Annotated in this window: 46 protein-coding genes (1 of these 46 running past the window's edge); 35 read left to right on the forward strand and 11 right to left on the reverse strand. The window is 42.4% G+C overall.

Annotated elements, in window-relative coordinates; all coding sequences use genetic code 11:
• Positions 1-683 precede the first annotated feature (683 nt).
• The 5 genes from mce to ACSX1H_RS17355 are packed head-to-tail and all read left to right on the forward strand — an operon-like array spanning position 684 to position 4784.
• Positions 684-1094, forward strand: a complete 411-nt coding sequence (gene mce / locus ACSX1H_RS17335; RefSeq protein WP_439185503.1) for a methylmalonyl-CoA epimerase — start codon at positions 684-686, stop codon at positions 1092-1094.
• 34 nt (positions 1095-1128) lie between these two features.
• On the forward strand, positions 1129-2688 hold the full coding sequence (locus ACSX1H_RS17340) for an acyl-CoA carboxylase subunit beta (protein ID WP_439185504.1): 1560 nt from the start codon (positions 1129-1131) through the stop codon (positions 2686-2688).
• Positions 2689-2701: 13 nt separating this feature from the next.
• The gene (locus ACSX1H_RS17345; protein ID WP_439185505.1) at positions 2702-3061 is read left to right on the forward strand and encodes an OadG family protein; all 360 of its coding nucleotides are present in this window, start codon (positions 2702-2704) and stop codon (positions 3059-3061) included.
• Positions 3062-3067: 6 nt separating this feature from the next.
• Positions 3068-3496: a biotin/lipoyl-containing protein gene (locus tag ACSX1H_RS17350; RefSeq protein ID WP_439185506.1), complete on the forward strand. Its 429-nt coding sequence runs from the start codon at positions 3068-3070 to the stop codon at positions 3494-3496.
• A 34-nt stretch (positions 3497-3530) separates the two neighbouring features.
• On the forward strand, positions 3531-4784 hold the full coding sequence (locus ACSX1H_RS17355) for a sodium ion-translocating decarboxylase subunit beta (protein WP_439185507.1): 1254 nt from the start codon (positions 3531-3533) through the stop codon (positions 4782-4784).
• A 337-nt stretch (positions 4785-5121) separates the two neighbouring features.
• Here the strand turns inward: ACSX1H_RS17355 and ACSX1H_RS17360 are convergent, their stop codons facing one another.
• From ACSX1H_RS17360 to ACSX1H_RS17370, 3 genes are all read right to left on the reverse strand, one after another.
• Positions 5122-5805, reverse strand: coding sequence for a DUF4377 domain-containing protein (locus ACSX1H_RS17360; RefSeq protein WP_439185508.1), 684 nt, complete (start codon positions 5803-5805; stop codon positions 5122-5124).
• 66 nt (positions 5806-5871) lie between these two features.
• Complete coding sequence (locus ACSX1H_RS17365) at positions 5872-8250, reverse strand: GumC family protein (protein ID WP_439185509.1); 2379 nt, start codon at positions 8248-8250, stop codon at positions 5872-5874.
• Between the two features lie 5 nt (positions 8251-8255).
• Positions 8256-9035 carry a polysaccharide biosynthesis/export family protein gene (locus tag ACSX1H_RS17370; RefSeq protein WP_439185510.1) on the reverse strand — a complete coding sequence of 260 codons (780 nt, stop codon included), beginning with the start codon at positions 9033-9035 and terminating at the stop codon, positions 8256-8258.
• 354 nt (positions 9036-9389) lie between these two features.
• Between ACSX1H_RS17370 and ffh the strand changes: the two genes are divergently transcribed.
• From ffh to ACSX1H_RS17385, 3 genes are all read left to right on the forward strand, one after another.
• Entirely contained in the window at positions 9390-10727 is a 1338-nt protein-coding gene (gene ffh / locus ACSX1H_RS17375) for a signal recognition particle protein (RefSeq protein ID WP_439185511.1), read from the forward strand.
• 69 nt (positions 10728-10796) lie between these two features.
• Positions 10797-11678, forward strand: a complete 882-nt coding sequence (gene folD / locus ACSX1H_RS17380; RefSeq protein WP_439185512.1) for a bifunctional methylenetetrahydrofolate dehydrogenase/methenyltetrahydrofolate cyclohydrolase FolD — start codon at positions 10797-10799, stop codon at positions 11676-11678.
• 183 nt (positions 11679-11861) lie between these two features.
• Positions 11862-13352: a cytochrome c3 family protein gene (locus tag ACSX1H_RS17385; RefSeq protein WP_439185513.1), complete on the forward strand. Its 1491-nt coding sequence runs from the start codon at positions 11862-11864 to the stop codon at positions 13350-13352.
• Positions 13353-13549: 197 nt separating this feature from the next.
• Here ACSX1H_RS17385 and ACSX1H_RS17390 read toward each other — a convergent pair whose 3' ends face one another.
• The 4 genes from ACSX1H_RS17390 to ACSX1H_RS17405 all read right to left on the reverse strand — a co-directional run bounded on the left by ACSX1H_RS17390 (position 13550) and on the right by ACSX1H_RS17405 (position 18898).
• A complete protein-coding gene (locus tag ACSX1H_RS17390; RefSeq protein ID WP_439185514.1) occupies positions 13550-13891 on the reverse strand; it encodes a DsrE family protein in 342 nt (113 codons plus the stop codon).
• Positions 13892-14321: 430 nt separating this feature from the next.
• Positions 14322-16022, reverse strand: a complete 1701-nt coding sequence (locus ACSX1H_RS17395; protein ID WP_439185515.1) for a 3'-5' exonuclease — start codon at positions 16020-16022, stop codon at positions 14322-14324.
• A 171-nt stretch (positions 16023-16193) separates the two neighbouring features.
• Positions 16194-16943 carry a DUF4197 domain-containing protein gene (locus ACSX1H_RS17400; protein ID WP_439185516.1) on the reverse strand — a complete coding sequence of 250 codons (750 nt, stop codon included), beginning with the start codon at positions 16941-16943 and terminating at the stop codon, positions 16194-16196.
• 26 nt (positions 16944-16969) lie between these two features.
• On the reverse strand, positions 16970-18898 hold the full coding sequence (locus ACSX1H_RS17405; RefSeq protein ID WP_439185517.1) for a YgiQ family radical SAM protein: 1929 nt from the start codon (positions 18896-18898) through the stop codon (positions 16970-16972).
• 160 nt (positions 18899-19058) lie between these two features.
• Here ACSX1H_RS17405 and ACSX1H_RS17410 point away from each other — a divergent pair, with 160 nt between their 5' ends.
• The 10 genes from ACSX1H_RS17410 (at position 19059) to ACSX1H_RS17455 (ending at position 30483) form a co-directional block, all read left to right on the forward strand.
• Positions 19059-19352: a coiled-coil domain-containing protein gene (locus ACSX1H_RS17410; RefSeq protein ID WP_439185518.1), complete on the forward strand. Its 294-nt coding sequence runs from the start codon at positions 19059-19061 to the stop codon at positions 19350-19352.
• A gap of 9 nt (positions 19353-19361) precedes the next feature.
• On the forward strand, positions 19362-19667 hold the full coding sequence (locus tag ACSX1H_RS17415; RefSeq protein ID WP_439185519.1) for a cell division protein ZapA: 306 nt from the start codon (positions 19362-19364) through the stop codon (positions 19665-19667).
• A gap of 108 nt (positions 19668-19775) precedes the next feature.
• Positions 19776-21317 carry a ribonuclease Y gene (gene rny / locus ACSX1H_RS17420; RefSeq protein ID WP_439185520.1) on the forward strand — a complete coding sequence of 514 codons (1542 nt, stop codon included), beginning with the start codon at positions 19776-19778 and terminating at the stop codon, positions 21315-21317.
• Positions 21318-21460: 143 nt separating this feature from the next.
• The gene (locus tag ACSX1H_RS17425; RefSeq protein WP_439185521.1) at positions 21461-22447 is read left to right on the forward strand and encodes an SDR family oxidoreductase; all 987 of its coding nucleotides are present in this window, start codon (positions 21461-21463) and stop codon (positions 22445-22447) included.
• 53 nt (positions 22448-22500) lie between these two features.
• Positions 22501-22947 carry a DUF4625 domain-containing protein gene (locus tag ACSX1H_RS17430; RefSeq protein ID WP_439185522.1) on the forward strand — a complete coding sequence of 149 codons (447 nt, stop codon included), beginning with the start codon at positions 22501-22503 and terminating at the stop codon, positions 22945-22947.
• A gap of 82 nt (positions 22948-23029) precedes the next feature.
• The gene (locus ACSX1H_RS17435; RefSeq protein WP_439185523.1) at positions 23030-24196 is read left to right on the forward strand and encodes a MalY/PatB family protein; all 1167 of its coding nucleotides are present in this window, start codon (positions 23030-23032) and stop codon (positions 24194-24196) included.
• 6 nt (positions 24197-24202) lie between these two features.
• On the forward strand, positions 24203-25228 hold the full coding sequence (locus ACSX1H_RS17440) for a glutaminyl-peptide cyclotransferase (protein WP_439185524.1): 1026 nt from the start codon (positions 24203-24205) through the stop codon (positions 25226-25228).
• 64 nt (positions 25229-25292) lie between these two features.
• Positions 25293-29189, forward strand: coding sequence for a leucine-rich repeat domain-containing protein (locus ACSX1H_RS17445; protein ID WP_439185525.1), 3897 nt, complete (start codon positions 25293-25295; stop codon positions 29187-29189).
• A gap of 355 nt (positions 29190-29544) precedes the next feature.
• Entirely contained in the window at positions 29545-29940 is a 396-nt protein-coding gene (locus tag ACSX1H_RS17450; protein WP_439185526.1) for a DUF134 domain-containing protein, read from the forward strand.
• A gap of 177 nt (positions 29941-30117) precedes the next feature.
• A complete protein-coding gene (locus ACSX1H_RS17455; RefSeq protein ID WP_439185527.1) occupies positions 30118-30483 on the forward strand; it encodes a NifB/NifX family molybdenum-iron cluster-binding protein in 366 nt (121 codons plus the stop codon).
• 48 nt (positions 30484-30531) lie between these two features.
• Here the strand turns inward: ACSX1H_RS17455 and ACSX1H_RS17460 are convergent, their stop codons facing one another.
• Together ACSX1H_RS17460 and ACSX1H_RS17465 are read right to left on the reverse strand one after the other, a co-directional pair.
• Positions 30532-31821, reverse strand: coding sequence for a cryptochrome/photolyase family protein (locus ACSX1H_RS17460; protein WP_439185529.1), 1290 nt, complete (start codon positions 31819-31821; stop codon positions 30532-30534).
• Positions 31822-31886: 65 nt separating this feature from the next.
• Entirely contained in the window at positions 31887-32768 is an 882-nt protein-coding gene (locus ACSX1H_RS17465) for a DMT family transporter (protein ID WP_439185530.1), read from the reverse strand.
• A gap of 130 nt (positions 32769-32898) precedes the next feature.
• Between ACSX1H_RS17465 and ACSX1H_RS17470 the strand changes: the two genes are divergently transcribed.
• Positions 32899-33711: a M48 family metallopeptidase gene (locus ACSX1H_RS17470; RefSeq protein WP_439185531.1), complete on the forward strand. Its 813-nt coding sequence runs from the start codon at positions 32899-32901 to the stop codon at positions 33709-33711.
• A gap of 40 nt (positions 33712-33751) precedes the next feature.
• Here ACSX1H_RS17470 and ACSX1H_RS17475 read toward each other — a convergent pair whose 3' ends face one another.
• Complete coding sequence (locus ACSX1H_RS17475) at positions 33752-34252, reverse strand: hypothetical protein (protein WP_439185532.1); 501 nt, start codon at positions 34250-34252, stop codon at positions 33752-33754.
• A gap of 348 nt (positions 34253-34600) precedes the next feature.
• Here ACSX1H_RS17475 and ACSX1H_RS17480 point away from each other — a divergent pair, with 348 nt between their 5' ends.
• The 5 genes from ACSX1H_RS17480 (at position 34601) to hrpB (ending at position 41434) form a co-directional block, all read left to right on the forward strand.
• Positions 34601-35179 (forward strand): DNA-3-methyladenine glycosylase I, encoded by a 579-nt coding sequence (locus ACSX1H_RS17480; RefSeq protein ID WP_439185533.1) that lies wholly within the window; start codon positions 34601-34603, stop codon positions 35177-35179.
• Between the two features lie 87 nt (positions 35180-35266).
• On the forward strand, positions 35267-36667 hold the full coding sequence (locus ACSX1H_RS17485) for an NfeD family protein (RefSeq protein ID WP_439185534.1): 1401 nt from the start codon (positions 35267-35269) through the stop codon (positions 36665-36667).
• A 247-nt stretch (positions 36668-36914) separates the two neighbouring features.
• Positions 36915-38141 carry a tryptophan synthase subunit beta gene (gene trpB, locus ACSX1H_RS17490; RefSeq protein ID WP_439185535.1) on the forward strand — a complete coding sequence of 409 codons (1227 nt, stop codon included), beginning with the start codon at positions 36915-36917 and terminating at the stop codon, positions 38139-38141.
• 200 nt (positions 38142-38341) lie between these two features.
• Entirely contained in the window at positions 38342-38914 is a 573-nt protein-coding gene (locus ACSX1H_RS17495) for a GNAT family N-acetyltransferase (RefSeq protein ID WP_439185536.1), read from the forward strand.
• 36 nt (positions 38915-38950) lie between these two features.
• Positions 38951-41434, forward strand: a complete 2484-nt coding sequence (hrpB, locus tag ACSX1H_RS17500; protein WP_439185537.1) for an ATP-dependent helicase HrpB — start codon at positions 38951-38953, stop codon at positions 41432-41434.
• A 35-nt stretch (positions 41435-41469) separates the two neighbouring features.
• Here the strand turns inward: hrpB and ACSX1H_RS17505 are convergent, their stop codons facing one another.
• Positions 41470-42072 (reverse strand): hypothetical protein, encoded by a 603-nt coding sequence (locus tag ACSX1H_RS17505; RefSeq protein WP_439185538.1) that lies wholly within the window; start codon positions 42070-42072, stop codon positions 41470-41472.
• Between the two features lie 188 nt (positions 42073-42260).
• Between ACSX1H_RS17505 and ACSX1H_RS17510 the strand changes: the two genes are divergently transcribed.
• The 11 genes from ACSX1H_RS17510 to ACSX1H_RS17560 all read left to right on the forward strand — a co-directional run.
• Positions 42261-42899, forward strand: a complete 639-nt coding sequence (locus ACSX1H_RS17510; RefSeq protein ID WP_439185539.1) for a hypothetical protein — start codon at positions 42261-42263, stop codon at positions 42897-42899.
• An 18-nt stretch (positions 42900-42917) separates the two neighbouring features.
• Positions 42918-43220, forward strand: coding sequence for a winged helix-turn-helix domain-containing protein (locus ACSX1H_RS17515; RefSeq protein WP_439185540.1), 303 nt, complete (start codon positions 42918-42920; stop codon positions 43218-43220).
• Positions 43221-43269: 49 nt separating this feature from the next.
• Complete coding sequence (locus ACSX1H_RS17520; RefSeq protein WP_439185541.1) at positions 43270-45756, forward strand: XrtN-dependent VIT domain-containing protein; 2487 nt, start codon at positions 43270-43272, stop codon at positions 45754-45756.
• Between the two features lie 58 nt (positions 45757-45814).
• Entirely contained in the window at positions 45815-47164 is a 1350-nt protein-coding gene (gene xrtN, locus ACSX1H_RS17525; protein ID WP_439185542.1) for an exosortase N, read from the forward strand.
• A gap of 147 nt (positions 47165-47311) precedes the next feature.
• A complete protein-coding gene (corA, locus tag ACSX1H_RS17530; RefSeq protein ID WP_439185543.1) occupies positions 47312-48376 on the forward strand; it encodes a magnesium/cobalt transporter CorA in 1065 nt (354 codons plus the stop codon).
• Between the two features lie 245 nt (positions 48377-48621).
• Positions 48622-49182 (forward strand): RNA polymerase sigma factor, encoded by a 561-nt coding sequence (locus ACSX1H_RS17535; RefSeq protein WP_439185544.1) that lies wholly within the window; start codon positions 48622-48624, stop codon positions 49180-49182.
• A 78-nt stretch (positions 49183-49260) separates the two neighbouring features.
• Positions 49261-50460, forward strand: a complete 1200-nt coding sequence (locus ACSX1H_RS17540) for a FecR family protein (protein WP_439185545.1) — start codon at positions 49261-49263, stop codon at positions 50458-50460.
• A gap of 150 nt (positions 50461-50610) precedes the next feature.
• On the forward strand, positions 50611-54264 hold the full coding sequence (locus tag ACSX1H_RS17545; protein WP_439185546.1) for a SusC/RagA family TonB-linked outer membrane protein: 3654 nt from the start codon (positions 50611-50613) through the stop codon (positions 54262-54264).
• Between the two features lie 35 nt (positions 54265-54299).
• A complete protein-coding gene (locus tag ACSX1H_RS17550) occupies positions 54300-55745 on the forward strand; it encodes a RagB/SusD family nutrient uptake outer membrane protein (RefSeq protein ID WP_439185547.1) in 1446 nt (481 codons plus the stop codon).
• Positions 55746-55772: 27 nt separating this feature from the next.
• Entirely contained in the window at positions 55773-56933 is a 1161-nt protein-coding gene (locus ACSX1H_RS17555) for a hypothetical protein (protein ID WP_439185548.1), read from the forward strand.
• Positions 56934-56953: 20 nt separating this feature from the next.
• On the forward strand, positions 56954-57671 hold the beginning of the coding sequence (locus ACSX1H_RS17560) for a hypothetical protein (protein ID WP_439185549.1). Its footprint extends 779 nt past the window's final position; the window shows 718 of its 1497 coding nt (coding positions 1-718); its start codon is at positions 56954-56956; the stop codon falls past the right edge of the window.

Here is a 57671-nt window from a genome sequence, read left to right on the forward strand (position 1 = left end):
GTGGTATTCGTATATCTGGAAACGCCATTAACTCATCCGGGCGTTCTCCCGGCGATTGGCAGTGTTTATTTTCAAGTTTTATCAACTGCCAATAGATAATGGGTGTTACTTCAAAATGGACTGAATTTGCCGCCTATTTAAAGCGTTGCGCGTTTTAAAAATTGTGCTAGTCATGTTATGAACTTTACATTACTTAAAGCACCGGTATGTCTTAAATGGCTTGTATTTTTGCTCAAGATTAAGAGTTCGTATTTTTTCTTTCAGATGGCTTACCTTGTGATTAGTTGTTTATAGCCGCGTAATGGGCATCATTTATCCTTCTAAACGGAAGTCAAATTTCCTGTAATTTGTTGTATGAATTCCTGATGAATATCAACACTATTTGTTAATTATCACAAATTTGGTCAAAACAACTATAAATAGATAATTAAAACCTCACTCAGCTTATAGTATTTCGAGGAAATACTTTCGATTTATAAGTTAATTTAAGCTCTGTTATCATTTTTTGTGATTAAGCTGAAGACAGAATCATCACTTAAATAATTTTAAATCATAGTGCTAAAGTTGCTACGTGGGGTTTATATGTTTTAAAACAATCTTTTTTTCGGGCGAAAAATGAGGAAAAACTTTTATTAGTTTCTACTTTTGCTGAATCAATTTTATTAAACAATAAATTATTAAACATGAAGCCAACACATATTGAGCACATCGGGATTGCAGTTAAAGATTTGAATGAGGCGATTCCTTTTTTTGAAAAGGTTTATGGTTTAGAGTGTTATGCTGTGGAAGAGGTTGCAGATCAAAAAGTAAAAACTGCTTTTTTCAAAGTGGGAGATACTAAAATTGAACTGTTAGAGTCGACCGATCCTGAAGGACCAATTGGTAAGTTTATTGAAAAGAAGGGTGAAGGAATTCACCACATGGCATTTGCAGTTGAAAACCTGGCTGAGAAGTTGACTTTTGTAGAAGAGCAAGGGGTTCGACTAATTGACAAAACTCCACGAAAAGGAGCAGAAGGATTAAACATTGGTTTCTTACACCCAAAGTCAACATTTGGTGTGTTAACGGAACTTTGTGAAGATCCAAGTAAATAATCCCCCTTAATCTGACTAATTACTTACAATTTCTATGTCTACTCAGGATAAAATTAAAAAACTGATTGATCTCCGCACCGAGGCTAAGCTCGGTGGCGGAGAGAAACGTATTGAAAAGCATCATTCTCAAGGTAAAATGACTGCGCGCGAAAGAATCGAAGTTCTATTGGATGATGGTTCTTTTGAAGAATTAGACATGTTTGTTACCCACCGTTGTACCAACTTCGGAATGGAGAAGAATAAGGTCTTAGGCGATGGCGTGGTAACAGGTCATGGTACCATCGATGGTCGTGTGGTGTATGTATATGCACAAGATTTTACAGTGTTTGGCGGGTCTTTGTCTGAGACAATGGCGCAAAAAATTTGTAAAATCATGGACATGGCTATGAAAGTGGGAGCGCCCGTAATTGGCATCAATGATTCAGGTGGTGCCCGTATTCAGGAGGGAGTGACCTCATTAGCTGGTTATGCCGAAATATTTGAGCGTAATATATTAGCATCCGGGGTAATTCCTCAAATCTCTGCCATTTTTGGACCATGTGCAGGAGGGGCTGTTTATTCGCCGGCATTAACTGATTTTATTATGATGACTGAAGAATCATCATATATGTTTGTTACCGGACCTAAAGTGGTAAAAACGGTTACTGGAGAAGAGATTTCGGTAGCTGATTTAGGTGGTGCAGACGTACATGCTTCAAAATCGGGTGTGGCGCACTTTAAAGTTGAAGACGAGCAAGAGGGCTTATTGTTGATTCGAAAGCTTGTGTCTTACCTGCCGCAAAACAATATGGAAGAAGCACCGGTATTGGAATGCAAAGACCCGATTGATCGTTTGGATGATCGCTTGAATGAAATAGTGCCCGATAATCCAAACCTACCTTACGACATGAAGGAGCTGATTTTCTCCATCGCCGATGAAGGAGAATTTCTGGAAGTACACCGCAATTATGCTAAAAATATTATTACCGGTTTCTGCCGTCTGGATGGACAATCTGTAGGGGTAGTTGCCAACCAACCTAATTATCTGGCGGGTGTACTGGATTGTGATGCATCGCGTAAAGCCGCTCGTTTTGTGCAGATGTGCGATGCCTTTAATATCCCAATTTTAACCTTGGTTGATGTTCCCGGATTCCTACCTGGCTCTGGACAAGAGTATGCCGGAATTATCATCCATGGAGCTAAGCTGATGTTTGCCTATGGCGAAGCTACCGTACCAAAGGTAACAGTAACCATCCGCAAATCATACGGTGGAGCACACGATGTAATGTCATGTAAGCAGTTGCGAGGCGACTTTAATTATGCCTGGCCAATGGCTGAAATTGCTGTGATGGGCGCCAAAGGGGCCATTGAAATTCTTGAGGGTAGAAGCATTGCTAAGCTGGAGACTGACGAGGAAAAAGCCGCTTATGCTCAAAAGAAAACTGAAGAATACGAGACTGCATTTGCCAATCCTTACCAAGCTGCCTCTTATGGGTATATTGACGATGTTATCGAACCGAGAAATACACGTTTTAGGGTGATTAGAGCTTTCCAGAATTTACAAACGAAGAAAGTAACCAATCCACCTAAGAAACATTCAAATATTCCACTTTAAAATCCAACGGACCATGATTTTATTAATTGTTGATTCAATGACGTGGACCATTACGGTTTTAGGATGGTTTATAGTCTTTGTGGCATTGGTATTCTTAATTGGCGTGTTCTTAACAATTCCAAAAATATTAAACTGGAGCCTAAGGCGTACACTGCGAAAAAAGAATAAAGACATTGTTAATCAGGATGTTTCTAACGATACATTCACGATTACCGGTGAAACAAATGCCGCAATAGCTATGGCGCTTCATATGTATTTTAACGAACTACACGATGAAGAAAGTAACGTAATAACCATTAAACAGGTTAGAAAACGTTATTCGCCATGGAGCTCAAAAGTGTATAGTTTTAACAATGTTAACTTTCCCAGATAGCAGGACATGAAAAAATTTAGTTTTACCATAAGAGGTAATAAATACGACGTTCATTTAAAGGAACTTGAGGAAAACATTGCTCAGTTGGAAGTGAACGGAACACAATATGAAGTAGAAATTCATCAGGAGGTGAAAAAAGCCAAAACACCCAAGCTTGTTCGTAAAGAAATACAGCGCAAGCCCGGTGAAGGATTTATTACCAAGAACGCAGGTGGCGGCACTGTAAAAGTAAATGCTCCGCTGCCTGGCAATATCTTTAAGGTATTGGTTAAAGAGGGTGATGTAGTTAAAAAAGGTGATGTTTTGTTAGTAATGGAAGCCATGAAGATGGAAAACAACGTACTGGCTGAGAAGGATGGTACTGTTACTTCCGTTAAAGTATCAGTTGGCGATGCTGTTTTGCAAAACGATGTATTAATTGAAATAGCACAGTAAACCTTAAAACTGTTCTGTTAATTAAAAATTAATTATGAAAAGACTAATCACTCTTTTTGGTGTTTTATCGCTGCTATTTAGCTTGCAGTTTATCGGAGGTGGTTTTGAAGCCTTTGCTGCGGGCCCGGGAGCGGGAGATACCTTTATCGATCATGCATCAAAAGGGCTGGAAACATTTTGGAACTTTACAGGGTTTGCCAATGCACATTATACGAACTTTATAATGATTGGCGTTGGACTGTTCTTTATTTATCTAGCCATTAAATATGATTACGAGCCACTTTTATTAGTACCTATTGGAACGGGTGTTATCCTTGGAAATATCCCATTTCTTGCCGGTTATAAAATTGGTTTATATGAAGAAGGTTCTGTATTGAACTACTTGTACTTTGGCGTTCAGCAGGGTGTTTACCCGCCATTGATATTCCTGGGTATCGGCGCGATGACAGATTTCTCATCTCTTATTTCTAACCCGAAGTTAATGATTCTTGGAGCAGCAGCTCAGGTGGGTATTTTTGCCACCTTCCTTGGTGCTTCAGCAATGGGATTTACCCCTCAGGAAGCAGGTGCTATTGGAATTATTGGAGGTGCTGACGGACCAACGGCGATTTTCTTATCGTCTAAGCTGGCGCCATCACTCATGGGAGCTATTGCCATTGCCGCCTATTCGTACATGGCACTGGTACCTGTTATACAGCCACCTATCATGCGGTTAATTATTCCTAAAAAGGAGCGTTTGATCAAAATGAAGCCGCCACGTGCTGTTTCTAAAACAGAAAAGATCATGTTCCCGATTATAGGTCTATTATTAACAACGTTTATTTCACCATCGGCATTGCCACTGTTGGGTATGTTGTTCTTTGGTAATCTATTGAAAGAATCGGGCGTAACAGAGCGTTTGGCTGATACTGCAAGAAATGCCATGATCAATATCGTAACTATTTTATTAGGTATTACGGTGGGAGCGTCAACGCAGGCCAGTGAATTCCTGACAACCGATTCACTAAAGATTTTCGGTTTGGGAGCTGTATCCTTTATGGTAGCTACGGCTGGAGGCTTGTTGTTTGCCCGTCTGATGAATACCTTCCTGAAAGGGGATAATAAAATTAATCCTCTGATTGGAGCAGCTGGTGTATCGGCAGTACCTGATTCAGCCCGTGTTGTACAGCACGAAGGGCTGAAGAATGATCCAAATAATCACTTACTGATGCATGCCATGGCCCCCAATGTTTCAGGGGTAATTGGCTCAGCGGTTGCAGCAGGTATCTTGCTGTCATTCTTAATGTAAGAAGTGTTATAAGTATATATTAAGAGGCTGTCCGAAACAGACAGCCTCTTTTTTGTGGCCTTTTTTATACAAGTTTGTTTCTTTTACTTGCTAACAGTAGATCGTGTTATTTGACCGCTTGATATTCACTAAACATATGCGTTCTGAACTTATCATTGTACGTTCGAACCAAGGCTCTTAAATAGCGCGATGCTATATTCAGTGAGCAGTAATACATGTCTGGTTTTCAAATGGGGTTATCTGAAGCATTTTTAACCCTAACGGCTATAAAAAGTGCTCAATAATCTACAGTTATTGTTGAAAGGTAAGCAGAAGCCCTGAGATCGAAATCAGGCCATTAATCCATCCTTCTTAGCTTCACTAAAACTTCATTGTTCGACATCAGGTACAGATTTTGATTGAATCTGAAATAGGAATCAATGTTTCCCAAAGCAGTTAAATAGCTATCCTCCAATGCTTGATGCGGACATATGGCTTTGGTTGAAAGAATGTTGGTGAACGAGATAGCATTTGAGGCATCACTCACGTTTACCTGTCCTCTGAAATTGTTACATCCGCCCTTGCCTAAAATGGTGTTCTCATTGAGGTTTAATTCCAGTGTTTGTTCGCATCCTTCCGATAACGGGTTTTTCCCTTTTATATCCACAACTCCCCAAATATCATGCAAAATGATGGCAGTGGGGGCATAGGCTTTGCTTTCGGTAATTTCAACCAGTTCATATGAAATAGATGAAGCATCAGCCGGTGCATTTTCAACCGGTGTTTCTTTCACCTTGATGGTGTACTCTGTGCCGGGCTGGTGCGTAAAACCAATGATAGATGCGTAGAAATTCTGCCACTGATCATTGGGCGATTTCTTGATTAATAAACACTTCATTGGCCCTACACCCACACAGTCAACCTTATAGGGTGCCACATAGTAGGTCTTGATTGTTTCAGTACTGGCGTCTTTCTTTTTACTGCCAGTGAATGAGCAGGATGCAAGGCCTAAAATCAAAATAGAATACAGTAATTTTTTCATGGTAATATGTTTTATTACCAGCTTAAATTACAATATAAATTTCAACTTTTTTCGCTTATCAGTTGATTATTCTTCATAATAGCCATACCCGTAACCATAGCCATACCCGTAGCCATAGCCATATTTACTGCGTTTGGCATGCAAATCGTTTAAAAGGATACCGACGTTAGTGATATCTTCTTCCTGCATATTTTTGATAGTTTGTGCCAGTACCGATTTTATGGTATGCTGCTGTCTGACCAAAAATACCAGCGTATCCGTGTGTCTGGCAAGTAAATAGGGGTCAGAAACAATTCCCATGGGCGGAGTGTCAATAATGATGATGTCAAACTGTGTTTTTAACTTGTCGAGCAGTAGTTTGGTCTTGTCGGAGCTTATAAGCTCAGAGGGGTTAGGAGGGATATTCCCTGATGGAACAATGGTTAGGTTTTCTTGTCCCGAATCCATCAGTATGTCCTCATAACTTACTTTTCCAATCAGGTAATTGGAAATACCCATTCTGTCATTAATATTGAATATCTTATTTAGCCCCGGTTTTCGCAGGTCGAAACCAAGAAGGGCTGTTTTTTTGCCGCTCAGGGCAAAGGCTGCTGCTAAATTCAGCGCACAAAAGGTTTTGCCTTCTCCCGGCATTGATGACGACACCCCAATGATTGGTGAATTGATATCCCGGTTCATAAATTCAATACGCGTTCTTACCCGTCTGAATGTTTCGGTCACGATTGACTTGGGATGGGCATATACCACATTGTTTTCTTCATTTTTACTGTGTATGATATGGCCCACAATAGGCAATGATGAGATGCGCTCAATATCATCGGCATCAATAATCTTATTATTAAGGATTTGTCTTAGTCCTAAAAATACCAACGGAATGAAAAGCCCAAGCAAGAGTGCTTTCTTTTGGTTGCCGGCTTTATCAGGCGATACTTGTCCGGAGTAGCGGGCACTCTCCAGTATCTGGTGGTCAGGTGTGTTGGAGGCCTTCTGTATTTGCGCTTCCGACTGTTTGCGTTGCAGGAAGGTATAAACTTCGTTGCTTAATTCAAATTTGCGTTCTATCCCTAAAAGGCGACGTTCTGTTTCTGGTAGCCTGAATAATTCCTGCTCATTATGGACTTTTTCGCTTAGTAAACGCGATCTGTTTTCTTCCAGAATATTTAATTGACTTGTAATTGTTTTTAGCAGTGTTTTGCGGGCAATCTCAATCTGGTTTTCAATGTCCTTATTAGCCAGGTTGAGTTCTTCTCCATACGAACCGATCACCGATAAGCGCTGTGAATTGAGCTCAACAATGGCCTTTATTTGTTCCCGCAACAGGGAGTTATCTGTTTCATAAATGGCCGGAGCCAGCACTTTTTCGCTACTGATGCTGTTGGAGAAATAATCCTGTAGATACAAATAATAACTTTTTCTGATTTCAAGTTCAGTCAACTTTTGCTCAATATTTTGCATGCCGCCAAACAACAGTTCGGCCTTGGCAGAAACACTCTGGATGCGATTGTTTGTTCTGAACTGGCTCAGTTCGGTACCCGCCAACTGAAGGGTGTCGGCAATCATTACCAGCTGTTGGCTGATAAAATCAATTGTATTAGTCGCAATAAGGTTCTTTTGCCTTAGGTTGTTGGCAATAAATACTTCAGCCAGTTTATCAAGAAAAACCGTGTTTTTATTATGGTTGCGGCCGGTTATGGATACTTTAATTATCGAAGAGCCTTCGCTAGGCAATTGGGCCACGAGATTTTTTTTATACTGTCCGGCCAAATCCAGTGGGTCATTAAATACAAAATATTGCTCCACATTGGAATTTTGATTGAGTGAGAGCGGTACAACTGAAAATGATGCCCACGGGGTATTAACAGCTTCATTGTAGTCCACTATCGCCTCAAACTTAATTGGCTCAGTTGAGCCGCCGGATTTATTGTCACTATAGATATAGGTATTTGCAGGTACTTCTGATTTAATGGTAATTTTGCACTGCTTTTTATTGATGGGCAGTACATAAATGGGTGTATTGATAAGCTGAGGGTGTGTTGAATCAAACTGAACAATGAAGTTGGTATTTCGGTACATTTCCGTGTTCTTCAATCGGCCTTCAGCAAAGTAGCTCACATGAAAATCGAGCTGATTAATGGTTTGCTGCACTATGTCCCAAGAGGTGAGAATGGCAATTTGATTATCAACACTACGCTGCCCGGGCGTTAAGCCAAAGCCCTGCATGATGTCATTTTTCGACATAGCTTCGCCCCGCTCTTCCATCAGCAAAGTAATGGTTGCCTTGTAAACCGGGTGAATATAGCGATGGGCCATAAACACACTTAGTAAGCTAATGGGAATGGTGATAGCAAAAAGCCACCAGTAATGCATTAAATCCTGAATAAAACGCTTAATATCAATGTTAAATAACGAGCTGTTTGCTTGTGAATTATTTGTTTCTGGCAACATGAATTTTATTTAATAACTGTTTGTAGGGTTAAGTAGAGTGCAAGTGCTGTCGTTATCAGTCCGATAGAGAATGATTCCCCAATACCCAGTTGCTTGGCTTTCATCGGACGGACATATAACATGTCGTTGGGGTAGATATAGTAGTACTCTGAATTGATGATGTTTTTATCAGTCAGATCAATCTCATAGGTAACCGCCCCTTCGGGCTGTTGTCTAACCAACTGAAGTTTACGTTGTTTACCAAAAGGGGTAATGCCTCCGGCCAAAGCAACCGCTTCAAAAATGGTGATTTGTTCTTTCTGCATGGTTTGAACGCCTTGCTTTCTAAACTCGCCCAGTGCGGTAAACGTGTTGGATGCGAGCTTAAAAGTGAGGCTATACTCTTTCAAAAAAGGCTTCAAAGCCTCCTGTACTTTTTCTTTTCCCGATCGAATATTGCAGCCTTTTAAGTTGATTTGGCCCACGTACGGAAAATCAATGTTCATCGAGTCGTCAATCTGGTAGTAGAAAAAGTTTTGGTTTCGCTGGTTATTCACACTATTACTGCTGGATTGATTGAAGAATTCAGATATTTTCGGGTCGGGCGTTGATACATTAATGAATAAATAATCGTTTGGCTGAAGAAAATATTTGTCAGTAATATTAGCAAGCGGACTATACGGATTTTCGTAGTGCTTATCTGAGCTTTTATCCTGAAGCAGTACATATTCTTTTTGAGGAATACAGCCGGTTAATAAAAGAGAAATAATAAAAATAATGGTGAATAATCTGTTCAGGTACTTCATTGTTCTGTTTTGATAGATATCTTTCTACAGCACTGTTCGCAGGCCTTGATAGATAATCGTTTAAAAATAGAAAAAAAGAAATGCAATATAATTGCTGTCTGCAAAAATAAGGTTTTATTCTTTATTGTTAAGCGAATTTAAAGGTATTAAAGTTTGTGTAAGGACGATACTCAAAAATAGGTTTTTTATAAACATCTACAAGGGTTTGTTTAGCAGACGAATGAAGACATTGGTAAGCGCTTTAAAATCGGTGATGCTGCCAGTCGCGAATTAATTCTGTTCACTTCTGCATAAAAACTGCTAACAATGTCTTTAAATTTTTTATTTTTGCAGCAAATTTTAAATAGTAACAGGATGTTTGAGAATCTGAGCGAAAGGCTGGAGAGGTCATTTAAACTACTGAAAGGTGAGAGTAAAATCACCGAACTAAATATTGCTGAGACACTGAAGGATATCCGTCGCGCTTTGCTGGATGCCGATGTCAACTATAAAACTGCCAAAACCTTTACCGAAACTGTTAAGCAGAAGGCCATGGGCCAGGATGTGCTGAATGCAGTTAAGCCGGGTGAGATGATGGTTAAACTGGTGCACGATGAATTGGCCGTTTTGATGGGTGGTACATCGACAGATATCAATCTGAACAACACGCCTAGCATTATTTTAATTGCTGGTTTGCAGGGGTCTGGTAAAACTACCTTTACCGGTAAGCTGGCCAACCTGTTAAAAACCAAACGCAGTAAAAATCCGTTGTTAGTTGCCGGTGACGTATATCGACCGGCTGCAATCAACCAGCTACAGGTACTTGGGGAGCAAATTGGTGCACCTGTTTATACCGAAGAGGGCTGTAAGGATCCGGTTAAGTTGGCTAAAGATGGTATTGCTCTGGCGAAAAAAGGAGCGCACGATGTGGTTATTATCGATACCGCAGGTCGTTTAGCCATCGATGAGCAGATGATGGAGGAGATATCAGCCGTTAAGAAAGCGGTTAATCCCGATGAGATTCTGTTTGTAGTGGACTCAATGACCGGTCAGGATGCTGTTAATACGGCCAAAGAGTTTAATGATCGACTGGATTTTGATGGAGTTGTATTAACCAAGCTGGATGGTGATACCCGTGGTGGTGCTGCCTTATCTATCCGAAGCGTGGTTGATAAGCCTATTAAGTTTGTGGGTACGGGCGAAAAAATGGAAGCACTGGACGTGTTCCACCCGAGCCGTATGGCCGACCGTATTTTGGGTATGGGTGATATCGTATCGCTGGTTGAGAGGGCTCAGGAGCAGTACGATGAAGAAGAGGCACGCAAGCTGCAAAAGAAGATTGCCAAGAATCAGTTCAATTTCGATGACTTTTTAAAGCAGATACAGCAAATCAAAAAGATGGGTAACCTGAAAGATTTAGCTGCGATGATTCCCGGGATGGGCAAGATGCTGAAAAACATCGATTTTGATGATGATGCGTTTAAAGGCATCGAAGCGATCATTCGTTCCATGACGCCAGAAGAACGTGACCAGCCAGCCATTATTAATGGCAGCCGAAAGAAGCGAATTGCGGCAGGTAGTGGAACAACCATACAGGAAGTGAATCGCCTGATTAAGCAATTTGATGATACCCGAAAGGTGATGAAGATGATGACCTCGGGGAATAAAATGGGGAAAATGATGGGCAAGATGCCGATGGGACGACGCCGATAAAATATGAAATATTGAAAAGAAGCACAGTCGTGCTTCTTTTTTTATATACAAACCCGAAAATTGAGAACCATGCAACTGATTGATGGAAAATTAACATCGAAAGAAGTACGTAAGGAAATTGCTGCCGAAGTGGAAGCAATAAAAGCGAATGGTGGTAAAATTCCCCATTTGGCGGCCATATTGGTAGGGCATGATGGCGGCAGCGAGTCGTACGTATCCGGTAAGATGAAAGCTTGCGAAGAAGTAGGCTTTAAGTCGAGCCTGATTCGTTTTGAAGAAAGTGTTACTGAAGAGGAGCTGCTGAACAAGGTTAAAGAATTAAATAACGATCCGGATATTGATGGCTTTATTGTGCAGTTGCCACTGCCCAAGCACATTGATGAAGATAAAGTGAATGAGACCATTGACCCCCGAAAAGATGTGGATGGCTTTCATCCGGTCAATGTGGGGCGCATGGCAATTGGTATGCCTGCCTTTATTTCAGCAACACCACAAGGCATAATGGAACTGCTAAAACGTTACCAAATTGAAACTTCGGGTAAGCATGTGGTAGTTATTGGTCGCAGCAACATCGTGGGGCGCCCAATGAGTATTTTGCTGTCGCAAAAAGGAACTCCGGGTAATGCAACTGTGACGGTAGCTCACAGCCGTACCGCTAACCTTAAGGAGGTATGTTTGCAGGCCGATATCATTATTGCTGCAATTGGTTCTCCTGGTTTTGTAAAGGGAGATATGGTTAAAGAGGGAGCTGTGGTAATAGATGTTGGTACAACGCGTGTAGCCGCAACGGACACCAAGTCGGGCTGGCGCCTGAAAGGTGATGTGCTCTTCGACGAAGTAGCACCAAAATGTTCCTACATCACCCCTGTACCGGGTGGGGTTGGACCAATGACCATTACTTCGCTGATTATTAACACGCTTAAGTCAGCCAAAAAAGAAATATATAGCTAATAGCGTTTGAATGACAATTAGAGGCCAGCATTTTTTTTGCTGGCCTTTTTTATTTAGTATATATCAGTCTAATAGTTGCTTAGGTTGTTTTTATTGAGATAGATTAATAATTCATTGATTAATGATAATTGCAGGGAGTTGAATATCAGCTGAATCTGTTCTAACTTAAGAAAAAACTATCCTATGAAATTACCTAAATCTTACTACAATCCACTGTCGTTAGTAGGTACGATTATTGCTGTGCTTGCTCTGCTGTTGATCATCCTTTCGGTGATCTTCTCCTTTGTATTCAATGCAGGAAGCTCATACCTGGGGCTGTTTACTTACATCCTTTTGCCGTCGATATTAATTATGGGTTTAATATTGATTCCGATAGGCATGATACGTGCCATCAGAAGGGCCCGAAAGGCCAATGAGCCGGTATCGACCAAATGGATCGTGATCGACTTTAATGATCCTCGCTATCGAAATGCAGCCGCCTTATTTATTATTGGCACCGTGGTATTTATGCTGTTAACGGCTGTAGGAAGCTATGAGGCCTACCATTATACCGAATCGGTGGAGTTTTGCGGACAGGTTTGCCACCGGGTGATGGAACCGGAGTACATTACCTATATGAACTCATCGCATGCGCGGGTGGCTTGTGTCGAATGTCATGTTGGGCAGGGAGCCAACTGGTATGTTAAATCGAAACTGTCAGGGCTGTATCAGGTGTATGCGGTGCTGGCCAACAACTATCCAAGACCGATTCCAACGCCTATTAGCAGTTTACGACCGGCCAAAGAAACCTGCGAGGAATGCCACTGGCCCGAAAAGTTTTACACCCCTCGTATGCAGTACGAAAAGCATTATCTGTCGGATTCCTTGAATACGCAGTGGGGCATTCAGCTATTGATAAAAACCAATAGCCATCACAGCTCCACCAACCTGGCCGAAGGCATCCACTGGCACATCAATCCCAATGTGCGTATTGAGTATATTGCCGAGGATGAAAGCCGGGAGGTTTTGCCATGGGTGCGGTCCATTAATCTGGCAACGGGCGATACGGTGGTGTATGAAGATAGCTGGGCACCACTAGATTCGGCCACTATAGCTACATCAGTACCAAGGGTGATGGACTGTATGGACTGCCATAACCGTCCTTCGCACAACTATATGCTGCCTCAGCAGTTTGTTGATGCCGGCATTGCCGCCGGAGACATTCCGCTTCTGCCCGAGATAAAGCGGCTGAGCATGTCGATATTAAAAGATCCATATCCAACGAGCGATTCGGCTCTTGCTGTTATCCGCTCTGAGCTCAGTGCTTTTTATGGAGATAACTATCCCGATATTACAAAACAGACCATTGAGAAGGCTATAGAAGGGGTGTCCAGTAGGTATTTACGTAATATTTTCCCCGAGATGCAGGCTAGTTGGGACGTTTATTCGGATCATATTGGACACATTGAGTATAACGGCTGTTTCCGCTGCCATAATGATACGCATGTAAGTCAAAAAGACGATAAGATATCACGCGATTGCGAGGCCTGTCACTCAATACTGATGCAGGGGTCACCGGGGAATGAAGATTATGCAACTGGTTCGGAAACCTTGCCTTTCAGGCATCCGGTTGATATCGATGAAGTTTGGAAAGAATCTTTATGTACTGATTGCCACCGTTACCTGTACTTATAGTCGGTGCTGCAGAAACAGGTAAGGCCCTGCAACAATAAAGGCATTTTTGTGCGGAGGAGGCCTGTATGAAAAACGCAAGATAGCCAGTATGAACGGTCAATTTCCGTTCATACTGGCTATTTTTTTGGTGTAATGCCTCTTTTTTTGACAGCCTTTGGAGCGTTCTCCAAAGGTGCTGATCCCATCATCGGGCTGTGCTATAGGTTAATGACCTTATCAGCCTTGCATTGAAGCGTAATAATATCGGGCATGGTGGCCTTGCTGCCCGCCACCAGGTTTTCAATCTGATAGTAATTAAGGCAGGTTGTGCAGGCTATCAGTTTGCAACCTTTTTGTTCCAGTTGCAGCAGTTCTTCGCCATACGTGCCTGATGCGTCTAGCACTTTAACCCCTTCGTTGTAAAAGGCTATTATTGAAGGCAGCCGGTTGTCTTCGGCTATGAGTTTCAGGTAGGTTTTCAAAAGTTTTTGGGAGAGTTCCTTATCGCCACTTCCCATGCCATTACGGGTAATTTGCAGCAGGTCCGTTAGTTTTTCCATCTGAGTTTATATTTAATGCGGCAAAGGTAATTAAAAGTTCGCTTGCCTTACGCGAAGATATCGGTAAGGTTGGCGACAGGCTGCACGCTATCCGGCACGTTTTTGCCAGCAACTTTAATAGAATTGGGGGAGCCTCCATGCTGAGTAAGAGGGAGCAGTCGTTCATCGCCTGGTGTATGGGTTATTTCGGACTGGCAGTATAAATGGCTGATTCAGGTCGCTACTGCGTAATGCTGGCAGTCAAAGCAGCTGCTTTTTGGCTGAAAATCATGGCCGGAAATACCGCTGCACTTTGCAGGAGGGTTTCAAAAAAAACGCCAAGCCTGCTTCTGCTGGCGGCAAGCACTTTTTAAGGCGGATATTGGCCTAAAAAAAGCCAGGTGCAGTACGGATTTATAGAGGCAGGGAGGATGTGCATACCTGCCTTGGGTTAAAACCATAAATCCAGCTTTTCTACACGTTTAACAACGGCACTTTGGCTGCGACCCAGCAGCAAGGCAATTTCCTTAACAGTTTTGCCTTGAATAAACAGCTGTTTCAGTTCAGCTTCTTCCATTTTAGTCCATAATTGATTGCTTCGTTTGGCGTTTGGGGCCTTAACCTTAGGTTTAATCGACAGGTTAAGGTTGTTGCTTACCGTATTAAAATCATGAATTTGATAGGAGGTAGGCAGCAGGTGAATAGGGATGTGAAGTTTGGCTTTGGTGCGTGTGGCGGCAACATACAGCAGGTTGACCTCTTCGGCCAGTGCATCCGGACTCACTTCGCGGGCTTTTATGGCTCCCTTCATATCTATAAGCTGCTGCTCGCTGATAAAGTCTTCCATAATAAACACCTGGTCGTACTCCATGCCTTTAGCTTTGTGCACGGTCGAAAACACCATGTCGGCCTTGTGTTTATTGGCTTCATCCAGCGTGCATTCCTTAATTTTGTTAATAAAGAAGGGGATGTCTTTATGGTATTTTTCCACTAAATCGACCAATGCTTTTAGTGAGGCATCGGATGTTTCTTCCAGATAGTCTTTTAGGTGGTCGAAACTGGGAATGGTTTTCAGCAAGTCATCTTTAATTAAGTGCCGCTGATCGTTGTACAAATTCAGCACATCATAGATGGAGCCGCCTTCCTCGGAGAAGGTATAGGAGCTCAGTTGTCCTTCGAAATAAATTTGTTTCAGCTCTTTTTGCTGGATGAGTAATTCAATGGCCCTCGACACCAGCTTGCTGTTGGAGCGCGCCAGGGTCACCCTGCTTTTTATGGGCTGATGATTACCCTGTCCTTGTAAATTGACCTGACCGTTTAGGCCTATTTCTGTTTTTAGCTGAAGGATGGATTTGGAAAGGCGAGCAATCTCCTGGTTAAACCGAAAGCTCTTACTCAGGTCCATTGTAGGAAAATCAATTTGCTGCAAGGCATTGGTCGCAAAGCGCCAGCCATATATCTGTTGATGCTGATCCCCAATGATGATTTTGTGTGCCGACTGCTTTTCAAAAGCGGCCAGCATGGCTCCGGAGGCATCTTGACCCTCATCAAATAGCAGGTAATCGTAAGGTAGAATGGGCTGGCTCAGCTGAAACTGCTTCAGGTAAAAATCGTGAATGATGTCAATCTCTCCTTTGTGCATTTTAGCTAAAAACAGGCGGGTGTAATGCACAATTTGTTCATGGTTCTCGGTCGCAAATGCCAGACTTTCAAGGTTAGTCAGGGTTTCCAGGTAATTAATCTCAACTACCTTCTGGGCCTTCGAATTGCAGAAATAACGAACGAAGCGATAAACATGACTGGCTAGTTTGAGGTGCGATAGATCGCCTGGTTTAGGCCTGATGTTCAATAGCACAGCAATTTCATGGGGTTTGTAATCGAACCGCAGCTTATAGCGCCTGTATGGGGCGGTGTACTTGTAAGCCAGTGAATGAGCAGTTTCTACACGCACGTTGTTAAGCCTCATTTGGCTCAGCTTGTGTTCGGCCTCCAGTTTAACCGATTTGTTAAAGGCCAGGTAAAGAATGGGAGCGTGTGGCCTTTGTTGAGCGTATTGCAGAATGGTGGTTGTTTTACCTGAGCCGGCAACGGCATTTACTTTGAGGTTGCCTTCGTGTTCAATAATCTGTTGCTGTTCGTCGGTTAATTGCATTGATATATTTAAGTTGGATATGCGTTGGCAATAGTTGAGTGCCTGAGCAAATAAAAAGTACCAATCTCTGGGATGAACTCCAGAGATGGTACTTGCTACCTACTTGTATTATTCGTTGATGTGATTCTCTTTACTAGTCTATTTAATAGGGACTTAATAAACGGTGCCTGGCTAACTTGTCTGGCTGCTTCCAAACACCCTTTCTAAAATGGCGTTCACTCTGGCCATTGGGTCTTTGCGGATATTGGCTTCCTCTTCCGCGATCTTAACAAATAAGCCGTTAAGTGCCTGCTCTGTCAGGTAGGCATCCAGGTCGACGTTAACCGTATTGAGGCCCGCCATTTTTCCAAAGGGATTGTCGGCTATCTGGTTCCATTTCCCCGTAAGTGTTTCCCACGACATATTGGGTGATATGCCGGCGGCAATTTCCTTGTCGAGCGATGCTTGTATTTTTGGCTGGTATAAATCAAACAGTTGCTTGTAAGTGCTGTTTTTCAGGTATTGGGTAGCAGCATTATCTTCACCTTTCAAAATATTGAAGGCATCACTAATGGTCATTTGCCTGATGGCGCCCCAAAAAACCGGTCCGGCTTCTTTAGCTGCATCTTCGGCGGCCCGGTTAATGTGCTTCACAACGTCTTCAATTACCTTTTCTCCACCGGGTAGTTTCGATGCATTTTTAACGATGACATCCGCCTCTTTGGGTAGTAAAATTTTCACCAAATCATCACCATAGTAGCCGTTGGTAGCTCCCAGGTGAGCCGCTGCCGAGTCGGTACCAACCCGCAAGGCTTCTTTTAATCCGCTGGCCACTTCGTTTTCGGTAAGTGGGGCGTTGGCATTGTAGGTTTCCATTACGGCAGTCAGCTCGGCACAAGCTGATAATGTTATCAAAGATAAGATATAGATAATCTTCTTCATTAAACTTATTATTAGATTATTAGATGTTACTTATATTTCCTTTTTTGAGAATGAGATCGCCCTTTCTTTGCTGATTTAGGTTTTGGGCGGGCATTTTGCTTTTTAGCGTCCTTCTCAGGAAATAGTTTTTTGAGTATGTCAAAGCGTCTAAAGCTTTTCAGGCGTTCTTTGATTTTGTCCTGGTATTCTTTTTTATACCAGAAAAGATACATGCGTTGCTGCAGTTTTTCATCCTTGCTGCGTGGTGTGTAGGTTTCTTCGAGCGTGTAAGGATGTATCCCGGAATAGTAGATAACAGTGGCAACAGTCATGGGTGTTGGGGTAAAGTCCTGTACCTGTTCCAGCTTAAAATCCATGTCGTGGGTTTCGCAGGCCAGGTTGGCCATGTCCATTTCTTCACTTCCCGGGTGGCTCGATATAAAATAAGGGATAATTTGCTGGTTCAGTTTTTTGGCACTGTTAATCCGGTCGAAATCAGCTTTAAACTTATGAAACAGCTTAAACGAAGGCTTACGCATAATTTTTAATACCTGATCGGAGGTGTGCTCAGGGGCGACTTTTAAGCGGCCTGATACATGATTTTCAATCAGTTCCTCCATATAGGCCTTATGGCTTTCTTTTTCTTCCGACGAGGCCATGTTGTTGTAAAGCATGTCGTAACGAACACCACTGCCAATAAAGGCCTTTTTGATACCGGGGTGCTTATCAACCGTTTTATAAAGTTCGGTCATGGCACTGTGATCGGTATTTAGGTTGGTGCAAATGTTAGGATGGATGCAGGAGGGGCGTGTACAACGCTGACAAATCCTGAGGTTTTTACCTTCCATCTGGTACATATTAGCGCTGGGGCCACCCAGGTCGGATATGTAACCTTTAAAATCCGGCATGCCGGTAATCGCGTCTACTTCCTTTAAAATACTCTCCTTCGAGCGGGAAGCAATAAATTTACCTTGATGGGCTGATATGGTACAGAAGCTGCAACCCCCAAAACAGCCGCGGTGCATATTTACCGAAAACTTAATCATTTCAAATGCCGGAATAGGGCCTTTGGCAATGTAACGGGGGTGAGGTAAGCGGGTATATGGCAAATCAAATGAGGCATCCAGCTCCCCACTGGTCATGGGTGGGTATGGAGGATTTATAATTACTGTATGCTGCCCCACATCCTGTGTGAGTCGGGCCGCATTCCACCGATTCGACTCTTCTTCCACATGTCTGAAGTTTTTGGCGTATTTAGTCTTATCAGTCAGGCACTCATCATGCGAAAATAAGGGCAAATCTTTCCAGTTCTTATTCTTGGGGAGTGGTGTGCCCTTGTCAAGCATAAAAGCAGTTTGAGGAACGGTCTTAAGGCTCTCCATGGGCACGCCTCGCTCAATTAAGCGAATGATTTCAAGAAGAGGCTGTTCGCCCATCCCATAGACCAGAAGGTCGGCCTTGGCATCGGCCAGTATGCTTGGTCTGAGCTGATTCGACCAATAATCGTAATGCGTTACTCGCCGCAGCGATGCCTCAATGCCACCAAGCAGAACCGGTACATCAGGATATAACTCTTTCAGAATATTACAATACACTACTGAGGCATAATCGGGTCGTTGGCCCGCGCGCCCGTCGGGCGTATAGGCGTCGTCTGATCGCAGGCGGCGGTTAGCTGTGTAATGGTTCACCATGGAATCCATGGCGCCAGCAGTTACGCCGAAAAAGTAGTTTGGACGGCCCAGTTTTTTAAAGTCTCTTAAATCATCGCGCCAGTTGGGCTGGGGTACGATGGCTACTTTTAAGCCATGAGCTTCGAGCATGCGCCCAACAACAGCCGCCCCAAAGGCCGGATGATCAATGTATGCATCTCCGGTGAACAGAATCACATCAATGCTGTCCCATCCACGTCGCTCTACCTCTTTGGCTGATGTCGGCAGCCAGTCTTCCATCTTATGCTTTTGCTCAGTTTTTATCATATCGTTGACAAATGTAGCTGAATTTTACTTATCTTGCTTTCATAATTAAGGCATTGCTTACAGAAAAGGGCTTTTCTGTTATAGGTAAACCAGCAAAAGAGTTAAAGGTTTTTTTTTATATTTTAAAACCAATGTTAACTTTGTATTGAAAAATTTGGCCATGACAGATCCAAATAGTGAATTAATTGTTGAGTTAAAAGATAAGATTAACAGGCTGATTCAGCAGTACCAAAGCTTAAAGTCGGAGGTGCAATTGCTGGAGGATGAGAAGAGTAGGTTGACAGATCAGCTTGAAGAGGCCGCCAGAGAATATCATAATCTGGAGCAGCGATTCAACAATATGAAAATAACGAAGGATTTGGTGGTCGGTAGCTCTGAAGCTGGAGAAACCAAAAAACGGATTGGTCAAATTGTGCGGGAAATAGATAAGTGTATTGCGCTTTTAAACCGTTAAGCTAGTATAATGGACGATAAACTCTCTATACGTGTTAATATTGCCGACAGGTATTATCCGTTGCGAATTGAACGTAGCGATGAAGAGCGTATTCGTTTGGCTGCTAAGCTTATTAACGAGAAGGTTTTACAATATAAACAACGGTATTCAGATAAGGATGTACAGGATTTTTTGGCCATGGCCACTTTGCAGTACGTCATTAAATTGTTAGAATTGGAGAACCGACATGATGTGGACCCTTTTATTGAAATGGTTCGCGACTTAAATGAGCAATTAGATAATGTTCTATCTGAAAAAACTGATAAGGTTTTGTAAGTTAGATTATTGACTTTTAGAAAGTTTACCCGCATTGTTTACTGTAGTTATTCATCCGGATAATACAGTAGGATAATGCGGTTTTGTTTTATATATAACACGATAAATATGGATCTACCAATAGTAATAGGAGTTGCAATTGGTGCTTTATTGGCTGGGAGTTTGGTAACATGGCTGATTATTACCAAGGCTCTTAAGTCTAGAAGCGAACGAATTGTAAAAGAGGCAGAAGCAGAGGCGGAAGTCATCAAGAAAGATAAAATTCTTCAGGCAAAAGAGAAGTTTCTTCAATTGAGGACGGAGCATGAAAAGGAAATCAATTCCCGCAACGCAAAAATGGTAAATGCCGAAAATAAGTTGAAACAAAAGGAATCGACCTTGTCTCAGCGTATTGAGGAGCATAACCGCAAGCGGAAAGAAGTGGAAGCCATCCGCGAAAACCTGACTGCTCAGCTGGAAATTGTTGAGAAAAAGACGGATGAAGTCAACAAAGCTCACAAACAGCAGGTGGAGCAATTGGAGGCTATCTCTGGCATGTCGGGTGACGAGGCCAAGGAGATGCTGATTGAAAGCATGAAGGCCGAAGCAAAAACAGAGGCCATGTCCTACATCAACGACATTATGGATGATGCAAGGATTAATGCCAATAAAGAGGCGAAGCGTATTGTACTTCAGACAGTTCAGCGCGTTGCCACAGAAACGGCCATTGAAAATTCGGTGACCATTTTCCACATTGATTCGGATGAAATGAAAGGACGAATCATTGGACGTGAAGGACGAAATATCAGAGCGCTGGAAGCAGCTACAGGTGTGGAGATTATTGTGGATGATACGCCGGAAGCGATTGTGCTTTCAGCATTTGATCCGATGCGTCGAGAAATTGCCCGCTTAGCGCTTCACCAACTGGTAACGGATGGACGTATCCACCCGGCACGTATCGAAGAGGTGGTGAATAAAGTACGTAAGCAGGTAGAAGAGGAAATTCTTGAAACCGGTAAACGCACGGCGATCGATTTAGGTGTTCATGGTTTGCATTCAGAACTGATTAAATTGGTTGGTAAGATGAAGTACCGCTCGTCTTACGGGCAAAACTTGCTGCAGCACTCGCGCGAAACAGCGAATCTGTGTGCGATAATGGCCACAGAGCTAGGACTAAATGCCAAGCGAGCTAAGCGAGCAGGTCTGCTTCATGATATTGGGAAGGTGTCTGACGAAGATCCGGAATTACCACACGCAATTTTGGGAATGAAGCTGGCTGAGAAATATAAAGAGAAACCGGATATTTGCAATGCCATTGGCGCTCACCACGACGAGGTGGAGATGACGACAATGATTGCCCCAATTGTTCAGGTATGCGATGCTATTTCTGGTGCTCGTCCTGGTGCTCGTCGCGAAATTATTGAGGCTTACATTAAGCGCCTGAAGGATTTAGAGAATCTGGCGTTATCTTACCCAGGCGTTCTTAAAACATATGCCATCCAGGCGGGTAGGGAATTACGCGTGATTGTTGGTGCTGAAAAAACAACCGACAAAGAGGCTGAAGAGCTGTCTTATGACATCGCGCGTAAGATTCAGACGGAGATGACTTATCCGGGACAAGTAAAAATAACCGTGATTAGAGAAACTCGTGCAATTAGTTATGCCAAGTAACTAATCGTTAATTATATAAGAGAAGGCAGCCATTGGTTGCCTTTTTTTATGCTCAACAATTGACCAATCAAGCGAATTTAGTGTTTAAAAGTTCAGTTTTTTATGCTGGCTTTGTTACATTTACATTTCAAGATAAAAAACGAATGGAAACACGACTCGAAAATAAAAAGGTACTGGTAACTGGCGGAGCCGGTTTTATTGGCAGTAATTTGTGTGAGAAACTCCTGAAGCAAAACAACCAGGTCGTTTGTCTGGATAATTTTGCAACGGGTAAGCGCTCCAATCTCAACGAATTTATTGCCGACAGCTCATTTCAACTTATCGAAGGAGATATTAGAAACCTTGATGATTGCATGGAGGCGGTGAAAGGTGTTGAGATCATCTTTCATGAGGCCGCATTGGGCTCAGTGCCGCGCTCAATTGCCGATCCTCTGACGTCTAATGAGGTAAATGTTTCCGGGTTTTTAAATGTGCTTATTGCTGCCCGCGATAGCGGAGTAAAGCGTGTAGTCTATGCCGCCAGTTCCTCCACTTATGGCGATAGCGAAAACCTGCCTAAAGTTGAAGATGTAATTGGTAAACCATTGTCGCCATACGCCATTACAAAATATGTTAATGAATTATATGCCGATGTATTTTCGCGTTTGTATAACATGCAGCTCATCGGTTTGCGTTACTTCAATGTGTTTGGAAGGCGACAGGATCCCGATGGGGCTTATGCCGCAGTAATTCCAAAATTTGTAAAGGCATTGATTGATAAAAAATCGCCGGTAATTAACGGTGACGGGAGCTACTCACGTGATTTCACATACATAGATAATGTGCTTCAGGCTAATGAATTGGCTGCTGTTATTGATAGCCAAGAGGCAATTAACACCGTTTATAATGTGGCTTTTGGACAGCGAACGACTCTTAACGAATTGGTTGGGTATTTAAAGGAGTTTTTAAGTGCTTATGATCCGGCAATTGCCGATGTGGAAATCCATTATGGAGCTAACCGGGAGGGCGACATACCACATAGTTTGGCTTCCATTGAAAAAGCAAGTGAGCTATTAGGATATTCGCCAGCATATAGCATCAAAGATGGTTTAAGTGAAGCCATTGGTTGGTATTGGAATAATTTAAAATAATAGCCATTAGGATGTGTTGTTAAATAGCTATATTTGTAACAAAATTCAAACCTATGATAAAGAATATAACTAACTGTTTAATCCTTTGCTGCTTACTGGTAGGTACTGCGTGTGGAGGTGGAAGCGATGGCCCTGATAAGACAAAGCCTGAGGCAGACATAAAAGTTCCCTCCGCGAATCAAACTTTTGTTAAGGGGGCAAATTTGCCCTTAGATGCCGTATTTACAGACAATAAGGCTTTAAAGAACTGTGTGGTGACACTGGTATATAATCCCGATGTTACATCAGCTCAACTAAAAGGTCTTAGTGACCCTTGGGAACCTGCTCCGGCCACGATTCCGCTGAATGGGAAGCAGACAGATGAGCAAAAGCTGGATAATATTTTTGCTGAGCCCGTTGAGTCATCTTGTTTGAGTGGCGATTACACCTTAACATTTATTGTTGAAGATGCTGCCGGAAATAAATCGGATGCCATCATGGTGGATATTGTTATTCAGTAGAAGGAATTTTCTAAATTGTTTTAATTTTAAGGGCCTCATCAGAGCCCTTTTTTTTGATAGATGCATTAATTAAAAGACCATTATGTACGATTTTGATAAACACATTGAACGGGCAGGAACCAATGCCTATAAATTAGATCTGCGGCAGCGGTATTTTGGAACCGATGATGTTATTCCTCTCTGGGTGGCTGATATGGATTTTGCCGCGCCGCCAGCTGTTCAGGAAGCCATTCAGAAACGCGCGGCTCATGAAATTTATGGCTACACCATTCGCAAAGAAGAATTTACTGCCGCCATTGCAGATTGGTGCAAGTATAAGCATAACTGGTTGGTCAATGAGAGTTGGATCGAATATTCGCCTGGAGTGGTGCCTGCACTTGCCTTTTCAGTTTTAGCATTTTCGGCGCCCGGCGATGGTATAATAATTAATACGCCTGTTTATCCGCCCTTTTATTCGGTAATTGCAGATAATGGACGGAAGGTGATTAAAAATAGCCTTGTTAATACAGATGGCCGTTATGAGATAGATTTTGATTTGCTGGAAAGGCAAGCAGCACAAAAAGACACCACCATTTTTATTTTGTGCTCGCCACACAACCCGGTTGGCCGGGCCTGGACACGAGAGGAGCTTTTAAAAATACACGAGATATGCAGCAAGCATAATGTATTGGTGTTGGCCGATGAAATCCATTCCGATTTGGCTTTGTTTGGGCATCAACACATCCCGTTTGCTTCGTTGAATGAGGCTGCAGCCATGAATAGCATTTCCTTTATGGCTCCTTCCAAAACTTTTAATATTGCAGGGTTTAGTACGTCTTACGTGGTTGCTTCTAACCCCAAGCTGCTGGAGGGCTACCGGGCTACACAAAACCGCCTGCAATTGCACATGGGCCATTTATTTAGTGGTGTAGCACTCACAGCTGCCTATAATCACGGCCGTGAATGGCTAAAAGATTTATCGGCTTACATAGAAGCTAACATCAATTTTGTAGAGCAATATTTAAAGGAAAACCTGCCGGAACTTCATTTTTATAAACCAGAAGCTACCTATTTAATTTGGCTCAATTTTAAAGCGTGGAATCTGCCACAGAGCGATGTGAAGACTTTTTTGATTGAAAAAGCAAAGGTTGGGCTTAACGATGGACTCTCTTTTGGGAAAGAAGGAGAGGGATTTATGCGCATGAATGTGGCCAGTCCAAGAGCAGTATTGCAACAAGCCTTAGAGCAAATAAAGGCGGCTAAACTATAAATGCGAATGTCAAAGCATCATGTGGCAATATTATGTATGCTGTTATTGACAGGATGTGGAGTCTATCTGCAATACCCGGGTGTTGGTAACAATAGCCAGTGGAAGCTGATGACGGATAGTGATACGGCCGTGTTTTGCCTGTCAAATGCTTCGCGGCAGATTGACTCCATCATCGATAATACATCCAAGAAGGTGTATGTGCCGTTGCAGACAAGCTGTTTTGAACTGCCAGGGAATAGGTTGCGGCCTGGCATTAATGAGCTGTCATTCACATTCTATTCGGGTAACAGGAAGTACCGGTTATTGGAAAAGATATACATGGTATCTGATACTGAACCACATCAAGTAACTCTAGATAATTATCACATAATCAAGCATGATGCGGATGCTTTTACACAGGGGCTTTTATGGCACAATGGTGTTTTGTATGAGTCAACAGGCCTGACGGGGCAATCTTCCTTGCGCATTATCAACCCGGATAATGGACAGGTGGTGCAAAAACTGGATTTGGATAAGCAGATATTTGCAGAGGGCCTTACCTTAGCTGACAGTACGCTTATAATGCTTACCTGGAAAGATGGATTGGTTTATACCTTCAACCAACAGCTGGAGCAGCTGGCCATCTACCCTTACAAACAGGAAGGCTGGGGCCTAACAACTGTTGATGGGCGCTTTCTGTTGAGTTCAAATGGTACCAATAAGTTGCACTATTTATCAAATGATTTTAAGGTCGATTCAGTTTTTCAGGTCTATAACAATACAGGGCCGGTGCAATACCTTAATGAGTTAGAATATATTGAAGGCAAGGTATGGGCAAATGTATTGGGCAGTGATCGCATCGTTGTCATCGATCCGGCTTCGGGTAAAGTGGAAGTGACCCTTGATCTTAGCCATTGTATCGATCGCTCTCGCTATACCGATGCCGGAGTGCTCAACGGTATAGCCTATAATCCCCGGGAACAGCTTGTTTACCTGACGGGAAAAAATTGGCCATATATTATTGTTTGGCAACATTTGTCCTTTGAGAAATGAAATAAAAAGACTATGTTTGTTAATAAATGTTAACAGTCGAATTGAGGGAAAAATCTAAAGGTTAATGTGCAAGTTAATATTTAAGGTTGCTCTCCTGTCTTTTGTGTTTATGTATCAGCTAACATATTCTCAAACAGGGAGTAATGAGTTCGAATTATTGCTTAAAATACTTCCGGAAGCCGATAGCGATGCGGACGGAATTCCTGATAGGCATGTTGTTCATTATAATCATGATGGGCGTATCACCCGAATTGTTGCGAAGGGGCTTATTAGCAAGGACTCTCTGGTAGCTGACTTCTCGTTTGTACCATATCTGGAACAGTTAGACATTTCGAATAACAGCATAAAATTCTGTCAGCTAAAATTTGCAGCCAATAACCGAATCAGAGTATTAAATGTAAGTGAAAATAAGCTTGAGGAGGTGAATGTAGATTTCAAGCGCTTGCCAATGCTTCAGGAGTTGGAGCTGTCGGGCAACAAACTAACGAGTTTTAACCATGAGTTTGCAGTTGGTAATTCCCTGAAGCGCATTAACTTAATAAAGAATCAGCTCGATAGTTTTGTGTTCAATGTAAAGCAGCTTCGAAAACTGGAGGTCTTACTGCTTAGCTTCAACAACATAAATAGCTTTGAGCTAATACCTTATTCAAGCAATCAGCTACAGACACTTTTTATCGATCATAACCAGTTGGATACCTTCAGTGAGGATTTGAACTGTTTGGGCCGATTAAGTGAATTGAACCTTTCAAGTAATGATCTTGAAGTGTTTAACCCCAGATTAGAGGGTTGTCGCTCGCTGCAGCGCTTGGCATTGAGCAATAACAGGCTTAAAAGTTTTGATTACGATTTATCGACCTGTAAGAGTTTAACGGGTTTGTATTTGGCATCTAATAAAATACAACGTTTTACATCTTCGCTGACTGCCTGTTCTCAATTGCAAATTTTGGATTTGTCATTTAATGAACTGGTGGCCTTCGAAACCAGCTTCAAGGCAAATCCCAAGTTGGCAAAGTTGCTTTTAAACTCTAATCACATATCGAAATTACAACTCGACCTGAGTAGTGCCAGAGCCTTAAGGGAGTTAGATTTATGGGGGAATAAGCTCTATAAGTTTGATGTGAATATAAGCAACTGCACTAATCTGGAGGTGTTAAATTTAGGAAATAATAAGCTGGAGTTTTTTGCCCCGAGTTTAAGGAATAACAATCGACTGAATAAACTTTTTTTAGGAAATAATCAACTGACCGTTTTTAATCAGCAGCTTAGCAATCATAAAAATCTGGAAATTCTGGTGTTGCGCAACAATAAAATTCATGAGCTTAATACGCAGTTGGATGAATGTAGTTCGTTGACTCACTTAGACTTGTCTAATAACAGGTTGACGGATTTCAGTTATAACTTTATGACCTGTCCAAAGTTGGAGCACCTGGATGTGAGTAATAATAACATCTCGATCTTTAATGCGGAGTTTAGACGTAATTGGCAACTGGAAACATTAAAGTTGAACGGGAACAACATTGCACAGTTTGATGCCCGGCTGTTTCACTGTCCCAACCTTAAGTTAATCGATTTATCAGGCAACCAGCTGTCTAAGTTTGAAATTGACCTGCTTAATCAGCATCAACTGGAGGAATTGCTTCTAAATAACAACCAAATAAATGATATTCAGCTGAAGCTGTTTAATTGTCGCGAACTAAAAGCGCTTGATTTATCTCACAACCAGCTCGATACCTTTAATTTGGATTTGCGGGCGAATCACAAGCTTGAAATACTTAATTTATCTCATAATCAGCTGAGCAAATTTACTGATTTAAAGGTAAATGGTTTCCGTATTAAAGTGCTCGATTTAAGTTACAATAAGTTGTGTCATCCAAACATTAACTTTTATTTGTTTCCACAGTTGAGAGAGCTTAATCTGAGAGGCAATTATATATCCCGCTTCAATTATAACCTGAGAAATAATGAGCAGTTGGTGTACCTTAATTTGGGCGATAACCACATTAGCTACATCGAAAGCAAGCTGAATTATTGTCCGCGTTTAAGGTCTTTAATACTCGATAATAACGATTTTAAGCAGTTTACTCTCAACCTCGACAGTTGCAGGTTCTTGCACACACTCGATTTGAGTCATAACCGAATCGAATACATCGGAACGTCAATTGGCAAAATGAAAAAGCTGCGTCACCTGAATTTATCACACAATGCCATTAGCAATATTCCGTTTTCATTTAAGAGTTTAACTGATTTGCGCTACCTGAATTTAAGCCACAATAATATTAGTTTCCTGGCAAATAGCCTCGATTTATGCTATAATCTGGAGTCGTTGCTGCTGCAATCCAATAAGCTGGTTCAGTTCGATATTGAGTTTGATGACATGTTTTATCTGAATGAGATTGATTTATCAGATAACGAGCTGTTCTTTTTTGTCGCCAATCTATCCAATAGCCTGACCATTAAAAAATTGAACTTTTCCAATAATAATATTGCTTTACTGAAGCTGGACTTAAACGAGTGTTGGTTTTTTGAGTCACTTAACGCCTCAAATAACATTATTGAGCAGGTGTACATCGACTTTAAAGGCTGTTCACTTCTTGAAAATATCAACCTGAGAAATAATAAAATCAGAACCTTGGACCTTGATATTCAGTGGAGTCCATACATGAAGCATTTATACCTGGATAATAATCTGTTAAGCGATTTGAACCTTAACTTGGCACAGGGAGTGGAGATGGATTCTGTGACTTTAAGTAATAATCACTTGCCTCTTGACTATCTGATACATGCCAGACAGACATTTGCTCAAAATGCACAGTGTTTTACCTATCATCGTCAGCATTCCGCTGATCTGTTAAAGTGGCAAAAGGTAAACTCCAGTCAGAGTGTATTTTCCTTAATAGCGCGCATTGACGATTTGCAAATTGATTGGTTCTTTAATAATGAGCTGATTAAAAGCAACTCCAACCAGGTTGTGATTAATAATAAGGACAAAGGACTTATTGAGTGCGTTATTGAGCATCCCGATTTGCCTAATTTGACATATTCTTATCAGGCCTACTTAAATATTACGGTTCCCAAGGAGGAGGTGATGGCATTAAGCAGCTTATATGCAGAAATGCAAGGGGACAGGTGGTACAGTAACGAAGGCTGGTCGCAAATTAAGCGCGGTAAACGATTGCCAAAATCTTTTCTGGCCCTTCATGGAGTCACATTTAATCAGTCAGGACACGTAACCGCAATCAAGTTGTGTAACAATCATCTTCGCGGCTATATTCCGCAAGAATTTAAAGCGCTTAAGCACTTAAAGGAGCTGAAGCTGGCCAACAATGAGGTGGCAGGCCTGATGGCTGAGGATGTGCTGACCAGTAAAATTCAGAAAATTGACTTGTCTGGTAATCTGCTTCGGAACTTCAGTGCCAATCTTAGCCGCCTATCCGCTCTTACCGATTTGGACATCAGTGCCAACCATCTGCGCGATTTCTCACCGGCCTTTGGCGATTCAACAGCCCTGGTGAGGTTAGATCTGAGCGATAACTATTTAGATACTCTTCATTTTGATGTGCTCTCGCCAGATTTGCAATATTTGTCGTTGAAAAACAATGTTTTAGATAGAGTGAAGCTGGATTTAACCGCCTGTAACTATTTAGATACCATTGATGTATCGTTAAACAGACTTAAATTCGAATCGCTAACTCCCTTGTTGTATGGTATGCCTAAGAAGGTTGGAAAGCTTATAACCGGGCAGCAAAAAATAATGTACAAGTTGGCATACGATAATGGCATTGGCGCAGTGTATATCAACGATGTGCTTGATAAAACCAATACCATAAAATGGTACCGGGCCGGGGAGGCATTGGTAACAGATAAGCACTACATTGGGTTAAAAACTGACTACTACAAAGACTATTCGGCCTACATTAAAAACCCATTTTTCCCGGATACTTCTATAAAGGCTGTATGGTAGCAGCGAAAGCTTTGGTTTAACTGATTGCTAGCTTAGTGGCACTTGTGAGGCTGAAAGGCGGTGATTACATATAATGCGCTTTAGTGAAGCGCTGTCTTTCTAATGTCTTCAGGAGTGGTTTTATTTTTGGGTTCTTCCATTTTGTTCTTGCTTATGATGGTAGTATCATCCTATTGAGCCAGGCATTGGGCACTCAATAAAATGCCTACATACAGTCGTTGGAAGAGTTGCCATCGGCTGCTGGTTGCGTGTATCCAGTTCATTAGCCAGGACATTCATTTTTAGTAAAAAAGGCATTGTTATGAACAAATGTTCAAAATAAATTCTACATTTGTTGTGGATAATACTTTTAAGCATGCCACGACCAAAACGAAAACGATTTATCGAGTCGCCACCAAAAGTCGACGGATTTAAGCCATTTGGCGTTCCTATGGGAAGTTTGGAGCCAGTAATTTTGCTGTTTGAAGAGTATGAGGCTATGCGGCTAACGGACTATGAGGGGCTTAATCAGGAAGAGGCAGCCCTGAAAATGAATGTGTCAAGGCCCACCTTTACCCGTATTTATGAAAGGGCTCGTCAGAATGTAGCCAAAGCCTTTGTCGAAGGCAAAGCTATTCTGATTGAAGGAGGAGATTTTCATTCGGACGATCATTGGTACAAATGTACCCAATGTCAGAAGTTAAACATCAGTAAGCAGGCGCTTCAGGGATGTAACTATTGCCAGGCGCCTGATTTGCGTGAATTAAACTAAATATGGAAGCAGAACAATACAATGGACATTGCATTTGTGTTGAATGCAATGTCACCTTTCCACATCAAAAAGGTAAGCCTTGTCGCAACGAAACATGCCCTCATTGCGGAAAGACAATGATGCGTGAGGGAAGCTATCATCATCAATTATATTTAAAAAAAATAGGAGATATGAATTATGAAAGTGGCAATTCCAACCAGAGGAAATGTTGTCGATGATCACTTCGGTCATTGCGAAGCCTACACGCTACTCACAGTAGACGACAACCAGAAGATTACCAAGTCAGAAACCTTACCCTCGCCACAGGGTTGCGGTTGCAAAAGCAATATCGCCGCAATTTTGCAGGAAAAGGGGGTGACGGTAATGCTGGCTGGTAATATGGGTAATGGTGCATTAAACACCTTAAGAAATCATGGCATCCAGGTATTTAGAGGTTGTTCCGGAGATGTGATGTCAGTGGTCCATAATTTTTTGGCCGATAAAATTGAAGATTCAGGGATTGGTTGTCAACAGCATGCCAGCGGACATGAGTGTCAACATTGATCTTTGTATGAGTAATCCAGTAAAAGGCTACCCGTAACGGTAGCTTTTTTATTGTAAGGCCATTTTATAGTGTTCGATGGCCCGCAGCCGAGCTGCTTTGTGTTCAACCATTGGTTGGGGGTAGGCCATGGTGCCAAATTCAGGAACCCATTTAAGAATATACTTTAGCTCGGGGTCAAACTTCTTCTGTTGTTCCGAAGGGTTGAATACTCTGAAATAAGGCGCTGCATCGCAGCCTGTACCGGCAGCCCATTGCCAATTGCCATTGTTGGATGCCAGTTCGAAGTCCAGCAGGTGTTGGGCAAAAAAAGCTTCGCCCCAGCGCCAGTCAATCAGTAGGTGTTTACATAAAAAGCTGGCACACACCATCCGCACACGGTTGTGCATAAATCCGGTTTGTACAAGCTCGCGCATGCCTGCATCAACTATGGGGTAACCAGTTTGTCCCTGACACCAGCGTTCAAACTGTTTACTGTTATTTTGCCAGATAATGGCATCGTATTTTCGCTTAAAATTATGGGCGATAACCTGGGGAAAGTGCACCATGATCTGCATGAAAAATTCGCGCCAGATTAATTCGCTTAAAAACACTTCGCTGTAGCAGGTTTTGGCAATGACTTCACGAATGCTGATAGTGCCAAAGCGCAGGTGGGGTCCCAGGTGTGAGGTGTGGTTCAGGTGGGGGATATCTCTTTTGTGCTCATACTGTTCGACATGATTAAAATTCCAGGCTGGCACAGCAATTGGCGAATGCTTAAACCCCAATTCCTCAATATGAGGCGTATGTATCTGTATTTGAAAGTAGTTTGCAGGCGCATCAGCTTGTGGTCGATTTATGGATGGTAAATCATTAAATCTACTGATCCATTGTTTCTTATAAGGCGTATATATAGTATAGGGTGAACCATCTTTTTTCAAAACTTCGTGGGCTTCAAACACGACCTGATCCTTGTGTGTTACAACCCGAATACCATGGGATTCCAGTAGTTTAGTAACCGCTTCATCCCTTTCTAAAGCATAGGGTTCGTAGTCGCGATTAAAATGCACCTCGGCAATGTTATAGCTATGGATGAGTTTCTGCCATTCTTCGAGTGGCTGGCCTTGCAAAACCTTTAGCCCATTATGGTATTGGCTGTTCAGCTGCACATTTATGGTGGTGACTTGTTGATGAATGAAGGTGATTCGCGCATCATCTGCCTGAAGTTCATCGGTGATGTGGCGGTCAAAAATAAAAATGGGTAAAACTGGATGTGGGCCGTTCAGAGCTGCATTTAAAGCGGTATTATCTTTCAATCGAAGGTCGCGCCTGAACCAATGGATGGTGATTTTGTCTGTCATGCTTCTGCAATATTTACTTCTGCTCCTGCAAATGTTTAATTTATGAATGTATAACTTAAACGAGACTATTTTTGTTTTGATTGCATTCGAATCAGTAAAGGGTGCAGAAATACAGCCAGCAGAATGACTAATGTGCCCAGGTAAAAACCACCGGACATAAACTCACTTTGTCCAAATATAAAAAAGGCCAGTAAAATGCCATACACGGGTTCCATGTTGATGGCCAGCACAACCGTATAGGCAGATAATACTTTCATAACATCAACTGCTACCACAAATGCATAGGCGGTGCAGGCGATTCCCAATATAAGGATGTAAATAATATCGAGCGTTGTTGGCATCACCATGCCAGAGGGAAGGATGCCGGTTGCCAGCAGGAAGATGCCGATACTGATGAAACCACTGCCCATCTCATAAAAGCTGATGGTTACCGGGTGGTATTTGTCAATAAAGAGCTTGTTTAGTACCGTAAATAGACCTGCCAGAAATGCAGATATCAAGGCCGTTATGATGCCTTTCCAGTAAGTAAGCTCGAACTGAAATATCATGTATAGACCAGCAATAATAAGAAGTCCAATAAGGACTTCCAGCCATTGAATGCGTTTACGAAATATAATGGGCTCTAAGAAACTGGCAAATAGAGTGGTAGAGGCCATGCAGCCCAATGTAACCGAAACGTTCGATATTTTAACCGCATGAAAAAAAGTAATCCAGTGAAAAGCAACTACTATTCCAACTCCCATCAGCCTGATGATGCTGGCCGAACCAATGGCAACAGGTATTTTCTTATACCTTAAGTAGGCCCACAGCACAATAAAGGCAATGAGCATTCTGTACCAAACCATTTGAGGAGCCGAAAGGGTTATTAATTTGCCCAGTATGGCTGTAAAACCATATAATAAGACAACAAAATGGAGTTTTAAATGGTTTTTTAGTAGTGCGTTCATAAAAGTATAGCTTGGTAACTGAATTTTGTTTGGGCAAAAATAGAAATAGTTTCGTAGCAACGCATTAATTTTGTTGTTCATCAATTAACCTAATGCGAATAAATGTTCGTGTGCAAATATTAATCTGATTATGAAGAAAGTAATAAACAAATGGCCTTTAGGACTTAGCCTACTGCTTTTATTAGCAGTAGTTTATAGCTGTTCAACAGTGCCTTTAACCGGTCGAAAGCAACTCAATCTGGTTTCTGATGCTGAAATGATGTCTATGAGTTTCACCCAGTACGACCAGTTTCTGAAAGAGAATAAGTTATCGACTAATAAGGAGCAAACAGAAATGGTTAAAAGGGTGGGGAAACGAATTGCTGCGGCCGTGGAAAAATACATGACCGATAATGGCTACGCGGATCACATCAAGGATTTTGCCTGGGAGTTTAACCTGGTTGAGGATGACGTGCCCAATGCCTGGTGCATGCCTGGTGGGAAGGTGGTTTTTTACACCGGCATCTTGCCATTAACAAAAGATGAAGAAGGCCTGGCGGTTGTAATGGGGCACGAAATTGCCCATGCTGTGGCCAAGCATGGTAATGAGCGGATGAGTCATGAAATGGGTGTGCAAATGGGCGGGGCCGCCCTGTCGGTAGCGCTTAATGAAAAACCAGAGCAAACAAAAGCTTTGTACATGGCTGCTTTTGGCTTGGGCTCGCAGGTGGGCTTTATGTTGCCTTATTCGCGTACGCACGAAACAGAAGCCGATAAGATGGGCCTTATTTTTATGGCAATGGCGGGCTATAATCCGCAGGCCGCTGTTCCTTTCTGGAAGCGCATGGCTGATAGTGGCGGACAAAAACCACCTGAGTTTTTGAGTACGCACCCGGCAGATGATACAAGGGTTAAAAATCTCCAGGCTTACATGCCCGAAGCTCTAAAATATTATAAAAAATAGCTGAAAGGAAGCGCTCAGGAAACTGGGCGCTTTTGTTTATTCAGAAGTTATAGCCTAAGCTAAGCGATGGGGCAATAAAGTATTGCAGACCAAATATCGCATTGGCGCCGGCTCTGATTACCAAACCGCCCGCCTTTTGATAGCGGTACATCATGGGCAGAAAAATTCCATAGGCCACAATATTATTATCTTCATAGGTATAATCATTAATGCTGATAATGCCTCCGGCCCCAAATTCGAGGTGATGATGCCTCAGACCGGCACTGAGCCAATTGATGGAAAATGGTATGTTGGTGGTGGATTTGAAATTAGAGGATAGTCCGATTTTAAAAGAAAGTTGGTAGAGTCTGTCAATGTAACGTTCATATACAAGGGTGGGATAACCATAATTGTATTTGGCAGAGTTCATAATAACTCCTTCAATGTAGATCACATTGTTTTTGAATCTACTTAACTCAGAATGGCTCAACTCTTTTTCTTGGGCCCAGAATGTGGTTGTACTAAATATGAAAAGCACCAGGCTGATTAGTATCATTTTCATAGATTCAGATTGTTTAGACGGTTGTTAGCTGTGTTTCTTAGCAAGTTGCTTATTGTGGTAATACTTATTTAGCACATAAAAGTTACACTCTTGTTTTAATTTAAATAATTGCTTGATTAACAGGTTGATGTTTCGACTAAGTGGTTGTTGTATAGATCAATGGCGAGAGTGTGATTTGATCGTAAGAAATAGTTAAACATTACTGGCAGGAGCAGATGGCAATGCAAAGGCTTGTTAGTGCTTGCAGATGTTTCAGGTTCATCAAAGAAATAATGCTTGAACACTCAGGAAATTATGAGTACATTCAGCATTTCTATTGAATTTAGAACTAAATAGCGATTCATTACTATGAAAAAGAGATGCATGTGGTGCAGTGGTTCAGAACTATATATGGCCTACCACGATCAGGAGTGGGGAGTGCCTTTGCACGATGACAAAAAGCTTTTTGAATTTCTTATTTTGGAAGGTTTTCAGGCCGGATTGAGCTGGTCGACTATTTTGAACAAGCGAGAAGCCTTCCGCCAGGCCTTTGATGGGTTTGATGCCGTTAAAATAGCGAATTACCAGGTCGACAAAGTAGAAGAGTTAATGCTCAATGCGGGCATTATCAGAAATCGTCTGAAGATCAATGCGGCCATTAAAAATGCACAGGCCTTTTTGAAGATCCAAAAAGAGCAAGGCTCTTTTGATAGCTACATCTGGCAGTTTACCAATGGGCGTACTATTTTAAACACCTTTACTTCCGATAAAGACATTCCGGCAACTACAGAACTATCCGATGCCATGAGCAAACAGATGAAGAAAGACGGTTTTTCTTTTGTTGGCAGCACCATTTGTTATGCCTTTATGCAGGCAACCGGTATGGTTAATGACCATGTTGTGAGTTGTTATCGCTATGCAGAATGTGCCAGTCTGAGTGAGGAGTAAGAAACCTTATTCAAATATGCCCGGCTATTTGTGTATTTAAATTGATATTTCTTCCTACTTTTAAACATCTAACTAAAAGTGAACTTTATGAGCCAACGATTGCTTATTTCAATGTTATTGCTGCAGGTGTTTGGTTTTCAGTTGTATGCTGAAAGCACAGACTCATTAAAGACTCAGGTCTATACTTACAAAATATTCCGGGAGATTGGCAGTACATCCTGGATACATACCCAGGAAGCTTTTGCGGAGGCCGAAGCCATGCATGCAGATGTTATTCTATTGCACATGAATACCTATGGGGGGCAGGTTGTTTTTGCCGATTCTATCCGCACAAAGATTCTCAACAGTACTATTCCGGTCCATGTGTTCATCGATAACAATGCGGCTTCTGCCGGTGCGCTAATTTCCATTGCCTGCGATAGTATTTATATGCGTTCGGGGGCCAATATTGGGGCTGCTACAGTGGTGAATCAAAGTGGTGAAAAAATGCCCGATAAATACCAGTCATACATGCGTTCGACCATCCGTGCAACGGCCGAAGCGCATGGTAAAGACACCATTGTTACAGGCAAAGATACCACCTATGTATGGCGACGCGACCCGCACATTGCTGAGGCTATGGTGGATGAGAGCATTTATATTGAAAATGTGGTTGATACAGGCAAAATATTAACCTTTACCACTTTGGAGGCCATAGAAAATGGTTTTTGTGAAGGACAGGCCAATAACATTGAGGATGTGTTAAGGCAACTAAAAATCTACAATTACGAGATCACCACCTTCAAGCCTTCTTTTTACGATGGTTTAAAAGGATTTTTAACCAGTCCCATTTTACAGGGGATTCTTATTTTGGTAATAATCGGGGGGATCTATTTTGAGTTACAAACACCCGGTGTTGGCTTTCCCTTGCTGGCGGCTTGTATTGCGGCAGTTCTCTATTTTTCGCCTTTGTACATCGATGGCCTGGCGGCTAACTGGGAGATAATCATCTTTATTATTGGATTGGTGCTCATTGGTCTGGAGGTGTTTGTGATTCCCGGATTTGGTATTGCCGGTGTATCAGGAATAATCCTTGTTGTTGGAGGACTGACTTTAAGCTTACTTGATAACGATGTATTTAATTTTGATGGGGTTGGCTTCAATAAGCTGTTGGAAGCGTTAGGCATCGTACTTTCGGGTTTATTTGGTTCCTTGCTGGGTATTATCTACCTCAGTAAAAAACTGCTGTCATCCTCAACTTTTGGAGCACGCATTGCCCTTCAAACAGAGGAGAACATAGAATTAGGTTATATTGGAGTCGAAGCCTCATTAAAAGAGTTTATTGGCAGCGAGGGAGTGGCTTATACAACCTTAAGGCCTTCTGGTAAAATAACCATTGATGATGAACAATACGATGCAGTGGCCGAATCGGGCTATATTGAAAAGGGAACGAAGGTGAAAGTGGTGCGTTTTGTGCACGGGCAATTATATGTGATGGTGCAAAAATAGTGCATTAAATTTTGCTCCGTTCGGTCAAAATAGTAATATTGCACTCAAAGAAAATTGAAATGATAAATCAACTGTTTCATGCGTATTGGTGGCGTTGCTCTACTTTAAACAAAGTGGAACAGTAGGTGTATACTATAAAATTTTAAAGTAAGCCGCAGGATTTCCACCTGCGGCTTTTTTTATATGTAATTATTAATCAAGGTCTTTAAGTTGATGTTTTAAACTAAAGGTCTAAAAAAAGAATTAAATGGATAAATCATTATTGGCCAGTGCAGCAATGCCCGATAAAGATGGCTTTTTTGGCGAATTTGGTGGTTGTTTTGTACCGCCCATGCTGGAGCCTATCATGAAGGAGATTGCCGAGGCCTACGAAAAAATTAAAGACGATCCGGTGTTTAAAGAGGAATTATATTATTTGCAAAAACACTACACCGGACGCCCATCTCCTGTATTTCATGCTAAAAACCTTTCTGAAAAGCTGGGCGGCGCGCAAATCTACCTCAAGCGCGAAGACTTAAACCATACCGGAGCACATAAAATCAACCATTGTTTGGGAGAAGCCCTGTTGGCCAAAAAAATGGGGAAGAAAAAGCTCATTGCCGAAACCGGAGCCGGACAACACGGTGTTGCTTTGGCCACAGCCGCTGCTTTGGTAGGATTAGAGTGCGATATTTACATGGGTGAAGTAGATATTCGCAAGGAGTATCCCAATGTGGTTAGAATGCGCATCTTAGGTGCGAATGTAATTCCGGCAACTCATGGATTAAAAACATTAAAAGAAGCAGTTGATTCGGCATTTGAGGCTTACCTGAAAGACCCGGTCAACCAGTTGTATGCCATTGGCTCCGTTGTAGGGCCACATCCCTTCCCAATGATGGTGCGTGATTTTCAGGCAGTAATTGGCCGCGAAGCCAAAGAGCAGTTCCAGGAGATGACAGGCCGGTTGCCCGATAACCTGGTAGCTTGTGTAGGCGGAGGTTCTAATGCCATGGGATTGTTTACTGCTTTTCTCAATGATGAAAGCGTGGCTATTTATGGTGTTGAACCGGCTGGAACCAGCTTTAAAACAGGCGATCATGCGGCTACGCTTACGCTGGGAAAGCCAGGGATGATTCATGGCTTTAAATGTTACCTGCTTCAGGACGATAAGGGAGAGCCGGCACCGGTTAATACGGTGGCATCGGGTCTGGACTATCCGGGTGTCGGACCACAGCATTCCTACCTGAAAGACATTGCGCGCGTTAATTATGAAACCATTAATGATAAAGAGGCCATTGATGCTTTTATGCAGCTGGCTCGCACAGAAGGCATCATTCCTGCACTCGAAAGCGCACATGCTGTGGCTTATGCCATGAAATTAGCACAAAACCTCCCTAAGGAGCAAACCATATTGGTGAATCTGTCTGGACGTGGCGATAAGGACATTGACTATGTGGTGGAAAAATTTGGAAAAGATTATGGGATAGAGCAGTAGGCTGAATCAATCTTTTATTGCTAACCTGTCAGGAGTTGCAGCCTGACAGGTTTTTTATTGCCCAATTGTAAGGGCCAGGCTCATGCTGACTTGGTTTCAGTGTTTTTGGGAAATTTGCCTGTCAGATCTTTCCTTTGGCCAGATAGAGGCCAATTATGTAAGACGTAAAAATTAAATTTGTGGCTCAAAAAATGATAACCTTGAGTACACATCAAATACAAATAAGTGCCTTTCAGGATTGGATGAAGTGTGCAGTATTAGACATTGCCAATCAAGAGCTTGGAGAGGGCTACTTTAAAAGTGTTCTGGATGAGCTGAAAGGCTACGCTTTAACCATCAATTGCCTTTTTAAAGGGCAGTACCTCATAGGATTTAGCCTGTCTTACAGGTGTAGTTTAGGGCAGTTCATCGATGCTACCCAAAGTCACATGTCAATAAGTTTGTCTTCCTCAGCCCGTATCCTTGTTGTCAAAACCATTGTGGTAAAGGCAGAACATCAGCGCAAAGGATGCGGTACCGGTTTGCTCAAGCACTTGATAGAAGAGGCCTTTAGGGAGGACACCAAAGCGATACTGGCGCTTGGCTGGAAGAGCAAAAGTGGGGTAAACATACAGCACCTGATGGCTACCTTTGGTTTTGAAGAACGATGCGAAATCAAGGAGTTTTGGAAGTCAGGAAGTGAGAAGTATCAATATCAATGTCCCGATTGCGGACATCCCTGTAACTGCTCGGCCATCATTTATTCAAAACTATTAAGCAATAGCAATTCGTAGCGATTTGCTTACTTTTGCAGTTTAAAGAAAAGAATTGTGCATTTTAATCCTTATAACATCAACCTGCCAATAACTGAGGTTATTGGTGAGGTACAAGCTCATTTAAAGGCCGGTAACACCTTAATTGTGAATGCACCTCCGGGGGCAGGAAAAAGTACGCTTTTGCCTCTTGCATTACTGGAGGAGGTATGGCTTAATGGCCAGAAAATCATTATGCTGGAACCACGTCGTTTGGCAGCAAAAACCATTGCCCTGCGCCTGGCCAATCTGTTGGGCGAGAAAGTGGGACAGCGAGTGGGTTACCGCATTCGTTTTGATAACTGTGTGGGTCCGGATACGCAGTTGCAAGTAGTGACTGAAGGGATTTTGACCCGTATGTTGCAGCAGGATAATGCCCTGGAAGGGGTTGGCCTGGTAATTTTTGATGAGTTCCATGAGCGCAGCTTGTTTGCCGATACGGCTTTAGCATTAGCCCGGGAGGCCCAGCAGGTATTGCGGCCCGACTTGCGCCTGATGATCATGTCGGCAACACTTGATATGCCTCAATTACAGCGATTGTTGGATGCACCTTCTGTGGTGAGTAAAGGCCGGCAATTTCCGGTGCAGTTGATTCATGAAGGTGAGAGTGATGTAACGCTATTGCCCGAACTGACAGCAAAAGTGGTATCGAAAGCTGTAAAGGAACAGGAGGGCGATATATTGGTATTTCTGCCCGGGGAGGCCGAAATAAAAAACTGTGAGGCCATTCTTAAGCGTGCACACCGGTCTATCTCCATTCATCCGCTCTATGGACAGTTATCGCCCAATAAGCAGTATGCCGCCATTATGCCGCATAAAGAGGGCAAACGGAAAATTATTTTGGCCACATCCATTGCCGAAACCAGTTTGACCATCGAGGGAATTAAGGTGGTGGTGGATTGTGGTTTTAGCCGGACGATGCGCTTCAACCCCAATTCAGGTTTGTCCAGACTGGAAACAGTCGACATTACCCTAGATTCGGCCGATCAGCGGGCCGGACGTGCCGGCCGATTAGGTCCCGGTGTTTGCTACCGCATGTGGACTAAAGCCACACATAATCGCCTGCAGGCCCATCGCACTCCCGAAATCGAAGAGGCCGATTTAGCCACTCTGGTCCTCGAAATGGCCTGTTGGGGCGTTGACGACATCACCCGCCTAACCTGGTTGACGCCACCTCCCAAAGGACATGTGGCGCAGGCAAGAGAGCTATTGCATCAGCTGGAAGCCCTGGAGAACAACCGTATTACAGCACATGGCAAAGCCATTCACCAGCTGCCTTGTCATCCGCGACTGGCGCACATGTTATTGATGGCTGAGGAAGAGGAACTAAGTGCGTTAGCCTGCGATGTTGCTGCCTTGTTGGAAGAGCGCGATCCCCTGGGTAAGGAAGCCGGTATTGATATTAATACCCGCATTGAAGCACTCAGACGATATAGAACGGGCGAGCTGAAAAACAAAAAACTTAGCCGCATTGCAAAAATAGCGGAGCAGTACCGAAGAATTTTAAAGGTGGATGAAGAGAACACCGCCGTTGATCCGTATGAAACAGGACTATTACTTGTTTTTGCCTATCCCGAGCGCATTGCACATGCAAAGCCCGGAAACAATGCCCAGTTTAAGTTGGCCAATGGCAGTATAGCAGCCGCCGGTCATCAGGATGATTTGGCTCATGAAGCGTGGTTGGCCATTGCCAATGTAAATGCGCGCGATGGCGTAGGAAAGATCTTTTTAGCATCTCCGTTAAATCCAAAGGATTTAGCTCCTTTGGTAAAATCGGTGGATGCCATTAGCTGGGATACAAAGCAAGGCGGTTTCAAGGCGCAAACAGAGCTTCGGATTGGCAGTATAGTTTTGCAAAGTAAGCCTTTACGTGATTTTGATGAAGACTTAAAAATCAATGCTATATGCGATGCAATCAAGCAGGAGGGGAGCTGGTTACTCGATTTTAACACAGAGCTTGAGCAGTGGCAGAATCGGGTACTCAGTCTGCGAAAATGGGATAAAGAACAGTCTTGGCCCGATGTATCAACAGAGCAGCTGTTGGCAACGAATAAGCAATGGCTGGCACCCTATTTGGCGGAAGTGAAAAAGCCGGCAGACCTGAAGAAGATAGATTTGAAGAACGTACTGCAGCATCATTTGGATTATGAACTGCAGGCCCGCTTGGATGAGCTGGCTCCTGAGCGTATTTTGGTTCCAAGTGGCTCTAAGGTCAAGCTTGCCTATAAACCCACCGGAGAAGCTCCTGTTTTAGCTGTGCGCCTTCAGGAAGTGTTCGGGATGCTGGAAACACCAACCGTATGCAAGCAGCAAATCCAGGTGCTGATGCATTTATTGTCACCGGGCTTCAAACCGGTACAAATTACCAACGATTTGAATAGTTTTTGGCGCAATGCCTATTTCGAAGTCCGAAAAGAATTGAAAGCCAGGTATCCCAAACACCATTGGCCGGATAAACCGTTGGAAGCACAAGCAGTAAGGGGGGTAAAGAGGAAAAAATAGAGGGTAGGTGGCTCAATAATAGCCACCTTTCTTTTTTATCGATTGATATCGTATATAGTTCCGTCAGTGTACATACTTTTGATTTCCTCTCGTGAAAGCATGTAGATGTCTTCAGTATAACAAGTGTCCACATCAATTTCTTCAATGCCACTACGCTTGGTGTAATCATAGTTATTATAGCGGAAATACACACTATCTTCGCTTACTTCAACTACTTTCATGGTAGAGTAACGTTTCGGGCCATTTTTATACTCATATACATCCCCAGCTTGTGGTGAATCAATGTATACTTGTTCATTCTGAGCGTTTACACTGCCCGAATAGCTTGCCAGCGCAATGATAATAGCAATGATGGCGAGGCCGGAGAAATGCCAAAAGGGTATCTTGGTATCACTCTTCATTGTTTTATAGGCACGCTTCATATCATTGTCCATTTCCTTAGGAACAAATGTTTTTTTGCAGTGCATGCACTGAGCAGCACCTGTTTTTCCAATAGAAAACACAGGAATCCAAAAAATATGGACATAACGGCCAAATATACTGTTCACAATTTGTCCTTTTTCTGAGCAGTGCGGGCAAGATAGTTGCGTATTGCCTTCGGTTTTAATAGGCGATGATTTCCATCCGTAAATAACCATGTGATATAGATTATGTTTATATTCTTTTGCAAAAATATGGGGCACTGGCAAAATTCAAAATGACTTTACTCACTGCACTAGCTATCGGATACAGTTTTTTTATTGCCCGTTATTTTTTTGGGTTGATTGATAGGGGCTTGTTTATAAAAAAATAATTCGCTTACTTTGAAATTCAAAGAGCTTTTAATATGGAAACTCAGGAACATTTGAATCATCTATCGGAAATTAGGGCCTTAATGGAGCGCTCCAGCCGGTGTTTATCTTTAAGTGGTTTGTCGGGAGTGGCGGCCGGCCTAATTGCCATTCTTTGCGGAAGCTATGTGTGGTGGTACTTGGGAAAAGGTTATTTTGTTTCACCCGTTGAGGTTTCTAACTGTTTTCTTGCATTACCCGTTGATAGTAACATTTTTAGGCACGTTGTGTTGGTAGCTGCTTTAACTTTGGTGTTGGCAGTTGGTGCGGCCTTCTTTTTTACTTTAAAAAACAGCAAAAAGAAAAATTTGAAAATATGGGATGCCAGTACAAAGTATTTTCTCATTAACCTGTTTTTACCACTGCTGGCTGGCGGGGTGTTTTGTCTGGCTTTAGTTTATCATGGAGAATTGTATTTGTTGGCCTCCAGCACTTTAGTCTTTTATGGTTTGGCTTTGTTAAATGCTAGCCGTTATACGCATCGGGAAATTAGGTATTTAGGAATATCTGAAGTTGGGTTAGGACTGATTAGTTTGTTCTTTATTGGGTATGGAATCCTCTTCTGGATGCTTGGATTTGGTATACTTCATATGATTTATGGGCTGATGATGTACCAAAAGCATGAAAAAAACTAAGCGCGACAATTGGCGAAAATGAAGAATATCATTGATAATTTAAGTAAGCTGTTTGATAGTCGTCTGCGTCTGGGGATTATGGCCATCCTCATGGTCAATGATGAGGTGGACTTTAATGCCCTGAAGGACTACCTGAATGCATCGGACGGGAATCTGGCCAGTCATATTAAAGCCTTGGAAAAGCATGAGCTGATTATTGTGCACAAGCAGTTTGTTGCACGCAAACCGCGAACCACCTATCAGGCTACTGATTTGGGGCGGCAACTGTTTCAAAAGCACCTGGATGGCTTAAATGACTTGATCAGCAATGTGAAGCAATAATTTTTTTACCCACATACTTTGTAATTCAAAGTACTTTTAAGATAGAACTATGAAAATTCGACTAACGCTTGCGCAGCAGATTGGGTTGGTACTACTGCCAATTGCCATGCTGATTTATTATTGGACGCCGCAAACTCAAGGTACACTCGAAGGATGGTCCTTAGTTAATTATCTCTTGGCCGGAGCATACTTCTTTATATCCTTTTGGGACAAGCCGGCAAACACCAATGTATTTCGTTTAATCAGGCCCCGCATGAACTGGCACCTCTTAATGGCACTGCTATTGGTGAGTTGCTTTAGCCTAAACAAGGATATTCATGTTTTTGCCTCGGCACCCTTATGGCTTGAGCTGCTCCTGGTTCCCATTCTGCTGGCCTTTGTGTTTATAGCCTATCCGCATTCTCTGCCACAGGGATTGCGAAAAGGATTGGCTTTTATGGCGGGATTTGGATCACTGGTGCTCGTATACTATGCCTTTGTGCTACTGCCAACTATGTTAATTGCGGTAATAGGGCTGGTACTTTTAGGCATCTCCATTCACCTGCTTGTACCTCTTATTATGGTAGTTATGTCTTTTAGGTATGCGATAACAAACAGCTATCCGTTCTCCTGCAAAGGAACATTCTGGTGGGGCTTTCTAACAGCGCTGCTCTGTTCAGGCATTTACATTGGCATCTATGCCTACCAAAGCCAGCAAATAAAAGCGGCACAAGAACACATGGTGCTGAATGAAGCGAACGAATTACCGGAATGGGTGCATTATGCTCAAAAATGCCAATCTTCCTTTTGGGCGAAGCGCATCATTGGCCTGGGACTTTTGTATGAAAAGCACTCGGACGATTGGTGGGGCTTCAATTTTAACAGAGGTTCATTTTCAGAAATTCGTGAGCACGACCCTCTGGTTGCATGTGCTGGTGTGCGCGTACCACAGCTTGAATTGAGTAATGAAGAAGCAGTAAAAATTCTTTCGACCAGCGCACAAACCAGGCATTATGCTTATGAAAAGCTATGGTCGGGGCGCGACCTACGCATAAGCAAAATGCTAACCGATATGCGACTGTATCCGGATTATCGGATGGCCTATGCAGAAACAACCTTTTGGATAGAAAATACCAATCAGCGGGAAGGTAATCAGCAGGAGGCTCTTATTACTTTTTACCTGCCGGAAGGCACTGCAGCATCTTCTTTATCGCTTTGGATCGGTGGGAAGGAAGAAAAGTCGCGCCTTACGACCCGTAAAAATGCTGACAGGGCCTATCGGGAAGTCGTAGGTGTAGAACGGCGAGATCCGGTGCTGCTGCATTGGCAGGAAGGCAACCGATTGACGGCTACCATTTTTCCATGTACACCTGCTGAAGCCCGGCGGGTAAAGATTGGTTTGACGATGCCACTCAAAATCAAAGGGCAGGAGTTGGTCGTTGAAAGCCCACAGCTGATTGGTCCGGATAACCGGGGCGCTACTGAAATCATCCATCTGAAATGCGTTGGAGAAAGTATTAAACCGACAGTACCACAAAGCTTTAAACGGAAGGCCGCTAATCAATACCTGTACAAAGGGCGTCCGCTTAATCACTGGGAAGTGCGCTTACCCCTGCAGTCACTGAATCCCAGTCAGTTTGTTTTTAATGATCAGGCTTATCAGCTTAAGAATTTGAATGCAAATGGCTGGTTGAAGCCCTCAGCTATCTATGTGGATGTTAATAGGCAATGGGAATTTGACGAGCTGGAAAGTACTTTGTTAGCAGCTCAGGATGTTCCGGTGTATGTTCATCATCAGGGTTTTGTGAGGGTGGAACTGTCCAATGTGGATGCTTTGTACAAGCAATTGTCAAAGCGACCATTCAGCCTGTTTCCCGTCCATAAAGTTCAGGATGGCCAATCGGCTTTGCTGATTAGCAAGGGACAAAAGAATACACCCATTCCATCAGAACTGGCGCCGTCACCATTTTTCGATGGACTGAAGGATTGCCTGATTGAGCACTCAACGCCACTGGCCTGCTTGGTGCTTGACGGACATAAATCGGACTACATTGCCAGTCTGGAACAGTATAAACTACTTAGTTGTCAAACTATTAATATTAAAGAACTTAATGGTGTTGATATTAACAGATGGTTTAATTTATACGAAGCTGAAGAAGACGCGGTGTTATTACCCGATTCACAGATGGCCATCGTTAAAAAAAGGGGGCCACATAATGCAAAAACAGAAGAAGGCGCTCCAACACATTTGTTGCGTTTGTATAACTACCATGCCATCATTCAGAAGGCCGGTCATCTGCTGCTTGATAACAGTGAATTGATTGATGAGGCCGTCTACAAACTATGCAACGAGGCCCACATTGTTTCACCAGTGTCGAGCCTGATTGTTCTCGAAACCATAAAGGACTATGAGCGCTTTGGTATTGATGAAAGTACCAACAGCCTTAAAAATGCCAGTCTGAAAGACTCGGGAGCCGTACCGGAACCTCACGAATGGGCACTTATTGCTGTGGTGCTGGCAGTAATTCTTTTGATGTACTTTAAGTTAAAAATTTGATATGTTCTATCGTTTAATTCGACGAATCGCTCTTGGTTTATGTTTCAATCATCCATTTGTGTGTCGAGTAACAGTGCAGCTAGTTACTGGAATAAGTAGTTGGGTGGCAAAAGGCAGGCGAGCTTTACTTCAGCCACAATGTCGGGTTTATCTTTACACCGGCTTAATGCTCCTGGCAGCTGTTCCTGTGTTCATTAGTTACGGCGGACTTCATTTCGAGCAGGCCATGTTTTTTATGGCTCTGCCATTTACCTTGCAGAAAGCTGGCAATCAGTCGTTCCCTCGGTTGACAGCATCAGCCGCATTGGTTTTCTTGCTTGTTTACTATGTTGTGCATGTGTATAGCATCTTTTACTTGGGCTTTGGATTGGCACTGCTATTGACCTTAATGCGCACAGCTTATCGTCCAACACTCTTATCCTATGCCTTGCTGTTGATCACCGTGCCGGCCTTTCAGTATGCCTTTCAGGCCTTCAGTTTTTCGATTCGTTTGCAACTGACCTCTTTTGCCGTTAAGGTGTTGCAGGTGATGTATCCAACCATTGAACAGGTCGGTAACCGCATGGTATTGAATGATATCAGCTACACGGTTGCCCCCGAATGTATGGGCCTGAACATGCTGACTTCAGCTTTGGTGATGGCTTTATGTCTGATTGCATTTAAAGCTAAACGGCATGATTTAAGGGCCGGAGTCAAGGTGATAAGCCTTGTGATGCTGGCAGCGATTGGTTTTGTGATGATTGGAAATGTGTCGCGAATCATTTTAACGGTTATTTTTAAAGCAATGCCTAGTACGGCCCTGCACGAACTAATCGGACTGCTGGTCTTTGCCGCCAACATCTGTGTACCGCTAATCCTTTTTGTGGCAGTTGGTACCAGATTATACCTGCCGGCTTATGTTGAAGTAAAGCATTTAGTAAATATTCCTAGGATGTTATTAATAATAATTATATCGGTGGTCTTTAGTTCGGTTTTTATTACTAAAAATCAGCTAAAAGATGAGGCTGGTCCTCTTACAATTGAAATACCTCACATGAACCGAACAGTTGGTTCTGATGGCATTGTGAAGCTCAGTAGCGAGGAGGCCTTAGTGTACATTAAACCACCGGCTTTTTTCCTGGGCGCTGATCATCATCCGTTTATTTGCTGGCGTGCCAGCGGTTACCAGGTGCAGGAAGAGGAGTTAGAAGAAGTTAATGGGCATGAGGTGTACACCTTTAAATTGACCAAAGACCATGAGCCACCGATATTTTCATGCTGGTGGTATTCCAATGGTCAATCGCAAACTTGCAGTCAACTTAAGTGGCGTTTGGCACCTCTGACTGACGAAGCACCCTATAGCGTGATTAACGTATCAGCCAAGAGCAAAGAAGCTTGTTTGAAACTGGCTTTACAGTTGCTGGAATGAAGCTGGTTGTTTGTGCAATATTATTCTTAACTTAACTGACGCCTCCTATATTACAGGTTCGTTAGTATATTTCCTATAAGAGGCTGATTGATATTTGTTAAAGTAATTTTATATCAATCATTAGTTGAATTATTTACAGATTTTAATATGGCCAGGTTTTTAAAATCAAAAAAGGAATCCATCGGTTTATCACCCTACGACCTAAAGTTTCTGGGTGAACAAAAGCTTGAATTTATTCGCTACAGCTTAATTAATTACAACGAGCATAGGCTGGAGGAAAAAGAGTTAGCTGCTTCGGAGGAAGCACTTAATTACCTGAGTAACGATTCGGTGTCGTGGCTCAATATTGATGGGCTGCACGAGCCCGAGGTATTGAATCGATTGTCGGATCAGTTTGATTTGGAGAAACTTATTGTGGCAGATGTGCTGGATACGCACCGCCGGCCAAAGGTGCACGAGTATGATAATTGCATTTTTATATCGACAAAAATGCTGCAGTTTGATAATGACGATGAGGAGATCACCTCCGAAAACCTGGCGTTTGTTTTTAACAAGAATGTGCTGATCTCTTTTCAGGAGCGTGTGGGTGATGTGTTTACGCCCGTTCGGGAGCGCCTGCGGAAAAACCGGAAACGCCTGCGCGGTTCAAAAGCCGATTACCTGGCATTTGTTTTGCTCGATGTGGTGATTGATAATTACATCCATATAATTAGTCGTTTGGGCGAAAAAATTGAGGAGCTGGACGATGAGCTGATCGAACAGCCATCATCGGACAGCCTCGAAAAAATCAATAAATACAAGGTGGAGATTAGCTACCTGCGAAAAATAATTAAACCTTGCAGGGAGATGATCATTAACTTGTGTAAGCTTGATTCAGAGCTGGTTGATAAGCAGGTAATGATGCACTTTCATGAGTTGAAGCACAACATTGATCTGGCCAACGAAGCGGTCGATAATTACCGCGAGATTTTATCTGACCAGCTAAATATCTTCCACACCACAGTGGCTTATAAACTCAATGATGTGTTGAAGATGCTGACCATCTTTTCCGTCATTTTTATTCCCATCACCTTTATCGCCGGGGTATACGGAACCAATTTCGACCACATACCTGAGTTGCATTACAAATACAGCTATTTTGTTATGTGGCTGGTTATCATTGCCGTTGTGGTGATAATGATTGTGTATTTTAAGCGAAAAAAGTGGCTATGATTTAAATTGTTGTTTTTCGTCCAGGTTCAAGGGGTTGGTCGTTAATGGGATAGAGGTATTGTGTGAAGAGAAAACATCAAATAAAAACTCACCCAAATGTTAAGATTCCGGTTGGTCTGTGAGTAAATTTGTAGGTTAGGTTATCGTCAATTTAGCAATAATATTATCGTAATTTATCAGCAAATCTTATATTCGCACTTTGTTAAAACTTGTAAACACAGGCCTTTCTTTAGTCTGTGCTTTTGATGATGAAGCTAGCAGGGAATCAAATAGAATATAATAGTACAGCGTTCAAAGATATTTTTATACGTCTGTTTCCAACTATGTGCATGCTGGCTTCACGTATACTTAATGATGGCGAGAAGGCAAAAGATATTGCGCAGGAGGCGTTTGTAAAACTGTGGCAAAATGATGCCGAAGAGTTCACCGACGAAAATGCCATGCGAGCCTATTTATATGTCTTAGTGAAAAATGCGTGCATCAGTCTTATCCGTAAAGAGAAGAAAACAAGTAATACACCTTTGAATGATGAGCTCCCGGCTGCTGAAAAGGTAGTTTTAGATGAGATTTTACGAGAAGAAACTTATCAACTGCTGCGAAGTGCCATTGAAGAGTTATCGCCACAAGCCTCTCAAGTTGTTAATCTGGCTCTTAAAGGCTATAGTAATCTGGATATTGCTGACGAGCTGGGAGTCACCTTAAATACAGTTAAAACTGTAAAAAAAAGGGCCTATAAGGCACTGCGTGATAAGCTTGGAAGCCAGTTTGTTTCTATACTATTAACAAGTTTTATAAAATTTTTCTAATTCGCTTGTCACTCCGCTAATATTTTCTTGCGTCTATTGATTAACACGGCGTTGCATTTTGTCGTAACTTAATTAGCTATGAAGGAAATAAAGGAGCAAATAGATATAGCCCAACTCTTGGTAAAGCGTGTTTTAGGCACTATAGGTGATAACGAAAGGCAACAACTGGAGCAATGGGAAAAGAAGGACGGAAATAAAGCTTTGGCCGATACAATCATCGATTCGCACAATTATAAACTCTGGAATAAAAAATATAACAGTATTGATGCTCCCAACGAATGGTCAAGGTTCGTTCAGCGGATGACTAATAAGCCGTCAAAGAGTCGTTTAATGCGTCTAAGGGTGTTTAAAGCTGTTGCAACTGTTGCGGCAATGTTCGTTATCGGTCTTACTCTGTACTTTGGTTATCAAATGAACACTTCGCATAGTAAGCATAAAACTCTTGCAGTTACAAGTATAAAGCCTGGCTCGGCAAAGGCTGAATTGATCCTATCAGGTGGAGAGGTGGTTAACCTGGAAAGCCCAGACCAAAAGGTCATTCAGGAAGGAAGCTTGTCTATTGAAAACCAGGAGGGGACAGTAGATTATTCAGATAATGTGTCGACAGAAACAGTTGAACGGGTTATAAATACTGTGCGGGTGCCAAGAGGTGGTGAGTACAAATTGGTTTTGGCCGATGGCACACAAGTGTGGATAAACTCCGATACAGAGCTGTCATTTACAGTACCGTTTACAGGTAAAGAAAGGCGTGTAAAACTCAAGGGAGAGGCTTACTTTGATGTTGCGCATAATGCCAACCAACCATTTATTGTGGAGTCAGGTAGTCAGGTAGTTGAAGTACTGGGTACTGAGTTTAACGTATCGGCCTACCCCGAAGATGTCAACGTGGTGACTACTTTGGTGGAAGGACAAGTTAAAGTAGATTACCCGAGTATTTTAGGAGATAATGCGGTTGAGTATTTAAAGCCTAATGAGCAATCGGTAATTAATAAGGAAACTGAAAATCTGATAAAACAAGAAGTCGATCCCTATTTGTATACCTCCTGGAAAGATGGTCGTTTTAAGTTCCGAAATGAACCATTAGAAAGCTTTTTGGCCAAAGTTGCGCGTTGGTACGATGTTGATGTTTTTATAACAGACGAAAGCATTAAAGATATTCGCTTCACAGGTGACCTGCCCCGGTATAAAGAAATGACCAGTATTTTAGAAATTATTGAGGCAGAGATGTCGGTGCACATCGAAATAGAAAACAGTAGAACTATATACGTTACCCGTTAAGATAAAAAAAGAGGGTGTTGGCGCACCCTCTAGATTAACATACCCTTAACAGTTGATACATTAATTATTAGCATTTACAAAAGTATGAAAAAAAAGAGACATTTATCGACTCTCCGGCCTCCGGGGGAGCAGTCTAAATTATGGTTAATTATGAGGTTATCCATTTTACTATGTTTTAGTGCAGTACTAACCGTTTCTGCCAACTCTTATTCGCAGAGTAAGCGGGTTAATTTGAACATGAAGGATGTTAGTATATCCAAACTGTTTGAAGAAATCAGGCAGCAAAGCAATTACAGCTTCTTTTTTAACGAAGAAATAATGGCCGAACTGAGTACAATTTCTATTGACAGAGCCAATGTCACTGTGGAGGAAGTGCTTAAAGAGGTGCTTGATAACACAAACTTAACCTATACAATGGTTGATGATGTGATTATCATTAAGAATCGGGAAGAAGTTGCGCAGCAGGACCAAAACTCTAAGACCGTTATTAAAGGCGTGGTGGCTGACTCCGAAACGGGAGAATCACTTCCCGGGGTTAATATCATGGTTAAAAATGGTGCTTTAGGAACGGTAACCGACATTAATGGTCAATTTGAAATCCTGGTACCTCCTTCAACAGGAGTGCTTGTATTCTCATTTATTGGTTACGAAACACAGGAGGTTAAACTGGATGGTCAAACAAACCTGAATGTCCTGTTAATGCCCGAAATGCATGAGCTGGGCGATGTTGTGGTGACTGGTTATCAGGTGATTGATAAAAGAGAACTCACCAGTGCCATCGAAAAGGTAACATCTGAGGATCTTGAGCTGAAAAATGCGCTCACCGTAGACCAGATGCTGGAAGGAAAAGCGACCGGACTGGAGGTGACTAATATCTCAACAACACCCGGTGCTGCCGCAAAAATTCGTATTCGTAGCGGGAATACTTTTACGGGCAATCAGAGTCCTTTATGGGTGATTGATGGGGTAATATACGAAGATCCAGTGCCACTATCGGCCGATGATATAAACAGTTTTGATAATGTGAATATCATTGGTAATGCCCTTACGGGTATCAACCCACAGGATATTGAAAGCATTAACGTGCTGAAAGATGCTTCTGCAACGGCCATTTATGGTATACGCGCGGCGGGTGGTGTAATTGCTGTAACCACTAAACGCGGACAAGAAGGAAAACCAACTTTTTCGTATTCTTTCTCCGGCAGTGTGGTAGAGCGCCCGTCGTATAGCGACTTTGAGTTGATGAACTCCAAAGAGCGCATTGCTGTTTCGCGAGAGATGTATGAGCGTAATCTGGGAACACCAACGGGGCAGGATTATGAAAATGTGGATCGTATTGGTTATGAAGGCGCGTTGCTCAATTATTGGGATGGTACGTATACCTTTGAGCAGTTCCAGAATAGAGTGTCCTATTTGGAAACCTTAAATGCAGATTGGTTTGACGAATTGTACCGCCCGGCTTTCAACCAAAATCATAACGTGAACGTAAGTGGAGGAAGTAAGAGTAGCAGATATTATGTGTCAATTGGTTATGATGAGCAGAAAGGTGTTGAAAAAGGGGTGGATTTGAACCGTATTACCGGGCGTGCCAACCTCGATTTTGATTTGAAACCCAATATACGCCTATCATTAAAAATGAACGGTTCGGTGCAGGAAGGTGCCTATAATCATGGCTCGGTAAACGTATTTAACGAGGCCTATTATACCAGCCGTACTGTGCCTATTTACGATGAAGATGGGAACTACTTCTACCAACAACGACCTTTAGTAAACAGAAGTAGAATTAGTGATGAAGACGGGGGGTATATTTATGGTCGTTACAATGTATTGAGTGAAATCGATAATTCGGCACACAATATCACGAATAAAGATTTTGGAATTTCAGCGCAGTTGCAATGGGACATTACTAGTGACTTAACATTTCGCTCTTTGGCGAGCTACCGCAATACTACCAACCTTCAGGAGGAGTGGATTGGCGAGAATACCTTTTATGTAGCTCAACTTAGAACCTATGATTTTATTGAAGACTACATTGATGAAAATGTTGATGAGCAAAGCACAGTTCCTTTTGGTGGATTGTATTCAGGGGGAATGACCTCACAAAATACCTATGCCATCACCAACCAGTTGAATTATAAGAAGGTTCTGGGCCGTCATGTCCTCAACGTCAACCTTTCGCAAGAGGCCCGTTCTACCGAATACTGGGGAGCCAATGGGTTTACAGTTCCAGGATATGTACATGAAAACGGCCGGCGATTTGTGTACTTACCTAAAGTGAATAATACTCCTGAAGGGTTTGACTTCGATGCTTATGCCTACGATAACATGATTAACTGGTTTAGCAACCGCCAATTATATCCAAGCATTACCGATAAGGTAAGCAATGCCATGTCGTTTTTTGGTGTTATTAATTATGTGTATGATAATCGCTACGTATTGAACTTCAACATGCGTAGTGATGGAACCAATGCTTTTGGGCAGTTTGAAGAGTACCGGTTTAAGCCAACCTGGTCGGTATCGTCACGTTGGAACATCCATAATGAGCATTTTTGGAACAGAGATGGGAAAATCGACGAACTGGCTTTACGTGTATCTTATGGGGTGAGAGGCACCATTCCCAGTGCAACGCCTTACATGACCATTCGTGACTATGGACCAGAAACAAATAACAGTTCCTATTTTGATTATAACGAGAATGTGGCCGACCTGGTGAGCTTCCCACAGACAAACCTGCGATGGGAATTGAATAAAACCACCAATGTGGGATTAAATTATAGCTTGTTTGCCGGACGTGTAAGTGGAGCTTTTGATTACAGCTATTCATTTAACGACGATTTGTTGTTAATGCGACCTGTTTCTTTAGTTAATGGAGCGGGGAACCAGCTATTCAACGGTGGCAGCAGCGATGTTCAATCTTATGAATTTAATATCAGAACGGTAAACATTAATCGCAAAGATTTTTCGTGGAGCACCCGCTTTAACTTCTCAAGAAATATCGACCGTGTGCTGAAAGGTTTTGATGATGCCTTACGCGACAATAATCAAAGTAGCCAAGATGGAGGTTTAACCATTTCGCAGTACCTGAATGGACGTATTTATAAAAAAGGCTTCCCATCCAGCGGTTTCTATTCCTACCAGTTCGATGGTTTAGATGAAAATGGACTACCCACCTTTAAATATTTGAATACGCCAGAACTTACACAAGAGGAGCAGTTGGAAAAGATGCTCGTGTATGAAGGTCAACGTACAGCGCAATACCATGGCGGATTTGGTACAGAATTCAGGTATAAACGCTTGACCATGTCGGCTAACTTTTCTTACAAATTAGGCTATAAAGTGCGTTTACTCGATTTGTACAACGGAAGTCAGCAACTACCATTACCTTATGAAAATATGCGTGCTGATTTCAACAACCGCTGGCGTCAGCCTGGCAATGAGCAATTTACGAACATCCCTGCATTAAGTAACGATAGGCTGTTGGTAGGTGATCATGCTAGTAATTATCGTTTAGGGGGTGGTATTTTCCCTCCAGGATCAACATTGTGGGAGCTTTACGATTTAAGCGATGCCAGAACCGTTAAAGGCGATCACATTCGTCTGACCTCTATTTCCTTGTCGTACTCAATGCCCAACCAGTTAATAAGTAAAATGGGCCTTCAGTCGATGCGATTAGGCGTTCAGGCCAGTAACGTGGCAGTATGGGCCTTCGATAAGAAATTAAAGGGTCAGGACCCCAACCAGGTTCGAAATGTTGGTTTACCAAGTTTACCAACCTTTAGCTTTAGCCTGAATGTGAGCTTGTAGAAATCATGGTGAAACCATTTATTAAGTTAGTCGAAATGAAAAAAATATTATATCTATTAATTATAGTTGGAGGTTTAACTGCTTGTTCTGACTTTTTGGAGGAGCAATCGCAAGACTTAACGGCAGTGGAGTCGACCGAACACTTTGCCGCACTGTTACTACAGGAGTTCAGCAATGAGTATGCGATGTTTAGTTCAGTCTATTATATGACCGATGAGTTAGAAGAAGTGGCTACTACCTCTATCTCATATAAAGACAACAAAACCACCTACACCTGGCAGCAGGAGATAGAAATTGATGAAGATGGGAATACGGTGGTGCCATCCATCAATTCGGCCTGGGGCAATGCTTATGAAGACATTGCCATTACCAATTATGTTATTGAGTCGATTGATAACATGGAAGGAAATGAGCAAGAGAAATTATTTGTTAAAGGTGAGGCGCATTTTATCAGGGCTTTATCGTATTTTAATTTGCTTAACCTATACGGTCAGCCTTTTAATTCGGGTACCAAGGACACTGATTTAGGAGTGCCATTGCGAACTGGTACCGATGTTCAGGTAGTAATGAAACGAAGCAGTGTTGAACAAGGCTATGTCCTTATAGAACAAGATTTATCGGATGCACGCCAGCTGCTTGCGACCAGTGGTCTTAAAAAGTCCAAATGGCATCCTTCGCCATTAGCTTGCGACCTATTGATGTCGCGTGTGAAGTTGTATCAGGAAAAGTGGGACGACGCCATTGAGTATGCCGATAGAGTCATTAACAATGGTCAACTGGCTGTAATGCCTGTTAGCGGAGCATTTATTACCCAAGGCAATCCTGAAGTATTATATGCCTGGCATAAAACCTACAATAGTAAACTAGGGGTGCCATCATCTAATAAACCTTTGGGGTATAGCACGCCGCAGGCTTTGCTCGATTTGTACGAAAATGGCGATAAGCGACGCTCCTTGTTTTTTGTTTCTTTTAGTATGCAGGGGGGCACTTATCACATTACCAATAAGAATGCACCAGGTTACGAAGGGACGAATTCTGATGATGTATACACAACTTTTGGTTACCAGAATATGAGAGTGGCCGAGGCTTACCTGAATAAAGCTGAAGCCCTGGCACAAAAACAGGATGCGACAGCCATAGAGGTGATAAAGGAGCTGCATGCGACCCGTTTTAACGATGTTTCGGGCTTAGTGTATCCTGTCAGTCTGGAAGAAGTGCTGGCATATGTATATGATGAGCGTTACCGCGAGCTTTGTTACGAAGATCACCACCGTTGGTTCGACCTGCGCCGCATGAAGGAGAAAGATCCTATTAAGCATGTTTATACAACCTTAGATTCGGAGGGGGAAGTGTCTAAAACAGAAGTGTTTGTTTTAGAATCTGATGATTTGAACTACACCTTGCCGCTTCCAATTCAGGAGCGCGAGAACAATCCTGCCATTATTAATAATGAACGGAATGATAAAGTGTCAACTCAGTAATTAACTGTGGGTTAACTTAAAAACAGAATGATGAAGAAATATATATTAGCTTTTGGGATTTTGTCGGTAGTAATGACAGCCTGTAGCAAAGAAGATGACCTAACACCATCTTTGGAAGACAGAGATCGAGCCATTGAGCTGGCCGATCAGTCGAAACCTCTTGTGAAAAGATTGGTTGAGAAATTTAACTGTGGTCTGTTGTATGAGTACGATGCCAACCAGGATTTCAGATACACAGCAGAGGGCCTATCGGAAACCGAGAAATGGAATGACATTGAAATGCCGACCATAAAGGAAGACCGTTTCACAGATAAGGATGGAAACAGCATTGATGAGTTCGAGTACATAATGAACTTTCCAGACCGCTCAATTACCATCAGTTCGTACGAAGAGCATGTAGATGCGGCCCTGAGTTTTTTAGACACAACCTTGTTTGCTTATTATCTCGAGAACAGTAAGATAGCGGAGTGTTTCCCCAATAAAATTTTGTTAGCCAGCCAGCTAAGAGCAGGAAAAGAAACTGGTTTGGAGGCGCTGACTATCTCGGACTCGAGAATTGCAAGCTACACTAGAGACAAAAGCCTGCGATCAGTCTATAACCGTAATTCCATTGTCTTCAATGGCAATATGAAAGATATTGCGCCGTCGTATGACACCTACAAAAAAGATAATTTCTATGTGTTTACCGTGCGCATGATGGACATGTACGATTTATATAAAGAGTTTCCCGATGAATTATTTACCAGTGTAGAGCCTTTTTATGGTGACACCATTGGGGAGGCTTATGGTCTGGAGGCACCGTATCTTTATTCACCTTATATTCCCGTTGAATGGTATCATGAGTTAGGTTTTATCGATACCAAATATTTTAATCAGTGGGAGGTGGCCTACAAACGTGATTACTCGACAAATGAATATTACGATCCATATATAAAGTCATCAAGTGGTTTTGGAAGTAGCAATAGAATTAGACCCAGACATATGTTTCTGATGAACAGAGAAGAAGACATCAGGAGTTTCCTCAATGAGTTGATTCACCGCTCAGCAGTCAGTGATAGGTATAAGCTTGGCTTTGATGATTTGCCGGAGAATATGCGCTTGCGCAGCCGGGCAATGGCCGATGTATTTATATCATTAGGAATTGATCTAAGGGCTTTAAATCCTGAGATTGAGTCACTGTATCAATAATTCTATAAAATCTAAAGACAATGAAAAAAAATACATTAAAAATACTAATCATCATATTGAGTATAGCAGGTTTTACGGCCTGTGAAGTGGAGCCTGACTTTCCGCTGCCCGGATTTACCGATGGAGAAAAAGAGGTTACTTTCAGAAGAGATACAGTGATGGAGGTTTATAATCTGCAATTGGCCCTGCGAATTCCCAATGGCGTGAATACCATTGAGGTTAAAGACACTTATACCAATGAGTCGCTTGGCTATGTTGAAGGTTATGAAGGCCAAACAAGCTTTACCATGGACTATGAACTGGATATAAGGTCGGTGAGTACAGATGTAGATACGATTTTGTTTCGCACTTTCAGAGTAGAGGATACCAAGCGAATCGGCTACAACCGTACAGTTAAGTTTAATATCAAAAAAACATCGCGCCCTGAAATAATTAATTTTGAGGGAGGCAATGAAATTACACTTCAAGGGCCCATTTATAAACCAACCGGAACAGCAACTACTGGTGCTGTTCCATTAAAGTCGGTGGAGTATATTTTTAATGGCGAGCAGCGCTTTCTATTCGAAGTGCCGGCTGACACGACCATTTATGATTATGATCTGAAAAAAGGCTTGAGTTTAATGGAGGATAACATGGTTAAAGGCGATCCCTATCCTTTTAGAATTGTGGTGACAGACAGCAGAGACCGTTCGTACCAAAAAGATGTGACTTTAGTGCTAGCTTCGGTTTCGCAAATTC

Source organism: Carboxylicivirga taeanensis, assembly GCF_051851475.1.
Lineage (GTDB): Bacteria > Bacteroidota > Bacteroidia > Bacteroidales > Marinilabiliaceae > Carboxylicivirga > Carboxylicivirga taeanensis.

Excerpts from the sequence above, each read along its gene's own strand:
- ACSX1H_RS17515 (WP_439185540.1), top strand. The coding sequence starts at position 42,918 with ATGAAGAATATCATTGATAATTTAAGTAAGCTGTTTGATAGTCGTCTG.
- ACSX1H_RS17460 (WP_439185529.1), bottom strand. The coding sequence starts at position 31,821 with ATGACAGACAAAATCACCATCCATTGGTTCAGGCGCGACCTTCGATTG.
- ACSX1H_RS17455 (WP_439185527.1), top strand. The coding sequence starts at position 30,118 with ATGAAAGTGGCAATTCCAACCAGAGGAAATGTTGTCGATGATCACTTC.
- ACSX1H_RS17505 (WP_439185538.1), bottom strand. The coding sequence starts at position 42,072 with ATGGTTATTTACGGATGGAAATCATCGCCTATTAAAACCGAAGGCAAT.
- ACSX1H_RS17345 (WP_439185505.1), top strand. The coding sequence starts at position 2,702 with ATGATTTTATTAATTGTTGATTCAATGACGTGGACCATTACGGTTTTA.
- ACSX1H_RS17440 (WP_439185524.1), top strand. The coding sequence starts at position 24,203 with ATGTCAAAGCATCATGTGGCAATATTATGTATGCTGTTATTGACAGGA.
- ACSX1H_RS17545 (WP_439185546.1), top strand. The coding sequence starts at position 50,611 with ATGAGGTTATCCATTTTACTATGTTTTAGTGCAGTACTAACCGTTTCT.
- ACSX1H_RS17450 (WP_439185526.1), top strand. The coding sequence starts at position 29,545 with ATGCCACGACCAAAACGAAAACGATTTATCGAGTCGCCACCAAAAGTC.
- ACSX1H_RS17470 (WP_439185531.1), top strand. The coding sequence starts at position 32,899 with ATGAAGAAAGTAATAAACAAATGGCCTTTAGGACTTAGCCTACTGCTT.
- ACSX1H_RS17365 (WP_439185509.1), bottom strand. The coding sequence starts at position 8,250 with ATGTTGCCAGAAACAAATAATTCACAAGCAAACAGCTCGTTATTTAAC.
- ACSX1H_RS17390 (WP_439185514.1), bottom strand. The coding sequence starts at position 13,891 with ATGGAAAAACTAACGGACCTGCTGCAAATTACCCGTAATGGCATGGGA.
- ACSX1H_RS17435 (WP_439185523.1), top strand. The coding sequence starts at position 23,030 with ATGTACGATTTTGATAAACACATTGAACGGGCAGGAACCAATGCCTAT.
- ACSX1H_RS17385 (WP_439185513.1), top strand. The coding sequence starts at position 11,862 with ATGAAATTACCTAAATCTTACTACAATCCACTGTCGTTAGTAGGTACG.
- ACSX1H_RS17550 (WP_439185547.1), top strand. The coding sequence starts at position 54,300 with ATGAAAAAAATATTATATCTATTAATTATAGTTGGAGGTTTAACTGCT.
- trpB (WP_439185535.1), top strand. The coding sequence starts at position 36,915 with ATGGATAAATCATTATTGGCCAGTGCAGCAATGCCCGATAAAGATGGC.
- ACSX1H_RS17555 (WP_439185548.1), top strand. The coding sequence starts at position 55,773 with ATGATGAAGAAATATATATTAGCTTTTGGGATTTTGTCGGTAGTAATG.
- ACSX1H_RS17360 (WP_439185508.1), bottom strand. The coding sequence starts at position 5,805 with ATGAAAAAATTACTGTATTCTATTTTGATTTTAGGCCTTGCATCCTGC.
- rny (WP_439185520.1), top strand. The coding sequence starts at position 19,776 with ATGGATCTACCAATAGTAATAGGAGTTGCAATTGGTGCTTTATTGGCT.
- ACSX1H_RS17445 (WP_439185525.1), top strand. The coding sequence starts at position 25,293 with ATGTGCAAGTTAATATTTAAGGTTGCTCTCCTGTCTTTTGTGTTTATG.
- ACSX1H_RS17350 (WP_439185506.1), top strand. The coding sequence starts at position 3,068 with ATGAAAAAATTTAGTTTTACCATAAGAGGTAATAAATACGACGTTCAT.
- ACSX1H_RS17355 (WP_439185507.1), top strand. The coding sequence starts at position 3,531 with ATGAAAAGACTAATCACTCTTTTTGGTGTTTTATCGCTGCTATTTAGC.
- ACSX1H_RS17425 (WP_439185521.1), top strand. The coding sequence starts at position 21,461 with ATGGAAACACGACTCGAAAATAAAAAGGTACTGGTAACTGGCGGAGCC.
- mce (WP_439185503.1), top strand. The coding sequence starts at position 684 with ATGAAGCCAACACATATTGAGCACATCGGGATTGCAGTTAAAGATTTG.
- ffh (WP_439185511.1), top strand. The coding sequence starts at position 9,390 with ATGTTTGAGAATCTGAGCGAAAGGCTGGAGAGGTCATTTAAACTACTG.
- ACSX1H_RS17535 (WP_439185544.1), top strand. The coding sequence starts at position 48,622 with ATGATGAAGCTAGCAGGGAATCAAATAGAATATAATAGTACAGCGTTC.
- ACSX1H_RS17370 (WP_439185510.1), bottom strand. The coding sequence starts at position 9,035 with ATGAAGTACCTGAACAGATTATTCACCATTATTTTTATTATTTCTCTT.
- ACSX1H_RS17520 (WP_439185541.1), top strand. The coding sequence starts at position 43,270 with ATGAAAATTCGACTAACGCTTGCGCAGCAGATTGGGTTGGTACTACTG.
- ACSX1H_RS17510 (WP_439185539.1), top strand. The coding sequence starts at position 42,261 with ATGGAAACTCAGGAACATTTGAATCATCTATCGGAAATTAGGGCCTTA.
- ACSX1H_RS17475 (WP_439185532.1), bottom strand. The coding sequence starts at position 34,252 with ATGAAAATGATACTAATCAGCCTGGTGCTTTTCATATTTAGTACAACC.
- ACSX1H_RS17400 (WP_439185516.1), bottom strand. The coding sequence starts at position 16,943 with ATGAAGAAGATTATCTATATCTTATCTTTGATAACATTATCAGCTTGT.
- ACSX1H_RS17465 (WP_439185530.1), bottom strand. The coding sequence starts at position 32,768 with ATGAACGCACTACTAAAAAACCATTTAAAACTCCATTTTGTTGTCTTA.
- ACSX1H_RS17410 (WP_439185518.1), top strand. The coding sequence starts at position 19,059 with ATGACAGATCCAAATAGTGAATTAATTGTTGAGTTAAAAGATAAGATT.
- ACSX1H_RS17485 (WP_439185534.1), top strand. The coding sequence starts at position 35,267 with ATGAGCCAACGATTGCTTATTTCAATGTTATTGCTGCAGGTGTTTGGT.
- folD (WP_439185512.1), top strand. The coding sequence starts at position 10,797 with ATGCAACTGATTGATGGAAAATTAACATCGAAAGAAGTACGTAAGGAA.
- ACSX1H_RS17540 (WP_439185545.1), top strand. The coding sequence starts at position 49,261 with ATGAAGGAAATAAAGGAGCAAATAGATATAGCCCAACTCTTGGTAAAG.
- ACSX1H_RS17395 (WP_439185515.1), bottom strand. The coding sequence starts at position 16,022 with ATGCAATTAACCGACGAACAGCAACAGATTATTGAACACGAAGGCAAC.
- corA (WP_439185543.1), top strand. The coding sequence starts at position 47,312 with ATGGCCAGGTTTTTAAAATCAAAAAAGGAATCCATCGGTTTATCACCC.
- ACSX1H_RS17415 (WP_439185519.1), top strand. The coding sequence starts at position 19,362 with ATGGACGATAAACTCTCTATACGTGTTAATATTGCCGACAGGTATTAT.
- ACSX1H_RS17340 (WP_439185504.1), top strand. The coding sequence starts at position 1,129 with ATGTCTACTCAGGATAAAATTAAAAAACTGATTGATCTCCGCACCGAG.
- ACSX1H_RS17405 (WP_439185517.1), bottom strand. The coding sequence starts at position 18,898 with ATGATAAAAACTGAGCAAAAGCATAAGATGGAAGACTGGCTGCCGACA.
- ACSX1H_RS17430 (WP_439185522.1), top strand. The coding sequence starts at position 22,501 with ATGATAAAGAATATAACTAACTGTTTAATCCTTTGCTGCTTACTGGTA.
- ACSX1H_RS17480 (WP_439185533.1), top strand. The coding sequence starts at position 34,601 with ATGAAAAAGAGATGCATGTGGTGCAGTGGTTCAGAACTATATATGGCC.